This window comes from Streptomyces sp. NPDC111507 (assembly GCF_055638955.1).
The window spans coordinates 26,811-82,499 of sequence record NZ_JBVKBU010000026.1; the positions used below are offsets into that span (position 1 = coordinate 26,811).

Genomic DNA, 55,689 nt, shown 5'->3' on the forward strand with positions numbered 1-55,689 from the left:
GTGTGTTGCCGGTGCCGCCTTGTGTGCCGCCTTGGGTGTTGCCGGTGCCGCCTTGTGTGCCGCCTTGGGTGTTGCCGGTGCCGCCTTGTGTGCCGCCTTGGGTGTTGCCGGTGCCGCCTTGTGTGCCGCCCTGCGTGTTCCTGGTGCCGCCTTGTGTGCCGCCCTGGGTGTTGCCAGTGCCGCCCTGCGTAGCGCCCTGGGTGTTCCCAGCGCCGCCCTGAGTGTTCCCGGTGCCGCCCTGCGTGCCGCCCTGGGTGTTCCCGATCTGAGTGTTATTGCTGTTGCCGTTCACCTCATTAAAAACATTTCCGTAGGACCCGCCGTTGTTGAAAACAACGGTAACTCCTGTGGGAGTTTCAGGATCGTAGCGGAGTTCCGCGGAAGCCTGTCCCGCTGTTGCGCCTCCCAGTGCCACGGCAGCGACAAAAGGCAGCGTTGCGTAGATGCCAAACCTTTTCACGGCACCCCTTTCTTGCTGTAGCCAGAGATAGGAATCTTTGTGGACTAAACTGTCGCAACACATCACTCCATAACTACAGCGACACGGCAATGTCACCCATACAGAGTGTTAAGCAGACTGCACCGTGATTGTGGGATTTATTTGCGTGCGGGACCCCTCATGGACCACCGGGTCCAGGCCGATGCTCCTGCGGTGGACCCGGCCGGACTCATCGGGCTCGGCGAGGTATTCGAGCCTCTCGCGTACAGCCGCCACCACACGGCCGGGAGATCCGAGCAGCGTGTCGAGCATGTTCTGCTCGCCCGGTCGACTTTTCGCCACCCGTTCCAACGTCGTGATCGCGACGGCCGCACCGTTCTGGGGCGGGGCAGGCGGCGTTCGCGAGGTGTCTTCTGTGCTGCTCAACGCAGCGACAGCGCCTCCTGCAGTTTGTTGTCGCGATCAACGACGTGCCGACAAGCAAAAAGGGAGCGAGGACTCGAATCACTCTTCCCGTGGCCGGAGCATCGGTTGGCTCTCTGAATTACATGCAGCGCGTCAACGCGGTCATGGGGCATTCCTCCATGACCGCCCCGCGCATGCTGCATTACCGCTGCACTCCCGTCGCCAGGCCGTTGACCAGAAAATTCAGAAGTATTATTCGACTGGCGCCCACGACAGGTTCGGCGGAGAGGTTCCTCGCCCCCGGCAGCGAACGTCCACGTGTTCGACATCCTGAGCGAGGCCAGGATGCCGGGCGGCGCGTGGAGCATTGCGGTCCTCAACCCTCGGTATCGCCGTGGCCCTCTGGACAGGGCTTCGGCGTAGTCGCGTGACGTCCGTTTCATGATCATGTGAGTCCGAGGAGGGCGAGCGGTCGGCTGGCGTCGCGGGCGCTGTGCCGGAGGCCGGCGGCGATGCTGCTCTTCCCGGCGAGGCGAAGGGTGCCGATGGCGAGGTTGCGCCAGGTCGCCATGCGGTCCACGTGCCGTGCCAGGCCGGTGGTGCCAGGAGTTTTCACGCCCGCCCGGAGGTACGTCATCCGCCCGCGGCGTCCTCGGCCTCCCAGCGCAGCAGGTCGCCCGGCTGGCACTTGAGCACGTCGCAGAGCGCGGCGAGCGTCGCGAAGCGCACCGCCTTGGCGCGGCCGTTCTTGAGTACCGCCAGGTTGGCGGGTGTGATCCCTACGCGGTCCGCGAGATCGCCCACGGACATCTTCCGCCTGGCCAGCATCACGTCGATGTCGACGATGATCGGCATCAGATCACCTCGTCCAACTCGGCCTGCATCTGCGCCGCTTCGACGTCGCGCGCGACGGCCTGGGCGAGCAGCATCCGCAGCACGAGCACGATGAGCGCGACCCCCAGGATGGCCACGCCGACCCCGCCCATGATGAGCGTGACGCCCGGGTCGTCCCGCTGGCCCGGCGCGTTGACGGCCGTGACCGCGAACCACAACAGGGCAGCCGCCACGATCGCGCCGATCACACCGTCCACGTAGCGGAAGGCGGCGTGGGAGAACACGGTTCCGCGGCGCACCATTGTCACCAGCCGCCATACGCTGACCTGGGCGACCTGGGCCGACGCCATGCCCAGGATTGTGATCACGCGCAGCGCGGTCAGTGGGAGCGACCCGTCCTCCGGGTCGCTCCCACTGACCAACACCCACACCATCCCCGCCTGCACGAACACGGTGCCGGCGAGCACCACCACGAGCACGGCGCGCAGCGCACGCACGGCTAGCTTTCCCATACCCCATCCTTCCATCGAATTGCGATGGGAATCTATCGAAATTCGATAGGTGAAGCAAGGGGTGGGGCGGAGGATGGGCGGCGGTTGCGCACCGCGGCGGGACGTCGCCCCTCCCATGGCGTGGCGTTCGCGCGAACCGTCTTGATCTCGTCGAAGTCGGCCTCACTTGAGTGCAAATCGGACGCGCCCGACTGTGCCGAAGCCCTGCTCCCGCACCTGCCCCGTCTGCGGGTATGTGTCCGGCGAGAACCGCACCACGCAAGAGAAGTCCGAGTGCACCCGGTGCGGACACACCGCCAACGCCGACCACATCGGCGCACTCAACGTCGCTATCAGGGCCGGGCTGGTCCTTCCTGCCGGTGGCCTGGCCACCGGCAGGAGAAGCCCCCCCCGGATTTATCCGAAGAGAGGAGGCACCGGATCGGAGCGAGGTACTGCTCAGTCACCGGCTCTCGATGTCGTGCCGCGAGAGGCTATCGAGGCTCCAGCCCCTGATGGCTAGTGCTGTGACCGCATAGGTTCACCGGTTTGGCACGAAGATCGGACGTTATCCCGTTGCTGTTGCTTCCGTCAGTACGGCAGGGTCTGCGTCATGCTTGAACTGCGCACTTTGGAATCAGACGACTGGCCGATCTGGCGGGAACTGCGGCAGTCAGCCCTGGCGGAGGCGCCCTACGCGTTCGGGTCGACGCTTGCCCAGTGGCAGGGAGCTGGTGATCGCGAAGACCGCTGGCGTGCCCGTCTGGAGATTCCCGGCGCACACAATGTCGTTGCGGTAGTTGACGGTCGTCCTGCGGGGATGGCCAGCGGCGTTCCAGGTGAGCAGGCAGAGGACAGCGTTGAGCTGATCTCGATGTGGGTCAGTCCCGCGGCCCGGGGCAGAGGGGTCGGCGACTGCCTGATCCGGGAGGTTGCACGGTGGGCTGCAGAGCGAGGTGCCAAGTCTCTGCGTTTGTCTGTGATGCCGGACAACAAGAGGGCTGCCGCTCTCTACGAGCGCCACGGGTTCACGGACACCGGTGTGCCGGGTGACCTCCTGCCTGATGGCACGGGTAGGGAACAGGTCATGGCCAAGGACCTGATGAACAGCTAGGTAGATCACCGGGGCGCTTGGTCATGCAACCACGGCGAGCGGGCGTCCGCCCCAACGGGTGCCCTTCTCGCTGCGGATGCGAGCGCGCTCGCGGCGCTCGGCGGCCAGGACGTCGCGGTGGCGGGCGTTGGCGTTGCGCCAGCGCAGGTAGGCGTGCAGGGCCCGGGTCTGCACGGTGTGGTTGGGGTGGTGGGAGTTGGCGATGGTGAACTGCCGCAGCGGTCCGAAGTGCGCCTCGATGGGGTTCGCCCACGAGGCGTAGGTCGGGGTGAAGCACAGCTCGACCTTGTTCTTCTTCGCCCAGCAGCGGATGTCGGCGCCCTTGTGGGCGGAGAGGTTGTCCAGGATCACGTAGATCGGGGCGCCGTCCGGGCGGGCCGCACGGATCGACTTCAGCGCAGCCAACGTGTTGGCAGCACCCTTTCTGCGGCGGTTGACGCCCCACAGAGTGTCCTCGCCGACTGGGTAGCAGCCATGGAAGTAGCGCACTCCATGGGTGCGGTGATAGGTGGCGGGCAGCCGGTCGGGACGTCCCTGTTCGGCCCAGCCCGAGCCCGCGGTGGGACGGATGCCGGGCGGGCCGAACTCGTCGAAGGCGAAGACCCGGTCCGGGAAGCGGTCCAGGACCTTGTCGATCCGGTCCAGTTTGGCGTCACGCTCGGGGTCCGGGGATTCCTTCCACGTCTTGGTGCGCTGGAAGGTGATGCCGCGGCGGGCGAGCAGGCAGCGTAATGCCTCGCGGCCGATGCGGATGACCCGGCCGTGGACTTTGCGCAGGTAGGCGACCAGCTTGCGCAGTGACCAGCGGGTGAAGGGCTGGCCGAGCTTGGCCGGTCGGGTGGTGGCCGTCGCCACGACGAACTCCTCGTCGTCAGGCTTGAGTAGGCGGGGACGGCCTCCCGCCCACTGAGGGTCCAGACAGGCCAGGCCGATCTCGTTGAACCGGTGGATCACGTCCCGGACAGTGTCCTCGTCGGCCTGCACCAGCTGTGCGATCACCGGCACCCGGTTCCCGCCAGCCGAGGCCAGCAGCAGCATCGCGCGCCGGTATCGCACCGAACTCGTGCCGCCCCGGCGCACGATCTGCTGCAGCCGCTGTCCTTCCTGGTCGGTCAGTCTGCGCACACGGACAGGCTCGGCCACCGCGCCTCCAGCGGTCGGATCGGACGTCATCGCACATCCAACCGTCACGACCACCAACACGGCGAACCCATGCGGTCACAGCACTAGTAGGACTCCGTTAGGTCTGTCCGGCGGTCCTGTTTGGGGGCATGGTGGGGGTGTGGACGCACATGAAGTGAAGCGTGCTCGGGCGAAGTTGGCGTTATTCGTGGCTGACGTGTTCGCGTCGGTGCCTCGCAAGGATCAGCGGGCGAAGGGTGACTGCTATCTGCGGGGGCTGATGCTGGACGGGCGGCGCAAGTCCGTCCAGGCCATGGCGGAGCGGCTGCCGGACGGCAACGAGCAGAACCTGCAGCAGTTCGTGAACCAGTCGACCTGGGATCCGGTGCCTGTGCGGCGGCGGATCGCGGAGCGGATGGTGCCGCAGATCGGCCCGGATGCCTGGGCGGTCGATGACGTGTCGTTCCCCAAGGACGGGAACATGTCGGTGGCGGTCGCGCCCCAGTACTGCGGGGCTTTGGGCAAGCAGGCCAACTGCCAGGTCGCGGTGAGCGTGCACGCGGTCTCCGACACAGCGTCCTGTCCGCTGCAGTGGCGGTTGTTCGTGCCCGAGGAGTGGGCGCACGATGCCGGACGGCGGAAGAAGACCGGGATACCGCAGGAGGTCGGGCACCGGGAGAAGTGGCGCCTGGCCCTGGACACCTTCGACGAGCTGGCCGCGTGGGGTCTGGTGCCGCCGGTGGTGGTGGCCGACGCCGGTTACGGGCAGAACGCTGACTTCCGCGACGGCCTGAGCGAGCGGGGCATCGGCTATGTCGTGGCGGTCCGTTCGGACGTGACCTTCCACCCGCACGACGCGCAGCCCACCGCCCCGGCCTGGTCCGGAAACGGCCGCAAGCCGCAGCCCCGCTACCGGCACAAGCCGTCCTCGGTGGCCGCGCTGGCGGCCGGCCACGGACGACAGGTGTTCACCGAGGTGAGGTGGCGTGAAGGCTCCCGCGGGCCGATGCGCTCGCGCTTTCTGGCGCTGCGGGTGCGGCCGGCCGGCATCCGGGCCCGCCGCCTGGCCCGGGCCGCCGCCATCGCCGAACACGGCCACTGGGACGGTGTCCTGCCCGAGGTGACGCTGCTGGTCGAATGGCCCCAGGACGCCCCAAAGCCCACCGACTACTGGCTCACCAGCCTGCCCGCCGACACCCCGGTGGCTGAACTGGTCCGCCTGGCCGAGATCCGCTGGCGGATCGAGCACGACTACCGGGAACTCAAGCACGGCCTCGGCCTGGACCACTTCGAGGGACGTTCCTGGGCTGGCTGGCATCACCACGTCACCCTGGTCACCGCCGCCCACGCGTTCCTCACCGAACAGCGACTGGCCCCAAAAGCCGATACAGCGGACTCACCCTCTACCAGATCCTCGACGCCATCCAAGACCTGCTGAACTGCTGGACCGGCACCTGCACCACCTGCCACCGGCCCTTGCCCAGAACATCCACCACCAGCCCAAACCCAAGAGCCAGAGCAACCTAACGGAGTCCTACTAGGACGGATCTAGGACGGATCTAGGACGGTAGTCCTTAGCCTCGATCCTGATGTTCACCGACAGGCCAGCAGCTGAGGTCCCGCTTCGGGACAGCAGCTTCGACAACAGGGGGTTTGCCGTGACCGTATCCACGTCGGGTTCCATATCCACCACTCCGGTTCGTGGCCGTATGAGGCTCCGCGCCCTTGGATCTGCCACTGCGGCGCTCGCCATGGCGCTCGGGCTCGCGGTCGCGAACACCGGAACCGCAACCGCGGAGGCTCAGGCCTCCAACTGGACGTACGGACACGTCTACCGCTTCATCAGCATGAGCCCGGACTACTATCACTCCAGTACCTGCCTGGACGACTCCGGCTCCAGTCCCTCCGGCTACCTGCGCAACTTCACCTGCAATGGGCAGAACTACCAGCAGTGGAAGGTTACCGCCCTCAGCAACGGCTGGGCCCAGCTGAAAAATATGAACACAGGTCGCTGCCTGGACTACTCACACGCGTACCAACTGCGTACCTACGTATGCAACGGTCCCAGCTTCACTGGCGGCTGGCAGGGATGGGCGATGATCAACCGCAGCGCCTTCAACGGCTCCCAGGTCCTCAAGAGCGCCACAAACGAGGACCCCAGCAGCATGTGCGTGGACATCTCCTCCGGCGGCGGCACCCGCGGTTTCGCCTGCAACGGCTCCTCTCAGGACGCCGGATACCAGAGCTTCTGGGCCGAGGACGATTCCATCTGACAATTCTCTGTCCAACTCATCACGCTACCGGAGCGGGCCACCTTGAGAGTGCGGCCTGCTCCGGGGCAGCCCGCGCGGCCTGAACACCGCAAGCCAAAGCTGCAGGGCCGCCCTGCTGGGCAGCCTGACGGGCCAGTGGGCAGAGCTGGACATGTCTGCGGCCGGCCACCCCACAGTTCGGGGTGGCCGGCCGCAGCCGTGCGGTCAGGCCTGGGGAAGAACTCCGCCGACGGCGACGAGTTCATACCGCTGAGCGTTCCGGAGATCCGCCGGCTGGTGGGGCACTTCGTCGCCGCACCCCACCACCATGCCAACGAACACCACCTGCACTGGTCACGCTTCCGCCGACGAAGCCAAGCCCGCGCCCGCAAATCCCACTATGAGCGCCGAGGACACAACTCCCAGATGCGATCGACGCCTACCTGCAAGAGCCTGCGGACCAGGACTTCGCCGTCCATCACATGGCTGTAGCCGTCGAACGTCTGGCCAAAGCGTGCCTAAGGGTTGTCCCGCAAACGATCTTCTACGGGTTGAGGGTTGCAGCGGGCTGATCGGTGGGACCTTCCCTTATCCCGTCAGGACTAGGTTGTGTAGGCGTGCGACGCCGCGCATGGCGTGGTGGACTCCGTCGCCTTTGAGGCGGCAATCGCGGAGGATCTTCCAGCCCTTCATCCGGGCGAAGGCACCACCACATCACCCTCGTGACCGCCGCCCACGCTTTCCTCACAGAACAACGCCTGGCCCCAAAAGCACCCGAACCGGTCTCACTCTCTACCAAGTCCTCGACGCACTACAGGACGTCCTGAGGTGTTGGACCGGCACCTGCACCACCTGCCATCAGCCCCTGCCCAGGCGAACACACAGCACACCAAGATCGACACAGACCTAACGGAGTCCTACTAGACGGACGACACGAACGAGTCATAGGTGGCCGCGATCGGGCAACCAAACTGAGTTGCGGGCTCATCTGGCCTGACGAACCGGGTCAGTTGCTCGACGTCGCCGACGGCGATGCGGCCGTCCGGCAGGAGTAGTGAGCCGGCCGCGCACAAGAACGGGGGCGCCTCGGCGGGTCAGGGGGTGTGGGGACCGGGGCGGTGGACCGGGCCGTGGATGTCTTCCTCTTGCGGCGGTTCCCGGCCGTCCCTGGCGCTGCCGTCCGGGCGGGTGGTGATGTGCAGGAGAGGGCCGGTGCCGGTGCGGTCTTCGCCGAGGTGGTCGACCTGCAGGGTGGCATGGCTGATGCCGTATGCCTCGCGCAGATGCAGCTGAAGGGCTCGGCGCACGGCGTGGCAGTCACCGCCCGGGGTGACCAGGACGTGCGCGGAGAGAGCGGCCTGACCGGAGGTTATCTCCCAGATGTGCAGGTCGTGGATCTCGACGACTTGTTCAGTGGCGGCCATGCGACGGCCGAGGATGTCAGGGTCGAGGCCGGCCGGGGCGGCCTCCAGGAAGATGCGCCCGGACTGGCGGACCAGGCTGATCCCGGCCTTGAGCATCAGCACCACGACGAACAGCGAGGCGATCGCGTCCGCGCGGAAGAATCCGGTCAGCAGCACGACGGCGCCGGCAATGGCGGTGGCGATGAACCCGTACAGGTCGGTCAGGATGTGCTGGTAGGCACCTTCGATGTTCAGCGAGGAGCGGTTGGCCTTGGCGATCGCCCAGCCCGCTGCGATATTGACCACGATTCCGATGAGCGCTGTGATCACGACCAGGCCGCCGGTGACCTCAGGCGGGGCGATCAGCCGGCGCACCGCTTCATACGCAAGCCAGGCTGACAGCACCAGCAGGGTGACGCCGTTGGCCTGCGCCGATAGGATCTCCGCTCGCTTGAGGCCGTAGGTGTAGCCGCCGCGCGCGGGGCGGCTGGCCAGCCGCATCGCCACCAGGGCCAACACGATGGAAGCCGCATCGGTGAGCATGTGCGCGGCGTCTGAGATCAGCGCCAGCGAGTGCGCCAGGACACCCACGACCACCTCGCCGCACATGTAGGCCACGATCAGGGTCAGCGCAAGGCTCAGCCATCGTCGGTCCGCCTCCGCGGTCACGCCATGGCTGTGTCCGTCGTGGTTTTCGCCGTCTCTGGCGTGGCCGTGCCGGTGTTCGTGGTCCTTCATGCGTGGTCCCCGTGGCTGTTGTGCCGACGGCCTGGCGGCGGGCGGCCCCCAGGCCAGTGGACCACGCCCCTGCCGGAAATTCCAAAGGTCGCAACGGTGCCGGTGGCCCCGGCCCCGATGCGGCTGACCTGCAGGTTTTCTGGCGGGGGAGTGCGCCGGCCAGCCCGGATCATCTGCCGTCGGCGGCCGCGGGTATCAGTCAGCCGTAACCCGACAAGGTGTCCTTGGCCGGGTGCGGCGCGCCGGTGCCGGACAGTCCTCAGGCCATCATGGTGGGCGCGGATCGCATTCCAGCTCGGCGGGGTGCAGTCCACGGCGGTCCGGGCTCTGGCGAGTGGTGTCAACGTCTTCCAGGCAGGCGGAGGAAGCACTGGAGGGCGGCGACGGAGCCGTCGAGGGTCTGGCCGAACAGTCGGGTCGAGCACGCTCCATCGCGGCATCCGCGGTTTCGGTGCCCGCCCGGGGCGCAGTCCGTACGCGAAGCTGCTGCGGCCCAGGTCACGAAGACTGTCGTAAGGCTCGGTCGCAGCAAATCTGGCATGTACCGCGACAGCACGTACCGCGACACGTTGTCCCTGGCTGAGTCGGGGGCGCCTACGTACGTACATCCGTTATGCGCCTCGCTGGCCATGGTGTCCGCTGCTGGCGGCGACATGGTTGCCGGAGCGGTGGGCTGCCCTTGCAGGGAAGAGTTGTTGAGGACGCAGGTCGACGTGTGGACGTACGTGTACAGCGGCCTCCCGCGTTGCTTCGGCTTGGTCACTCCTTCGGCTCCGTGGAGCGTGTCAGGGACCGTCCGGGCTCAGGTCGGAAGCCACATTGGCGTCATGAACCGAGTACCCGAAGAAGGCATGGTCCTGGTCCCCGGCAACTCCCTGATCACGAGTTCTCCGGAAGAGGGACGTGCACTGGCTCTGACGCTGGCCCGTCACACCGTTCACAACATCCAGCCCGATCTGGACGTGCTGAAGGGTGGCCGGTCGAACTACTCCACCACCCCGGAAAGCCTCGTGTACGCCGCGCAGGTGGTGGCCATCGAGTTCCAGACGATCGCGGCTGCCAACAACTACTGGCGGTCCTGAGGTGCGGCACGTCAGTCCGGAAGCCGGCGACATCTGGCGTCCAGGGCGATGAACTCGACGGCTTCCGGTCGGCGGTCTGTCTTATGCCCGCCTTGTTCGCGACCGCCGCCGTCTGGGGCCGGTCGGGCACCGTGCGGCGTGTGGTTGGCCGCTCGCGCTGGGCCGCCCGCACTGTCTTAGGCCTTCCCTTGCCCTGGCCGGCGCGGACGCGTACCGGGGTGCGGGGCTGCGGGCTGTCATGGGGAACCTGGCTGTACCTGCTGCCGCTTCGGTCCCGTTCGCAGGCCGGCGTTGACCAGTATCCGCACGCCGATGACGGCCGCGGCGGTGGCGAGGGAAGCCCACGAGGGCTGGCCCGCGAGGCGGATGAGGCCGGCGGCCACGAGGAAGTCCGTCAGCACCGCCACGCCGGGCTGCACCCGGCGGAGTCGCAGGCCCACACAGACCGCGCTGACCAGACCGAACGCCGTGATCAGAACGGCGGCCTGTGTCATCAGCCCGGTCACGGGGCGGTTCCGGGAGCCGCCGGACCGGCCTGGGGGGAGAGCCGCTCGATCTCCCGGCGTTCCTGTTCGATCTCCCGGCCGAGGACGTAGTTCAGTCCGGTCCGGATCGTGGCGATCGCGGCCAGCTGGCCGATCTCCGTGAAGGAGGGGGCGATGGCTGTGCGCAGGATGTCTCCGGCGAGCTGGAACTCAAGACCGAGGGCCAGGAAGCGGCCGAGGGTCAGCCGGATCCGGTTGAAGCCGAACTCGGCGCCCTCGGGCTCTCGCCGGTTACGCAGCCTGACCGCGCCGTAGCCGATGAACTGGACGAATGCCCAGGCTGCACCTACGAAGATGATCAGGGCACCGGCGAATTCGACAAGCCGCACCGCCAGGTCGACGACGTCACGCAGCGTTGATTCCGGCAGCAGATCCGCGTACATGGAGGCATTGTCGGTTCGCATGGGCACCGCTTCGTGTCTGCCACCCCAGGGAGAGGGAACGTGTCGGTGGGGTGGGTCAGCGCCAGTAGTCGTTGGCGGCGGCGATGGTGGCGAACTCGGTGGCGACCACCTGGCCTATGGCGATGAGCGAGTCGGAGCTCTCCGCGTATTCGGGACGCAGCCGCGTGCGGACCTCACCGTCGGGCTGAGTCGCCTTGATGACGAGACGGGCCATCTTGAGGGCCAGCTCGCGGCCCTCCTGGGGCGTGGCGGTCTTCAGGGAGTTGTTGGGGATGAGTTCCATGGCGATGCTCCTGCGGGCGGGAGGGCGGTTGTGGCCGTCGAGGGGTGCCGCTGCGCGCCGTCTCGCCCTTCGGGTGAGCGGCCGCGCGGCAGGGGGTGGGCGCGGATCAGCGCCCGGGGACAGGGAGGTCGCCCTCGACGTACTGGGCGCGGCCGTCGGCGAAGGACCAGTCCTGGGGGCCGTTCTCGAAGTAGCTGATGAACAGGTCCTTGCCGTCGACGCCGGCTTCGGCGAGCTGGGCGGCGAGCGTCTTGTAGAGGTGCTGCTTGTCCTCGGTGGAGCGGCCGCGCTGGGTGAAGATGTGGACGATGACGGTGCCGCCGGGGGTGCGCTGGAAGCCGAGTCCGGCGTCCTCGGCGATGATCTCGTCCGGGTCGTGCTGGGTGACGATCTGGAACCGGTCGCGCTCGGGGATCTTCAGGACGTCGATGAGGGACCGCTGGACGGCGTCGGCGATCGCCCGGACGTTCTCGGGACTGCGGCCGCGGATCAGGTCGATACGTACGAGGGGCATGGCGCGTGTCCTTCGGGACGGGGGGCCAGGGCTCCTTGACCGTAAGGAGATCGCGGTCCCCAGCGGAAATGCCGCTCCGGCCGAGGCTATGCCTCACCTGCATGGGTGCAGGTCGCAGCCACTTTGAGGGCCGCGTCGAGGAAGCGGCGCAGCAGCGCGGACCCGGTGCCGGTGTCCTGCCGGTAGGCGAGGCGCACCGGGCTGGGCGGCGCGCCGGTCACCGGCAGGAACCGCAGCGCCGGATGGTGGATGCGGCGTTCGGCGACCTCGGGCACGATGCCGATGCCGCGCCCGGCGGCCACCGATTCGAGCCACTCGTCGAAGTTCGCGGTCTCCACGTACCGCCGCGGTCCGCCTCCGTTCGGCCAGCACCAGGGTCCGGTCGTGCCACTGACGGTGTTGACGACCAGGGTCCACTCGGGGGCGTCCTGCCAACGCAGAGCCACGGCCGCCGGGGGACAGGAGGCCGGCCGCCCGTCCGCCGGGGCTTCTTCGCGGGCGTGGACGGCGACGCGCCGCTCGTCGTACAGGTGCACCGTCCGCACGGTTGCGCCGACCGGCCTGCCGCCGCGCACCAGGGCGACGTCGACGGCCTGGCGGTCGAGAGCGTCGAGCGGGTCATCGCAACGCACCAGCTCGACCCGCGCGGCGGTGCCACGCTCGAAGCCGGCGATAGCGCGCTGCGCCCAGGGGTCGGGCAGCAGCCAGCTGAAGCCCAGCCGCACGACGGACGCATGGTGCGCGGCGGCCACGGCCGCGTCGAACGCGGCGAGGGTGCGCTCGGCGTGGACGAGGAATTCGGCGCCCGTATCGGTGAGTGCGACGCCCCGGGAGGAGCGGTCGAGCAGGCGCACCCCGAGGCACGCCTCCAGCTGGGCGACGGTACGGCTGAGGGCAGGCTGCGTGATCAGCAGTTCCTCGGCGGCCCGGGTGAAGGAGCGGTGCCGAGCCACCGCGGCGAACGCCCGCAGATGTCGTAGCTCGATACCGGACGCGCCCGCGTGACCCGAGAAAGTCACCGCTGCCTCGCACTATGCCGGGAACACATGAATGCAGCGTAACCGGCATTTCCCGCCGTCGTGTACGCGGCCTAGCGTCGATCGGGAAACCCTGCGCACGGCCGTCTGATCGTCTTCCGCCCTACTGCTGGAGGTCCCGCCATGCCCCGCGACGTGACGACTCTCTCCACCGACCTGCCCGTCTGGGCCGCACCCATGGCCGGCGGCGCCAGCACCCCGGCGCTCGTCGCCGCCACCGCCCGCGCCGGTGGACTCGGCCTTCTCGCCGGCGGCTACCGGACGCGCGCCGGTCTCGCCGAGCAGATCGCCACAGTCAGGTCCCACACCACTCTCTTCGGTGTCAACCTTTTCGTCCCCAACCCCGTCCCCTGCACGCCGGACGCGCACCGCACGTACGCCCGCGCCCTCCAGCCGGAGGCTGACGGCTACCAGCTCACCCTGCCCGCCGACACTGTGACCGAGGACGACGACGCCTGGACGGACAAGCTCGACCTGCTCCTGCAGAGCCCCGTCCCGCTCGTCTCCTTCACCTTCGGCCTGCCCCGCCCCGACAGCATCCGGGCGCTCCAGGAAGCGGGCAGCCTGGTCGCCCAGACCGTCACGACCCCGGCCGAGGCCCTCGCCGCCGCCGAGACCGGCGCGGATCTGCTGATCGTCCAGGCCCCGGCGGCCGGCGGTCACTCCGCCACCTTCACCCCTGCCCGCCCTCTCACGCCGATTCCGTTGCCTGACCTGGTCAGCGACGTACGGCACACCGTTCCGCTGCCCGTGATCGCCGCCGGAGGCATCGCCACTCCCGCCGACACCGCTGCCGCGCTGCGCGCCGGAGCCCGCGCCGTGATGGTCGGCACCGTCCTGCTCCGCACCCACGAAAGCGGCGCCTCCGCACCCCACAAGGCCGCCCTGGCCGACCCGGCGTTCACGGACACCATGCTGACCCGGGCCTTCACGCGCCGCCCCGCCCGCGCCCTGCGCAACCGCTTCACCGACACCTACGAATCCCTCGCCCCGCTCGGCTACCCGGCCCTCCACCACCTCACCACCCCGCTGCGCAGAGCTGCCACCACCGCGGGCGATACGGGCCTGATCCACCTGTGGGCCGGCACCGGCTACCGCCAGGCCCGCGTCGAACCCGCCGCCCAGACGCTCACCCGCCTCGCCGCGGAACGATGACCCCGGGCCAGCAGCAAGACCGCCACCCCCGGGCGTGCCCAGGCCTTTGGCCTCTATCTCCGCCTACTGCATCGGCTCCAGCGTCGGTAGCACGGTGGGTGCCGCTGCCTTCCACGTGGCCGGCTGGTCCGCAACGGTAGGGGTCGGCCTGCCGGCGATGCCGGGCGTCGTGACGATCACGCTGTTCTGTTCCAGGGCGGCCCGGGCCCCTGCTGCACGGCGGGAGATGGCCGCCGTCCGCTGAGGACCCGCCGGTGACCCCTTCGTGTCTGCCTGCATTACGGCAACGAGCCACGCATGGCCCGCCGGCAGGGGCTCATATACCTTGGTAAGAGTCATCGAAAACTTGCCGGCGATCGTAAAGCAGTAAAAGCGCAGACGAAAGGTCGGGATTGCCGTGGCAACGCCAAGCCCTCCTCGCATCCGAGTGGTAATTTCCGATGACCACCCCTTGTTTCGCGAGGGCATCTCACGCGCGCTGCAACTAAGTGGGTTCATTGATGTCGTGGCCGAGGCGGAGAACGGCCGAGATGCACTGGAGATCATTCGCCGAGAAATTCCACAAGTCGCCGTGCTCGATTTGCGCATGCCTGAACTTGACGGGATCGCAGTCCTTCACGCCCTGGTCCGGGACCGAGTCGACACGCGAGTTCTCATGCTCTCCGCTTTCACCGACAGCTCCTCTGTCTACCGTGCATTGGAAGAAGGAGCTGCAGGGTTCCTGACCAAAGACAGCAAACGCTCGGAAGTCGTCGAAGCGGTGCGAGCGATCGCACAGGGTAAAACTGTCGTGCCACCCGAAGTGACAGGAGGGCTGGCCGACGAAATCCGCATGAGGCGATCCCAGAATTCGCCCACCCTCAGCGAGCGGGAACAACAGGTCCTGAACGGCATGGCCCGGGGACTCAGCATTCCGCAGATCGCCAAAGAGCTGATCCTCGGTACGAGCACGGTCAAGACGCACGCTCAGCACCTCTACGAGAAACTACAGGTGTCGGATCGCGCCGCAGCGGTTGCGGAAGCCATGCGTCGAGGCCTGCTGGAATGATCGCCAATTCACCCCGTGAAGTGCGATGCAAGAAACCATCGCTCATTTCACTGGTACAACGGCTTCGGCCGTCGTACCTCCGGATTCATTTTTTCGGAGGGTGAAAACACCCCCCAATCCCTCGATCCGCGCACGATGCGAAGCGATCCCGATATGGCCTGACGAGAGACTCCTGGCCAAGCATTCGCGAGATATCCCTACACCGTCATCAGAAATCGAGAGTTTAACACTCGCTGAATCATTCTGCTGCAGGGTTACAACGACATTATTTGCTTGCGCATGCTTCACCGCATTCTCGAGGATTTCGCGAGCCAGCCAGTAGAGCGGCTGATCCGCAGAACCTGCAGACGTTATGCTGGACCGAACCTCTCCGTGAAATCTCCCGCGCTCGGAAGCCTGTTGAGTCAGATGCTGCAGAGCGGGCACCAGGCCTCCTGAAACGAGGACTTCAGGATGCAGGGTCCGTACCGACGAGCGGAGCTGCTTGCTTGCTGCGGAAAGAGCCTGATCGGCACGGTGCAGCGCATCGGTCGCCCCGGGGCTGCATGCCGCTTCGTCGATGGAGTGCCGGGCCGCCAGAACGTTCTGCAATGCACCATCGTGCAGCACTTCCGCAATTTTGCGCTGTTCCCTCTCCTCCGTCGCCATGATCCGGTCCAGCAGCCATAGGCGATGTTCCGCCAACTCTCTTATCGCCCTCACCCTGTGCTGTTGGACGTCCGACAGAAGTACACAGCCTGCGCACACCACAAGAATGAACAGGGTGTGCATGAGTATGAAGTTCCAGTACGGCTGCTGTAGATGGCCGACGGCAGTACCGACGGCGTAGCTCGCCGCTGCGAGCACTCCAGATGCCGCAGTAAGAACCGGCCGCATCTGGAATGAGGCGAGGACGGGTATGAAGAGGAAGATGTCAGCAGATACCGGCGAGCTCCAGTTCGGGTCAGAAAAATCGCCGGAAATCGCTATCAATGCGGTGAGCAAAGCCAGGTCGACCAGTGGATACACCCAACTTGGATATGGCTTGCGCGACCTCCAGGACGCCCAGAGCATTCCAAAGGTCCATAGAGCATAGATGACAGCCAGTGTCACCGAAATCTGCATCTGCTCAGACGGCGGAAACACTGCCAAGTCTGCCGTGAGTGCAATAACGATGGCGATTCGAAGTATTGCCTGCCATCTGAAAGCCCTTTGCAGGTGCAGGGCAGGCACTTCGGCCATGTCCCCTCGATCCGGTAGGCCACCTTCTCGAGCGGTCGGGAATGAGTCCGGAAGTGTCATGTCATCCTCTTACCGGGTGTCGCCACGCCTGCCTCTGTATGCAGAGAGCTGTGCCGTCCTTACTGGCTATGTCCTGGAGCCGGCTGCGCACAACGGCATCGCAACCGGATCGACTCCGGCACGCCCGCACGGAAAGTACGCCCGCGCAGATACACCACGGCCGGCTGGCTCCCACCTTTCTCTAAGAAGCCGATGTCTCCGTCAACTTCGCCATGTGGTGACTATTTTATGACACAGACGGTGCATGGAGCGGTTTGCGTCTGACTCCGGAGAGGAATGCGCCTTGGCCAGTCGATACCCTCCCGCCCACTGATCGGCCGATGACAGCTAAGGGATCGCAGGAAATCGACAGGTTGCTTCACACGCTGCGCACGCGCGTTCCTGAAGACCTCCGTGATCAACTCACTGTGAAGTCCGGGGTGTTGTTTCCACAGCTGGACGAGCGGCAGTGCCGACTGCTTGTTGGGGGGAGCGAGACGACACGAGACGACGAGACGATGTCCGCAAAGGCATGGACGAACTGGATTCGAGGTGCCCGTGCTGTGCGCGACCCGGAACACGCGCTCAAGCACAGCACGGACCGTCCGCGGCCGGCGGGATGCCCCTGGCCGTGACCGCCGATCAGGGGCCGACTCGGAAAGCGCATGGTCTTCCCAGCGGCACTCGCGGCCGACGCGGCCGCCGTTTGACGGGCTGAGTGCCTGAGGATGAAGACCCGCCCGCCGGCTGGCACCCATCCTCGGCGCTCTCGCCGGCGTCGGAACCGGTCATCTGGGTACTGCCCGGGGGCTGGAGTCGCCGAAGGCGCCCTGCAGGGCGCGGGCGCCGAGCATCATGGCCTCGCCCTGTGCGGCGCCGCCGAGGGCGGAGGCGCCCGCGAAGCCGATCAGACCGCCGAAGGCGAGGGGGTAGGCGCTGATGACCCACTGACGGTTGCCGTCCGATATCCCCAGATCCTGCTGGGCGGAGGGCAGCGCGATGTTCACGATGGTCGCGTCGAGGACGACCATCAGCTGGGCGAGCGCGATGAAGACGAGCGCCTTCCAGCGACCTGCGGCGGGGTCACTGAGGCCGCCGAGCCTTTACAGCCGTTTCGGACATGGGCGTACCCGCTTCGGACTTCGCAGCGGAAAGGACGGCGGAGGAAAGCGGAACCAATCAGTCCGGACCCGGGATCCTTCAAGGTCGCGGACATGCCCGGCAGGACGGATCAGGCCCGGCCCGCAGGCCGTAGGAGCAGCTGCAGGTGACGGGGGACAGCCGAGGCCGGCTGGGCTGGGCCACAGCAGCCATCAGGCCAGCCGGCACTTCCCTGCGCTAAATTCCAGGACCGGAAGACAATTCCCTGTTTCGATTGGCGCGTTCAAGTACGGCCACCTCATGCTCTGCCGAGGCCCGAAGAAGGTGTTCTCCGATGAACCTTCCGCCGCGGGCGTAGACCTCGAACCGGTCGGCTATCTGCTGAATCGTATAACCGGCTCGGATCTGATCGGGAGCATACTGACACGCCATGGTTCGTGATCCTTCTCTGCCTTGTGGGCTTCAGGAGCCGTCGATGGAACTGCTCACCATGTGAAGGCATCCCAGTGCCCAGTTGGATCCGTCAACCGGGGGACCGCATGGTGGGGGCTGTCGTAGCCTCGTCGGGGTGCTTGCCGCCGGGTACACGCTGCTCAGGCGCCACACCGGAGCGGGCCGGGAACCGGTTGACCGGACCGTCCGCATGTCCTGGCGGATGCCCCCGCTGGACACGCTCTCCCGGCCCGTATCGGGTCGGGCCCGACGATGGCGGTGTTGAAGGCGTGGTGGCCGCCGTGAGCAGCCATGTGGTGGGACGCGGCAGGGGAGGGGATGCGGATCCAGGCCCGCAGCGGGTCCAGGACGAGCGCCGCGCGGATGCCCTGCGTTGACACCGATCGGACGCTGAGGAGCCTGTGGCGCGCCGTACGCCTTCCCGCATGCCTGCTCTCGGTCTGCGATGCGGGGCAACCGGACAGTGCCGATGCAGGCGGCGCAACCCCGCAGGGGCGCACCCGTCGCGGTGGCAGGCCAGGCCGGTGTCACCTGCGGCCCTGGCATCTGCCACGGTGCACGGTGACCATTCCCCTGTGCCGGCGACCACACGTTTCGTGTCGGCGCCGAGGACGGCCCGCATTTTCACCGAGAGCCGGTAGTTGTGTGAGGAGGCACCGGCCTTGTGGCTGTGGAAGGGGCTGACGGGCTTCAGTGATGTTGCTTGCCGTCCATCTCGTCCCACCACTCGTCGGACTTCGGGTCGCCGGACGGGGCGTCCCACCAGCGGTCGTCGGGGCCGCGCCGGTTCGCGATGATGGCGGCCACCGGCGGGATCACCATGGCGACCACGCACATGCCGACCGCCGCGGGAACCGACCAGATACGCACGACGCCCCAGGCCAGGACGAAGAGCGCGATACATGTCCCCATCATGGCGAAGTAGGTGTGACGACGTCGTGCGTACATGACTCCAGGGTGAGTCGTGCGTACACGACTCCGGGTGGGCCGAACGGCGGATCCACCACCCCTCATCGTGACCCCCCGATCCGGCCGGCAGTTTCCGGGGGGCGCCCGCTCGATTCGGGCTTCCACTACTGGCGCAGGACCGCGGGCGAGCGGGGGATCCGCCAGGCGGCCGACGCGAAGCCCGCTGCCCGGCGGATACGCGAGGTTCACTGCCGAACTGTGGCCGTGCAGGAATCCGGAGGAGTTCCGCAAGGACGCCGTCGCGCTGTGCCGCGCGTCCGGCGGCACGCGCACGTACGCGGCGGTGGCCGCGGACCCCGGGATCACCGGGGAGACGCTGCGCACGTGGGTCCGCACGGACACACCGTTCGGCCGGCGCCCGAGCCGTCACACGGCAGCGTGCAGAGTCCGGCCGAGGAGCCGGCCCGGCCGCGGGCCGGGAGCCAGCGGCTGCTGAAGGCAGACAGGGAGCGGCAGCCGGAGCGAGAGATCCTGCACCGGGCAGCCGCCCATGCCGTCCGGGAGGCGAAGTGAGCCCCCGCCGCCGGGACTTCCTCTCCGACCACCGTGGCGACTTCGACGTGAAGCGGATATGCCAGGTGCTGGGCGTCTCCCGCTCCGGCTGCTGCCGGCACCAGGTCACCACGCAGGCCCGTGCCGCGCGTCAGTCCGAGCAGGCCGCCGCGGTGGCCGGGATCCGCGAGATCCAGGCCGGACACCATGGTGCCTACGGCGGCCCGCGCATCCATGCCGAACTCCGCTCGCGAGGCCGGAAGATCAACCGCAAGCGTGTCACGCGCCTGATGCGCATCCACCAGAGCGCCGGCCGTCACCTGCGCCGCACCAAGCGCGCCGAGCGCCGCACCACGATCGCGGACAAGACGGCCCCCTCCGCACCGGACCTGGTCATACGCGACTACACCGCGAAGACGTTGAACACCAGCTGATGCAGCGGCATCACGTATATCGCCGTCGGCTCGAGGTGGCCGTATCCGGCCACCGGCATCGACTTACGGCAGTGCCCTGGCCGAGTCGTTCTTCCAGGGCCTGACACGGGAACTGCTCCACAAACGACGCCTCACCTCGAAGACGCAGACACGGCTGGAGCTGTTCCGCCGGCCGGCCTGCTACAACCGCCGTCGCCACTCCGCCCTCGGCCACCTCACTCCAGCCGAGTTCGGGCAGCAGCTGATCTCATCACCCACTCTGTTGCGCGTCGCATGAAACCCGGTGTCCACTACCGAGGTTGAGCCTCAAGAAGAGGCTCCCCCAACGGGCAGGCCACCCCAAAGTCCGCCTGCGGCCTGCCGCTCGATCCGGCCGGTGAAGGCCGGACTCGCAGGATCAGACGCTGGAAGACCGCACTCACCACCTTTCAGGGCACCTTCGGCGGCCGCTTCTCCGCAGTCCGCCGGCGGCCACGGCAGCCCCGCCCCACCGGTCGTAGACCCCGGCAAGAGGCGCGCACATGAGCAGCGTCCACCGGCTGGTCCTCCGCTCGGGGGACACCGTCCGGCCCAGGTCGTGCGGCAGTTTTGACAGGACAAGCGAGACGCCTGGGGGCGTGCTCGCACGGGTGGCGGGCTGGTGCGGGGCCGACAGTCGCCCATGAGCACCGCTTCCTCCCGCACCACGCAACGGATGCGGACAGGGGCACACCCTGTTCGCCGAACAGCACGTCGGCTGTGGCACTCGACACCTCTCAACGCCGCGCCGTGGGAAAGGTGCCATATGACCGAGCTCGGCCTGCCCGAAGGCAACGTGGCCTGCCTTTTCGGCCCCGCCAGGGTGGTCACCAAGACGGCTGTGATGCACGCGGCCGCATGGAAGAAGTCCTCTTCCCTCTGCACCTTCCCCCGCACCCGCCAGACCGCCCGCGCACCCCCCATTTCGTCCTGCAACACCGGCTGCACGAACCACACACCGAGGGGTGCGTCACCTGACGGCAGCGAGATGGCACCGTCATCCCGCATGCCGCGACCAGTGGAGCGGATTCCATTGCGGACGCACGTACAACATGCCAGAACAGGCAAAACCCCCTATTGAGATCACAGCGGGAACGGGTCTGCCGACCCTGCTCGTACGAGCCGCTGACACCACACTGCCGAAGTAAGGGATCCCCCATGTCCACAGCCATCCGGCGCGCGACCTTCGCCGTCCTCTCCATAGCGACCGCATTGGCTGCTACCGCCTGCTCGTCCTCGTCCGCGTCCTCGCCGCCGGCGTCCGCCTCGGCCTCGCCGCTGGCTGCTGACTCCGCCTCGCCGCCCGCGTCCAAGAACGCCTTCTCCTCCGCGAAGCTCGCAGTCAAGGCCCAGCCGGTCGGCACAGTCAAACTCGGCCTGCCGGACGGAAAGGTCTCCGCCGCGTTCGACATCACCGGTCTCGCACCCGGCATCAAACATGCTGTCGACATAGTGCCGGGCAGCTGCGCCCAACCGAAGTCCGACTCCGCGCTGGTGTCCTTCCCGACCGTCACCGGCGACGGCTTCGGCAACCTCAAGACCACCGTCCAAAGCACACAGTCAGGACTTCGGGAGCTGCCCGACAACGCGGTCCTGGTAGTACGGCTGAGCGACGGCGACTCCCAGCAGCAGAGGGAACCGATCGCGTGCGTGCCGCTGCCCAGCGGTAGGCCTGACAACTCAGCCGTGAAGGTGCAGCCTGTCGGCTCCACCAAGCGGGAGGGCGACGCCACCGTCGCCTACGACGCCGCCACCAAGACCTACACCCTGAAGGTGAAGGCCACCGGACTGGCAGCGAACTCCCGGCACGCGGCGCACCTGCACCAGGGCACGTGCGCCAAGCAAGGCCCGGTCCTGGTGATGCTCGGAGACCTTACCGCCGATGACCAAGGCGTCATCGACAAGACCGTAAAGGTCCCTGGTCAGTCCGCCCAGCTGACCGGCGCAACCTACCTCAACATCCACCTCGGCGACGGCTCTCAGATCCTGTCCAAGGACAAGAAGCCCACCCCGATGTTCCAGCCCCTCCTGTGCGGCCCCGTCACCGGATGACCGGAGGATGCCCCGGCCTTCAGGCCGGGGAGGAATCCGGCTTCCCGCGTAGCGGGGCAGGGGTAGTCGAATCGCTGCCGGGCGATTCGGCGTCTACTGCGGGAGTGCCGAGGACGCCCTCCAACAGGTAGATGAGATCGGCGTTGAGTGACCGCCGCTCGCGCTTGGCGTGGGCAGCCCAGCGGGCATGAAGTGCCGTGGGGATCCTGGCAGTTGTGCGTACCCCGTCGTCCATGGTCGCTACGTTGGGACCATGACGACACCACTGGAGGTCGGGAGGCCGGGCACGCCCGGTACACCTACCGGCTTCGGGTGTCATCCACCGCGCTCACGGCGCTGCTGGGCGAGTGGGACCGGTGCCGGTGGATCTGGAACGAATGCTGCGCCCGGTCCAAGAAGGCCCACCGGGACGAGGAGAAGTGCGGTCCGGCGCGGCTGGACAAGATGCTGACCGAGGCCCGCACCCACAATGCGTGGCTGCGTGAGACCGATGGTCGTTTGACACCGTTATGTCCAACTCCCACGCTGGTGGGTGCGTGGCTCATCCGCCCAAAGGGAGATCATCATGGCGACAAGTACCCGGAAGCGCATCCGGCACATCGTGGGAGCGTCCTGCACTGCAGTGCTGCTCGCCGGCACGGTGGGCATGGCGAACGCCGAGGCGGCGCCTCAGACAACGACATCCATGGCGGAATCGTCGAACGCGGCACCGCACGATTCCTGCACGGGTTACCACTACGACGGCAACCACAACCGCATCTGGGATCCGCCGGGCTGCACCCCGCCGTGACGTGTGGTTCCCGCAGGCACCACTGTGCCGACGGGCAACCGCTGGATGTGCCGGCCTTGCTTACCGGTCGCGCGATCTTCTCCACTCTGCACGGCTGCACGGCTGCACGGCTGTACGGCTGTACGGCTGTACGGCGGGAATTTCCCGGTCTGTCGGCGATTTCTCGGCGCCCTGTTCTCGGTGTCCTGCTGGTGGGCCGCCCGCGCGAAGTTTCCCTCTTTCCGGGCGGAGGGCCACGCCGCCGGTCCGAAGAATCGACCGGGGCACAGTCCTGACTTTCGGCCGTCCTCTAGAACGTGATCACCGAAACCGAACTCGAGCTCCCGTTGGCCACGTAGACCTGGCGTCCGTCCGGCGACACGGCCACCCCCGCCGGGCGGGCGCCGACGGGGATGGAGTTGTCCACCGTGCGGTTCGTCGCGGTGTCGATCACCGAAACCGAACTCGAGCTTCCGTTGGTCACGTAGACCTGGCGCCCGTTCGGCGACACGGCCACCCCCGCGGGGCGGGCGCCGACGGGGATGGGGCTGCCCACCGTGTGGTTCGTCGCGGTGTCGATCACCGACACCGAGTCCGATCCCAGGCTGGTCACGTAGACCCGGCGCCCGTCCGGGGACACACCCACCCCCTGCGGGAAGCGGCCGACGGGGATGGGACTGCCCACCGTGCGGTTCGTCGCGGTGTCGATCACCGAAACCGAACTCGAGCTTCCGTTGGTCACGTAGACCCGGCGTCCGTCCGGCGACACACCCACCCCCTCCGGGGTGTCGCCGACGGGGATGGGGCTGCCCACCGTCCGGTTCCTCGTGGCGTCGATCACCGAAACCGAGCCCGAGGAACTGTTGGTCACGTAGACCCGGCGTCCGTCCGGCGACACACCCACCCCCTCCGGAGTGGCGCCGACAGGGATGGGGCTGCCCACCGTCCGGTTCGTCGCGATGTCGATCACCGAAACCGAGCCCGAGGTGAAGTTGGCGACGTAGACCCGGCGCCCGTCCGGCGACACACCCACCCCCTGCGGGGAGTCGCCGACCTTGACCGAGAGCACGGATGCCGGTGCGGGGGGTTCAGGACTCGGCGAGCGGCACTGCGTCAGGTAGATGCTGCCCCCCGCGGCCAGCGCCACCAGCACCACCCCCGCAATGAGCCCGGCCCGCCGGTGTCTGGACCGCGTCGGGCGGGGCTGCATCCGGGCCTCGTCACCTTTGCGCGGCAGCGGTCCCAGGGGCGGGCCGGCCGGCTTCTCCGGCTCGGCCGGTGACACATACTCGGTCGCCGGGAGCGATTCCGCGGAGCGCGGCGGCTTCGAAGCGGGGGACCACTCGGGTGGCAGCATCTCCGGTGGGAGAGCCGGTTGCCGCGAAGGGGAAGGATGAGGCTGGGCAGCGACGGAGGTGAGCTGCCGGGCGGCCTCGCTGCCGTCCATCCTCTGCGCGGGGTCCTTGGCCAGCAGCTCGAGGAGGACAGGGGCCAGCTCCGCTGCCCGGCGCGGCGGGGTGGGAGGTTCGAACAGCAGGGCACTGAGCGTGGTGAGCGCGGAGTCGCGGTCGAAGGGGCCGGTCCCCTCGACCGCGAAATACAGGGTGGCGCCGAGTGAGAACAGGTCGGCGGCCGGGGTGGGCGCCGCGCTGCGGGTCCGTTCCGGGGCCATGAAGCGCGGGGTCCCGAGGACCTCCAAGGTGGCGGTCAGGCGGGCCTCTCCGGAGCTCGGCTCCAGCGCGATGCCGTAGTCCGTCAGCAGCACCTGGCCGCCGCCCTCCGTAGGGTAGGAAGGCCCCGGGCCGGGGTGGGTCAACAGGATGTTGGCCGGTTTGACATCCCGGTGAAGGACGCCGAGCCGGTGGCCCTCCAGCAGGGCGTCGAGCACCGCCAGCCCGATCCGGGCGACGTCGGCGGGCGCCAGCGGCCCCTGCTCGCGCACCACCGCCTCCAGGTCCATGGCGCCCGGGACGAAGTCCATGACGATCCACGGCAGGCCATCGTCCTCCACGATGTCGTGCACGGTGACGACATGTGGGTGATTGCGTAGCCGGGCGGCGTGCCGCGCTTCGCCGCGGGCCCTCGCGATACGGGTGCCCACCTCGCGTTCTGGGACGTCCGGCGGCAGGATGATCTCCTTGAGCGCGACCTCGCACGCCAGCTCCTGGTCGTAGGCCAGCCACACCCGTCCCATGCCGCCGGCGCCGAGCCGGCGCAGGAGCCGGTAGCGCCCGGTGATCACGCGCCCGGCGGCCTCGTTCGCTCCTGTCACGGCGCTTCCTCTTCCAGGACGGGCCAGCAGGGGGTCCCCGGCGAGCGCTGCAAGGCCTCTCTCCACGTATCGCATACCGCCCGAAGAGCGGCAAGTCGCCCTGATGCGACTGCCAGGCCATCCAAGGGGCGACACGGCGCCGGCTGGGCGCCGGTGCTCGTGCGGTGCGATAGCGCGGCGGTATGCGGGCGCCGGCGCCGCCCGCTCCAGCTCGCCGAGCCAGTCACGAATGAGTTCGAGACTCCACGGCGCCCAGAAGCAGAGAACGCGCGGGTCAACCCAGACCAGAGGGTGAGCTACTGAACGCTCCTGAAATCTGCTCTCGAGGCGTTCCATCGGCCGGATATGGACAACGAGCCGAATTATCGATGGCTGTCAAGTCACGAGAGGCAGTGTCGTGACGCGCATCGTCGGTGCCGGGCTTACTTGTTCCACGGGCTCACGCAGAGCATATGGCCCGCTGCCCACCCGGAACACCTCCGGCGGCATAGGCCAACAGACATATTGAATGAAGGAGAATTCCCATGACTCGCATTTCTCGGACTCAGCGCATCGCCATGTTTGTCACCTCGAGCGCCCTTGCCGCAGGAGGCGTACTGCTGCCCACCAGTGCATTCGCAGCGACGCCGCACACCGGCACCGTGACCATGGCGACAGCCAGTCACGGCAACAGCCACCACGGCGACAAGCACGACAACTGGTCGGGCAACGGTCACGACAACTGGTCGGGCAAGGGTCAGGACAACTGGTCGGGCAAGGGTAAGGACAAGGGCAAGGGCAAGGGAGGTGGCTGCGGCAAGCACTCCACTCCGACTCCCACCCCCACTCCGACTCCCACCCCCACCCCCACTCCGACTCCGACTCCCACCCCCACCCCCACTCCGACTCCGACTCCCACCCCCACCCCCACTCCGACTCCGACTCCGACTCCCACCCCCACCCCCACCCCCGGCCCCACGGGTCCAATCGTCAAGTGACCAGCGGCCGTCCGCTATGACGGTGCGGGTAGCGAAGGGGCGGGCATCCAGATGGATGCCCGCCCTCAACGGTTGAGTGGCGCCGACGGTGTACCTGTCGTCAAGAAGATCACCAACGACCAGGAGGAGCTGCTGGCCTTCTACAACTTCCTGGTCGAGCATGGGATCCACCGGCAGACCACGAACCCCATCGAGTCCACCTTCGCCACCGTCCGGCTGCGGACCAAGGTCACCCGAGGGGCTGGCTCCCGCACCACTGCCCTGGCCATGGCCTTCAAGCTCGTCGAGTCCGCCCAGCCGCGGTGGCGGGCGGTGAGCGCACCCCACCTCGTGGCTCTCGTCCGCGCCGGAGCCCGCGTCGAACGCGGCCTGCGGTCGAACGCCCCCAACCCGTGCTGCGTGAACAGCCGCCCTCACCGGCCTGCAGCGATATCCGATGCTGGCCCCTGCCTTCGCTGGTGAAGATCGCGGCATGCATGTCTTCCTGGAAACCGAACGGCTCGTGCTGCGCCCCGTTTACCGACGTCGACGCCGAACCTTCTCTTTGCACTGGACAACGGCCCCGAGGCCATGCGCTTCATCAACGGTGGCAAGCTGGCCAGTCGCGAGACGATCCAGACGCAGTCCCTGCCGCGGCTCCTCCACGGCTATCCGTGCGGGTGCGTGTGAGGCGGACTGGTTCCGCGAGGTTGTGCCAGGTCCGCTGACGGAGTTGGACGGGGCTGAGGCCGTGCAGCGTTGATAGGGAGCGTTCGATGTCAACTACGTTTCCTGGGCGGCGCGTTGGCCCGCAGGAGCGGTCATCGAAGGGGTGGTTGGTCTTCGGGAGGGCCCGGCCGAGAGGGATACGGCGCAGGAGGCTGGTGCGGCGGGCCTTGGCGGCCAACCGACGGAATGCGGCTCCCGAGGTGACGGAATGCCCGGAACGGGGTCAGCGGGCCCAGCGGCCGCCGCGTGTCCGTCGGTGCTCGCCCCGTGCCGCGTTCCCAGACTGGGAACGCGAGACCTGCTCGGGGATCTTGGGGCGCTCCTGGAAAGTGAACTCGGTGGCCAGCTGAGCCTGAGCACGGTAGTTGTCGTGTTTTCAGGACACCTGTCATGCGGGCTCTGACCTGCGCAAACGGGTGCGGCTTTTCGAGATGGGTGACACCTGATCTTGGCGGTTGACACCACCCTGAGAAACGCCGAAGACGTCCCGGGATTCTGCTGTGCCCGTTCCCGCGGCCCGCACAGCGCTAGCGTTGGGTCCCATGATCGTATGGCTCAACGGCACCCACGGTGCGGGCAAGACGACGACCAGTGCACTCGTGCAGCAGTTGATCCCGGATTCACGGGTGTTCGACGCCGAGAAAGTCGGCGAGACACTCATGGACATCACGCCAGGACTGCCCGCGACGGACAACTTCCAGCACTGGCCGCCGTGGCGGCCGCTCGTAGTCGAGACCGCCCGCCGCGTACTCGACTACACCGGCGGCACCCTGGTGATGCCCATGACCGTCCTGGTCGAGCAGTACTGGCGCGAGATCAGCACGGGCCTCGCCCAGCATGCCATTCCGGTCCGGCACTTCGTCCTCCATGCCGACCAGGACACCCTCCGCGGGCGCATCGCCGACGACACTGTTCTTGGCCCCAACTCCCCGTTCCGTCTCCAATACCTTGAGCCCTACGCCGAGGCCGCCCGCACCTGGCTGCACGCCGAGGCCGAGGTCGTCGACACCACGCACCTCACGCCCACCCAGGCCGCCCTGCAGATCGCAGAGGCCGTCAAGAGTTGAGGTCCGCCCGCCACGCGAAAACAGGCGCAAGTGGCAACAGAGAACGACCTTCCGGTGTCGAGTAGTGCGAACAGGCTCAATCAGGGGCCCCGATCAGCCCAGCGCCCCGGTGTCATCTACCCCGGAAAGTCGCAACGGGCTGTTCCTGGCGTTGCGCGCCACCGCCTGGAGGGGGTGGAATCTCAAGACGAGCGGGTCGCGACCGGATCGCTGCAGGACACCATCCTGCCTCCCACGAACGGCAGCAGCCGGTCGGCTTCCTGTTCCAGGGCCGCCCGATCGGTTGCGCAGAGCGGTCGGAACGGGGTGAGCCGCAGCGTCCCGGCGTCGAGGGACCAGGTTCCGTGCACCCGGCCGTCCGTCAGGAAGGTGGGCCGTACCCGGGCCTGGCCGGGCATCACCCGCTTTCGGTCCTCGTCGCTGATGACGCGGGTTCGGTCGGCGTGGCCGAGCAGGGCGTTGTCGAAGGCGGGCAGCAGCCGCACCGGGGCGGGGGTCTCGGGGTCGGGCAGCTCAGCGTCGGCCAGATCGATCAGTTCCCTGCCGTCGGGGCCGCAGTAGCGGCGCAGTTCGGCGCGCATCTCCGCGACGACCTCGCCCAGGCGGGTCAGCCCGCACCAGGCCTGAACATCCTTCACTCCCGCCGGGCCGAAAGCCGCCAGATAGCGGCGGATCAGCTCCTTGGCCGAAGCCTTGGCGGCAGGCGCCGTCGCTGCCGTCGCCATCGGCTGTCCCAGCCAGACCTCGGCGGGCGTGACCGAGACCGCCGACCGGTTGCCCCACGAGCCCCATGCGCCGGTGGCCGCGCCATGTACGAGGGGAGTGCGCAGCTCAACCTCCCCGGCCAGAATGCGTCCGTCGCGTCCCGGATGGCGTTCGGCCAGCCGCCAGGCCAGCTCGTTGCGCGACAGCGTCCCTCCCGCGAGCAGGTCGAGTCCCTCGGCCACCAAGGACGCCGTGTCCAGGCCCGTGTTGTTCCGGGTGAAGTGGGGCGAGCCGGCCGTGCGGTCGAGCACGGGCTGCAGCAACGGCCGCAACCGACGGAAGTCGTCGGCCGCGGCGAGGTGCTGGGTACTGCGGAGCAGACCGGAGCGGACCACCTGCCGGTCCTGCAGCAGTGCGGTGAGCTCGGACTGCGCGAAGGTGTGGATCCTGCTCCACAGCCCGACATAGGCCCAGTTGGGCTCCTGTGCCTGCAGCGCAACCAGTCGCCCGATCACCTCCAGCGGGGTGCGATCGGTGCGGGTCAGCAGGAACTGGCGTTCCATCAACGCCCGGTTCAGGGCCCGGAGGGAGAGTGTGGTCACGACAGCCGCACCGAGACATTGCCCCGGTAGCAACCCCGCAGCAGGGAGAGGAACGCCTGCGGCACATCCTCGATCCCGCCCTCGACCACTGTCTGCGGGTAGACGAAGCGGCCCTCGCCCAGCCAGCTGCTGAAGTGCTCGCGCCAGGCGGCGATCTGATCGGGCGTGTGGTAGCAGGAGAACGGCAGCAGCTCGACGCCCTTGGCCTCGGCCGCCGCGCGGTCGGGCCGCGGAAAGCGCTGCGCCGCGTCGCCGAGCTGGCTGGACAGTGAGCCGCAGAGAGCGAAGCGTGCTCCGGGCCGGGCCGCCTGGAGCGCGCCTTGGTACTGCTCGCCGCCCACGACGTCGAAGAAGACCGAGATGCCCTCGGGCGCGAGTTCCCCCAGCCGGTCGGCCAGGGAGCCGTCGTGGTAGTCGAAGGCGGCGTCGTAGCCGAGCTCGTTCACCAAGTAGTCGGCCTTCGCCGGGCTGCCGGCGCTGCCGATCACCCGCGCCGCGCCAAGGCACTTGGCGATCTGCCCGGCCAGCGAGCCGACCCCGCCCGCCGCGCCGGAGACGAAGACCACGTCGCCTTCGCCTACGGCCGCTACCTCGGCCATCCCGTAGTAGGCGGTCGGGCCCTGGCCGAGGTAGTAACCGGGGTCGGCGAAGAGCTCGCGGTCGAGCTTGAGGTACGAGCCGGCCGGGCCGGCCGAGTACTCGCTCCAGCCGGTCATCGACTGGACCAGGTCGCCGACCTCGAGTTCGGGGCTGTCGGATCGGACCACGGTGCCGATGGCGGCCACCCCTACCCGCTGCCCCGGCTGCCAGGCGGGGACCGGGATAGTGCAGTCGGCCCGCATCAGCTCCAGGTAGGTCGCGGCGAGCCCGATCTGGTCGGTGCGTACCAGGACCTCGCCGTCCACCTCGGTCTTGGCGACGGTGAAATGGTCGAGCATGGGGGTGCCGGTGATCTGGGCAGTCAGCTGGATCTCACGGGTGATCATTTCTCTGTCCCTGCCTCGGGTGTGTCCGGTGTTCCCGTCGAGATCGACTCTAGGGAGGCTTCCGGCCACTTTCTGACCGGAAGCCGAGGCAGGATGTCGCCATGGCGAACACCAGCTCACGGACCCTCAGACTGCTCTCGCTGCTGCAGACCCACCGGCACTGGTCCGGCCTGGAACTGGCCGACCGGCTCGGGGTCTCCGAGCGGACGCTGCGCCGCGATGTCGAGCGGCTACGCGAGCTCGGCTACCCGGTCGGCGCGGCACGGGGCACCGACGGCGGCTACCAGCTCGCGCCCGGCGCCGTCCTGCCGCCGCTGCTGCTGGACGACGAGGAGGCGGTGGCCCTCGCGGTGGGCGTCGGCGACGCGGCGCAGAGCGGGATCGCGGGGATGGAGGAGGCATCGCTTCGCGCACTCACCAAGGTGGTGCGGGTCCTGCCGCCCCGGCTGCGGGCCAGGGTGGACGCCTTGCGGGCGATGACCCTCTCCGCTGTCGTGTCCGGGCCGGTCGTCGCGGCGGGGGTGCTCACCGCGGTCGCCCAGGCTTGCCGGGACGAGGAGCGGCTGCGGTTCGGCTACACGGCCAGGGGCTCCGCACCCACTGAGCGCGAGGTCGAGCCGCACCGCGTCGTCGCACTCGGAGGACGCTGGTACCTGGTGGCCTACGACCTGGGTCGGCACGACTGGCGCAGTTTCCGCCTCGACCGGCTGACCGAGCCGACGGCGACCGGCACGCGCTTTCGGCCGCGCCTGCTCCCGACCGAGGACGCCGTGGCCTTCGTCCAGGCAGCGAGCGGGGCCCCGGCTCCGCACACGGTCGAGGTCCTTGTGCATGCGCCCTCCGCGCGGGTGCGACAGGTGGTAGGCCGCTGGGGCACGATCGAACCGCTCGACCAGGACAGCTGCCGGCTCACCATGACCTCGACCTCCCTCGATTGGCCGACCCAGGCACTGGGCAACGTGGGCGCCGAGTTCGAGGTCCTGGGGCCGCCGGAGTTCGCCGCGCACGTCCAGGAGTGGGGCACCCGCTTCATCCGGGCCACCCGCGCACCTGCATGACCTTCCTTGCCGTGGCACCGCCCCGGCGACCCGCCGCGGAGGGCAAGGCCACTCGTTCAGGCGGCGACAGAATGGGCAGCAGTTCACATTCCACCCTCTTACGGGCCCTCGGGCAGGTCGACCGAGGGCTGTTCTTCGTGGAGGGCGGCGAGTGCGGCGGCGAGTTTGCCGCGGCTGGTGATGCCCAGGCGTGGATAGATCCGGTACAGGTGGGCTCCGACGGTGCGGTGGGAGATGAACAGGCGCTGGCCGATCTCCCGGTTGCTCAGCCCCTGTGATGCCAGTGCGGCTATCTGCATTTCCTGGGCCGACAGCTGCTCGCCGGTGTTCGCGTGCCGTCGGCCGCTCGACTCGCCGGTGGCGCGCAGTTGCTCGCTGGCCATCTCGGCCCAGGGCTGCGCGCCGATCCGGTCGAACTCGTCGCGGGCCAGTCGCAGCGGGGTGCGGGCGTCCACGTTGCGGCGCTGCCGGCGCAGCCAGCGGCCGTGGTGCAGGTGCAGCCGGGCACGCGCCAGCGTCCAGCCGGCCGGCAGCGTGGTGAGGGCCGCGGCATAGCGCTCCTCCGCTGCGCCGTCCGAAGCGAGCACCGCGCCGGTATAGGAGTGCGCGACCACCATCATCTCCGTGGGCAGCTGTGCGGCCAGCTCCGGAAGGTCGGCCAGCAGTTCCCGGGCCTGGTCCGCGGTTCCGGCGGCCACCGCGGCGTCCGCCAGGTCCGGCGCGAGCAGCCAACGACGCATCGAGTGGTGGTGCGGGTCGCCCTTGTCGAACGCACGTGCGAGGATGTCGTAGGCTTCCGTCGGATGGCCGTCGAAAAGCGCGAGGAGGCCGTCGGTCTGCTGCACTGTCACGCCGGCGAACGGTAGACCGGCGAACTGGCTGTGGGCGCGCAGTTCGCGGACCGTCCGCGCCGCTTCCTCGGTCTCTCCGCGCAGCGCCGCTGTCAGGCCGGCCGTTGCTTGCAGAGATAGCCAGGCCATCCTTTCCCCGGTCTCCTCCGCCAGGGCGATACCCTCGCAGGACTCCTTGCGAGCAAGGTTGAGCTGACCGAGGTACGGCCGCGGCCAGCCGCCGGCCAGAGTGCGGGCGAGCATCCCGAGCCTGCCCTGCGACCGCCACGCCTCAGCTGCCAGTACCAAGTACCGGATGGCGCGGTGGAGATCGCCGACGGCTATCGCAACGCCACCGAGGAAATAGAAGGTCCGGCCCTCCTGGCGATCCGGGCTGAAGGTGTCGAATCGTGCGATCACGTCGGCGCCGTTCCGGTACGGCTGGGCGAACGCCCGCACCGCAAGTACGTGGGGAGCGTCCGGATCGGGGTTCCACCGGTCCAGTTCGGCTACGGTCTGAGCGCGCACCTTTGCGTCGGCGTCCTGGACGAAGCATCGTGCGGCGGCACGCCACAGCAGGTTCTCGGCGACTTCCCTGGCTCCTGCGTCGAAGGCTTCGGCCGCCGCGGTGACCATGTCCTGGATCCGTCGGTGCGGCTTGTGTGGTTCCAGTGCGGCTTTGTCGGACACGATCAGGAGGCGGGCCCGTTCCACCGGACCGAGCGCGCTCATGTCGGCGCTTTCCAGCAGCGTCTGGGCGTTGATGCGGTCGTTGATCTCACCGGCCAGCTCGGCGGCCCGGACCAGGATGCTGGCCCGGCGCCGGGTGTCGAGGACGAGCTTGGCCGCCTGGCGCAGGGCCGGGACGGCCGCCGCGAGCTTGCCCTGGGCCTGCGCCGCGTCGGCGAATCGTTCCAGCTGGGCGGCGAGTTCCTCGTCCGGGCCGATCGCGGCGGCGGCCTGGTGGGCGAGCCGACGCTCGGGGATGTGCTCCATCACGGCTGCCAGGGCATGGTGGGTAGCCAGCCGATCGGTGAGTGCGGCGCGGGTGTAGATCGCCGAGCGCATCAGCGGATGCCGGAACTCCGGGGTATAGCCGACCAGGTTGACCAGGCCCGCGTCGACCGCCTCCTGCAGTGCGTCCACGGACACCGCCGAGCCGCACAGGCGGCCCGAAACCTCCAGCAGTTGGTTCAGCGGTGCGGTCGGCTCGGCGGCCAGGGCCAGCAGGAATGTGCGGCACTCCCGGCTCGCCGAGTCGGTACGCGCGGCGAACGTGTCCTCGAGCCGCTGGGTCAGCGGCAGGCCGTCCACATGCGCGGACACGCCCTGTACCGCCTTGGGCAGCTCGACCAGGGCCAGCGCGTTACCCTCGGCCCGCTCCAGGATGAGCGCCCGCACTGGTGCCGGCAGCTCGGGCGTGCCCGCAGCGAGCAGCTCGGCGGCGGCCGTTTCGCCGAGCGGTTCCAGGCGGAGGTTGGGGTACATGTACGAGTCGGCGGACTGGCTCCGGGCGGCGGCGATGTGCGCTATGGCGAGGTCGCCGGTGCGCCGGGCCACGAACCTGAGCACGTCCCGGCTGGACGAATCGATCCACTGCAGGTCGTCGACGAGCAGCAGGAGCGGCTGCCGGGCGGCCGCGTCGGCCAGCAGTTCGAGTACGGCCATTCCGGCCCGGTATATGTGAGGCTCGGTCTCCACGGTGCCGAACGCGCCGTTCAGCGCCACCTGGTGAGGGCCCGTTAGATTCTCGATGCCACGGGTGACCGGTTGCAGCAGCAATTGCAATGCGGCGAACGGCAGCCACTGCTCGGTCTCCACCCCGGAGGTGCGCAGCACTCTGAAGCCGCTGTCGGCCGCCTCGGCGGCGACCGTGTGCAGCAGAGCCGACTTGCCGACGCCCGCGGAGCCATGGAGCAGCAGCGCGCCGCCGCGCCGGGCTGCAGCCTCCGTCAGCAGTCCGCGCAGGGTGCGCAGTTCCTCGTCCCGGCCTATCAACGCGTGCGTGCGGGTGGCGGCCTCCGCGGGGCTTCCCAACCATGTTGTCGCTGGTCCGCCCGGCATCGCGACCGCAGGCGTGTGGTCCCTGGCATGTGGCGAGGAGACGGTCCCCGCTGCCGTCCGGCGGTGCCCGTCGACGCCGCTCCCGCCACCATTGGCCGGCGTGGTGGCGGAGCCCTCGGGCATGGGTGGACGCCCGGTCGCCGGCGCGGCAGGTATCGAGGAGGGCATACGGTTTTCCCTACGGTGGCGATTGTTTCAGGCCGCACCATAACTGTTTTTTGGCATGCGGCCTTCCTCCGGACGCCTGACATCAGGGCGTTCGCTCACGCGAACGCGTGCGGACCTGTTCTGGGACCAGGCGGCCTCCAACGGCACATGTCACATTTTCGGTGCGAGCCTGGTCGTAAGAGTGAAAGCAGGCAAAATCCTGTCGGCCCAAGGGGGTAGTGATGACGAAGCCCGTTCTCGAGTCTGCGGCTCAGGAGCTCGCGGCGGCGACGGCCAACCCGCCGTTCCTGTACGAACTCGGTCCGCAGGGCGCCCGGAAGGCTCTGGACGATCTGCAGGCGGGGCCGGTGGCGAAGCCGGACGTGGCGGAGAAGTGGATCACGGTGCCCGCCGGGGTGGGTGATGTGCGGGTCCGTATCGTCAAGCCTGTCGGTGGCCGGAGCGTGTTGCCGGTCGTTCTCTACATGCACGGGGGCGGTTGGGTCCTGGGCAATGCCGGCACCCATGACCGTCTGGTGCGTGAGCTGGCTGTCGGGGCGGATGCCGCCGTGGTGTTCGTGGAGTACGGCCGTTCGCCGGAGGCCAGGTACCCGGTCGCGATCGAGCAGGCGTACGCGACGGCCCGGTGGATCACCGCGAAGGGCGCCGAGGAGGGTCTGGACGCTTCACGTCTGGCAGTGGCCGGCGATTCCGTCGGCGGCAACATGACTGCCGCGCTGGCCATCATGGCCAAGCAGCGTGGCGATGTGACCTTCGTGCACCAGTCGCTGTACTACCCCGTCACGGACGCAGCTCAGGACACCGAGAGCTACCGGAAGTTCGCGGACGGTCCCTTCCTCACGGCGAAGGGCATGGCCTGGTTCTGGGACTGCTACACCACCGACCCCGCCCAGCGGGCGGAGATCACCGCCTCGCCGCTGCGGGCGAGCCTGGAGGAGCTTCAGGGCCTGCCGCCCGCGCTCGTCATCGTCGACGAGAACGACGTGCTGCGGGACGAGGGCGAGGCCTACGCTCGCAAGCTCACCCAGGCCGGTGTTCCCACGACGAGCATCCGCTACAACGGCATCCTGCACGACTTCATGATGCTCAACCCCCTGCGGCCCACACAGGCCACGACCGCCGCGATCGAGCAGGCCGTCCGCACCCTGCGCACCGCCCTCCACGGCAACTGACGAACCGGCCACCTCTCCATGACACGCGGCAGCATCCTGCCGCAACCGCGGCCATGTCCATCTGTCCGGACACGGCTGGAACCTCTGCCTCGAAAACCTCTGCCTCGAAAGGGCCTCTCATGCAGGATCGCAAGCCGACCGTCGTACTCGTCCACGGCGCGTTCGCCGACTCCTCCAGCTGGAACGGCGTCATCAAGAAGCTGAAGGAGGACGGCTACCCGGTGGTGGCCGTGGCGAACCAGCTGCGTTCGCTGAGCAGCGACGCCGCCTACGTCAAAGACGTCCTGGCCGGCATCGACGGGCCGGTCGTTCTCGTCGGACACTCCTACGGCGGAGCGGTGATCAGCAACGCCGCCCACGGCTCCGACAACGTCAAGGCACTGGTGTACGCCGCCGCCTTCCTCCCCGACAAGGGCGAGAACGCCAACGAGCTGGCGAGCAAGTTCGAGGGCAGCACGCTCGGCCAGGCCCTGCGCGCGGTCCCGCTCACCAAGCCCGACGGTTCGCAGGACGTCGACCTTTACATCGACGAGCCCAAGTTCCACCATCAGTTCGCCGCCGATGTCCCTGCGAGCACCGCCGGCCTCATGGCGGTCACCCAGCGGCCCGCGACCGGCACCGCTCTCAACGAAGGTGCTTCCGACCCCGCCTGGAAGACCATCCCGTCCTGGTCCCTGGTGGCCACCGATGACCTGAACATCCCCCGGGAGCTTCAGATCTACATGGCCAAGCGCGCCAACGCCCATGTCGAGGAGGTCAAGGCCTCCCACGCCGTGAGCGTGTCCCAGCCGGACGCCGTCACCCGCATCATCGAGGAAGCGGCGCGGACGGCCTGCTGACCCGTTACAGGCCGAGCGGCGTGCGTCGTATCATCGATCGGACTTCGATGTGAGACCTGAAACTTCTGTGCCGCCTCATATCGTCTAACCCGTGATTCCCAGGGGATGGCTCGACGGCAACCGATGTGTCCCACGGCTGCACCGACGCGGCCAGCGACAAGCAGCATCTGCTTCCGCGACTTTGCCGCTCATGGGCATCAGCTCGATCAACCACGATCGATGATCAGCCCCCGCCACCCGTGCTTATCGGCGCCGAACAGACACGATGAGCAGCACGGGGCGAACCGGTCAGAGTGCTCGCCCGGCACCCTGCCAATCCGGGTCTTCGAAGTGGAGCGGGGTGCACTTCCATGACGGCAGTTCGGCCGTGCGACTTCTCTGTCGCCTCAGACCATAGTCACCAGGGCGATCAGTAACCCGCTCTGACCCGTGGTCGGGAAGCCTGATCGATTCACCGATCCGCGTCGTCTTTCGGCCGCGGCCCCTCCTGTCAAACCCGGGACATCTCTCCAGCTTGCCTCCCACAGTCTGCCTCGCCATGCCTTGCGAGAGCGCGCTACTGCAGCGACTGCCGCTCCAACCATCCGGAAACGGCTGAGATCCAATTTCTGTTCCGAAAGGTCCTTCCATGAACCGTCGTTCTCTGTACCGACGTACCCGCACTCCGCTCGTCGCCCTGGCCACGGCGAGTGTCGGAGCCGCCCTCCTCGTCACCACGGTCGGTCCGGCGAGTGCGTCAACCTCGCCCGCCTCAGACACCCCGTCCACCCAGTCCGCCACTGCGAGCAAGCCGACTGTGGTACTCGTGCACGGCGCCTGGGCCGATGCATCGAGCTGGGACGGTGTCATCACCCGCCTGGAGAACCGGGGCTACCACGTCGTCGCCCCGCCGAACCCGCTGCGCGGTGTGAGCAACGATGCCGCGTACCTGGCCGACTACCTCAAGACGATCAAGGGCCCGATCGTACTGGCCGGCCACTCGTACGGCGGCATGGTCATCACGAACGCCGCCCTCGGCAACTCCAATGTCAAGGCACTCGTGTACATCGACGCCTTCATCCCCCAGAAGGGGCAGTCCGCAGGGCAGATCGCCACTTCCAAGCCCGGTTCAGTGACAGAGCAGGATCCGGCGACGGTGTTCAATTTCGTCCCCTTCCCCGGCGCGCCGGCCGGGGACGCGGACCTCTACCTGAAGCCGGAGGTCGTAAGTTCCTCTTTCGCGCAGGACCTGTCCACCGAACAGCAGAACCAGGTCATGGCGACCCAGCGTCCGCTGGAAGCTTCCGCGGTCACCGAGGAATCGGGCGACCCGGCGTGGCAGACGATCCCTTCATGGGCTCTGATCGGACGTCAGGACAAGGTCATTCCGGCGGCCGCGCAGGAGGCGGGCGCGAAGGCCGCGCACTCGAATGTGGAGGAGATCAACTCCTCGCACGTCTCCCTGGTCTCGCATCCCGGCGCCGTGGCCGACATCATCAACTCCGCGGCCTGCGCCACCCGCTGATCTGCACGACTGCCCGGTCCTGGCGGCTATAGCGACCAGGACCGGGCAGCGTCACAAGACCCCAAAGTGGCGCGGCCGGCTCAGCGCCCGGCCGCGCCACTTTGGCCGGACCGCGATGGTCTCCACCCTCGCCCGGCACCTGCCGGGCGGGGCGACCGATACCGCCAGGTCACCCCCGGCACCCTGCTCGCCTGACACCGGTGACTGCCGCGCCTGGAAATAGACACAGAAACGCGCAGACACAGGACGACCACACAGCGCCCTGGCTGGGCCGGCTACACGAGACTGGTGGGTTGCGCCGACTGCGTAGCGTCCGGGCCGCGGCCCCTTGCCGAAGGCTCGACGTTTCCCGGTTGGCGGGTGGTCGCCGCGGTCCCGGGGCGGGAACTGGTTCTCCAGGGGCGTCATCGTTTCTCGTCCTACGCACTGATCTTCCACTCAGAGTTCCGCCACTGCCTCCCGCAGGTACGTCTCCAGCCGCCTGATCGATGCGGTCACGCCTCTCGTATCGAGCCGGCAGGTGTAGAGACGACGGACGACTGTGCTCTGCTCGTACCTCGGCATCCCCGAGGTCGGCATCGGCCTGGGCATCGCCCTGGCCCTGGTCTTCCGGCTCACCGCCGTACACTACGGCTGGAACCTGCCCAGCGGCCTGGACTGGCAGTCCCACTCCAAACTGGCCTCGCTGATGCGGCGCCGCTCCCGTCCCACCACCCGCCGCGGGGGGAAGTCCCACTCGGGCAAGGAGGAACCATGAGCGAGCGCGCCCACGCTGTGCTGGCCGGCCTCGACGGCATCCGCTCCGACCTCGAGGACCTCTACAGGGACCTGCACAGACACCCTGAACTCGGCCTGCAGGAACACCGCACGGCCAAGAAGGCGTCCGATGCCTTGCGGAACTTCGGCTACGAGGTCACCGACGGCATCGGCGGAACCGGGGTGATCGCCATTCTGGCCAACGGACAGGGCCCGACCGTCATGGCCCGCGCCGACATGGACGCCCTCCCGGTACGCGAGCAGACCGGTCTGCCCTACGCCTCCACCATCACCGTGACCGGCGACGACGGCACCGAGCAGCCTGTGATGCACGCCTGCGGGCACGATGTGCACGTGACCTGTCTGATCGGCTGCGCACGGCTGATGGCCCAGGCCAAGGACGCCTGGCGAGGCACCTTCGTGGCGCTCTTCCAGCCCTCGGAGGAGAATGGCGACGGCGCCCACGCCATGATCAACGACGGTCTGACGTCGAAGGCGCCCCGACCCAACGTGGTACTCGCCCAGCACGTCCTGCCCTATCCGGCCGGCTACGTCGGCACCCGTCCCGGGTCATTCCTGTCGGCCGCGGACAGCCTGCGCATCACCGTCCACGGACGAGGGGCGCACGGCTCCATGCCCCAAGCCGCAGTGGACCCTGTGGTGATGGCCGCGATGATCGTCGTCCGCCTGCAGACCATCGTCTCCCGGGAGCTCGCTGCCACCACCCCCGCGGTGGTCACCGTGGGCAGCATCCACGCCGGGACCGGTCCCAACGTCATCCCCGACAGCGCCGTCATCCAGCTCAACGTGCGCACCTACGACGACGCCTCGCGCCGCCAGGTTCTGGACGCTATCGAACGGATCGTCAAAGCCGAGTGCGAGGCGTCCCGCTCGCCCAAGGCGCCCGAGATCGAGCGGACCGCCTCCTTCCCGCCCACCGTGAACGACAAGGCGCCGACCCGGCGCGTCGCCGAGGCGTTCGCTGCCCACTTCGGCGATGACGCACACACCATCGACCTGCAGACCGCCAGCGAGGACATGAGCGAGATCCCCAAAGCGTTCGGCGCGCCGTTCACCTACTGGGGCATCGGAGGCATCGACCCCGATTTGTACGCCGAGGCCGCCAAGAACGGCACCATCGCCCGGGACATCCCGGTCAACCACAGCCCCACCTTCGCCCCCGTCACCCAGCCGACCCTGGACACCGGCGTCAGCACCCTGACCGTCGCAGCCCTTGCCTGGCTCGGCGCGTGACGCAGGCTCCGCACCTTCCTGGCAGTGCTCCGGAAGGAGGCACCGACCTTCAGGGCCCCGTCGGCGAACCGACGGAATGCGGCTCGCGGGGTGACGGAATGCCGGAGTGGGGTCAGCGGGCCGGCCGGCCGCCGCGGTTTCGCCGGCGCTCACGCTGCGATGGGTTCCCGGTCTGGGAACGCTGGATCTGCTCAGGGATCTCGGGTCGTTCCTGGAAGGTGAACTCGCTGGCGAGCGCGAGAGCTCGGCGGGCCTCCTCGGCGGTGGTGGAGGGCTGATTGCATTTCCGGGCGTGGCCATGGACGGCGCGGACGAAGACCTCGACCCGGCCGGCGAACCGGGCGCGCCTGGCCGGGTCGTCGCGGTCGTCGATGGTCTCGGCGATCTCGCCGGGCCAGTACGTCGTTCAGGTGTCCAGGACGATGCCGTCGCGGTGTTCCAAGAGCAGCTGGCCGATCTGGCGGGCGACGGGGAAGCGTGCTCCGCCTGCGGCACCCTGCAGGGCAGGATGCCGTTGAACGTGCGCACCTGGACGTACCGCTGCGGCATGACCCACGACCGGGACGTGAACGCGGCGAACAACCTTCTGGCCGCCGGGCCGGCGGTGACAGTCTGTGGAGTTGGTGTAAGACCTCAACGGAGTACTCCGGACAGGCAGTCGGCAACGAAGCAGAAACCCTCACGGCGCGAGCCGTAGGAATCCCCCTCCTTCAGGAGGGGGAGAAGTCAAAGGCGCACGATGATGAGGGCGGTGTCGTCGGTGACGCCGTCGGGCGGGATCAGGTCGGCCAGCAGGGCGTCGGCGAGGGTTTCGGGGTCGGCTCTCTGGTGGCGCGCTAGGGACCCGGCGAGCCGGGCGAGGCCGGCGTCGATGTCTTCGTGTCGGCGTTCGATCAGGCCGTCGGTGTACAGCACGAGGAATGCGCCCTCGGTGAAGGGCATGGTGGCCTGCAGCCAGGGAGCGTGTTCAGGGCGGGCGCCGAGTGGAGGGTCGGTGGCCTGGTCCAGGAACTCGACCGTGCCGTCGCTCTGCAGAAGGGCCGGCGGTAGGTGGCCGGCACTGCTGTAGGTGATGTCGTGGGTGTTCCAGTCGACGAACGCGTTGGCCACGGTGGTGTTCTCGGCACCTGCGACGGACCGGGCGTACAACTCGAGGACTTCCAGAGCCCGGGCGGGACCCTCGGCGACGCGGGAGACAGCGCTGAGCGCGCTGCGCAGTTGCCCCATGACGCCGGCCGCGGACAGCCCGTGACCGACCACGTCGCCCACGGCGACCCCGAGGCGGTCGCCGGGCAGATCGACCAGGTCGTACCAGTCACCGCCCACGTCCAGCGCGCCGATGGCGGGCCGGTAGCGTACGGCCACGGGATGGCGCCCGACCGGGCGAGGAGTGGGCAGCATCGCCTCTTGCAGGCTCAACGCGACTACACGGGCGCGGATGAGTTCGGTGACCTCTTCCACCCGGTGCAGCAACAGTGCCACCCGTCCGTCCGCACCGAGGACGGGAATGGTGGTCATACTCCAGTAGCTCGCGTCTCCTGCCCCGGGCCGGCCGGGGTCCCCCGGCTCGAACCGCTGCAGCTCCATGGTCTCGGGCTCACCGGTTTCCGCGACCCGGCATAGTGACGCCTGGACGTTGCGCGCCACAGGTGCGTCGGGGTGGTTCGGTCTGTCAGCGAAATCGTCGGGCATGTAGCGGCCGACTACTTGCTCACGGTTGCGGCCGAGCACGCGCAGCCATTCCTTGTTGACGTCCGCATAGACCAGCTGCGGGGTCAGGAGCGCCACCGCTCCGGGAAGGGCCTGGAACACTGCCGTGTAGTCGATCTCAGGTTCCGTCATCTGATTTCTCCGTGGATACTCCGCCCTTCAGGGCGGAGAGGAATCGGACTCCTGCGGAGCAGGACAACGGGCTGCGATGCGCCGCCAGGGCGGATCGCGTGGCTCTGACCCGCAGACTTGAGTTCAAACAGTTGTCTCGTTAGCTTCTGAGCGTGACGGCTTCCCCTGTGAAGCGGGCGTTCAAGTACCGCTTCTATCCGAGTGATGGGCAGGCAGCCGAGCTGTCGCGCACGTTCGGGTGTGTGCGGAAGGTCTACAACATGGCGCTCGCCGCCCGTACCGAGGCCTGGGCGCGGCAGCAGCGGGTCAACTACAACGCGACGTCGGCGATGCTGACGGCCTGGAAGAAGACCGAGGAGCTGGCCTACCTGGGCGAGGTGTCGTCGGTTCCGCTTCAGCAGACGCTGCGGCACTTGCAGGTGGCGTTCACCAACTTCTTCGGTAAGCGGGCCAAGTACCCGCGCTTCAAGTCGCGGAAGAAGTCCCGGAAGTCCGCCGAGTACACCACCTCGGGATTCCGCTACCGGGACGGGAAGCTGACGCTGGCGAAGATGTCCGAGCCACTGGACATCGTGTGGTCCAGGCCGCTGCCCGAAGGGTCCTCGCCGTCCTCGGTGACCGTGTCCCAGGACGCGGCGGGCCGCTGGTTCGTGTCCCTGCTGTGCGAGGACCCCGCCGTCGGGCCGCTGCCCACCACGGATACGGCGGTCGGCATCGACGTGGGGCTCACCCACCTGCTGACGCTCTCGACCGGGGAGAAGATCTCCAATCCCCGGCACGAGCGCCGTGACCGTGCCGCCCTGGCCAGGGAGCAGCGTCGTCTTGCGAAGAAGGAGAAGGGCTCGGCGAACCGGGCCAAGGCCCGGCTGAAGGCCGCGAAGATCTATGCGCGGATCACTGACCGGCGCCGCGACACGCTGCACAAACTCACCTCGCGGCTCGTGCGTGAGAACCAAACGCTCGTGATCGAGGACCTGACCGTGCGCAACATGGTCAAAAACCGGAGCCTCGCCCGCGCCATCAGTGATGCCGCGTGGTCGGAGTTCCGGAGCATGCTGGAGTACAAAGCCCAGTGGTACGGGCGCGAAGTGATCGCCGTCGATCGCTTCTTCCCCTCCTCCAGGCTGTGCTCGCACTGCGGCACCCTCGCCAAGGGGATGCCGCTGAACATCCGTACCTGGACATGCGGGAGCTGCGGCGCGACCCATGACCGGGACGTGAACGCGGCGAAGAATCTTCTGGCGGCCGGGCTGGCCGTGTCTGTCTGTGGAGCTGGTGTAAGACCTCAACGGAGAACTCCGGGCGGGCAGTCGGCGACGAAGCAGAAAACCCCACGGCGCGAGCCGTAGGAATCCACCCCTTTCAAGGGGTGGAGGATGTCAAGTCTGTCCCGCCTCGACGCGCGCTGATGTCTCTTTGCACGGTAGGCGCCGCGAGCCAGGGCGGCGGTACTCCTCTTGCCGTCGAGCTGGCCAGGTCACACGGGTGGCCCCCGGCGCCTGCAAGCGAGGCGGGGGGGGAGCCGGTTCGTTGGCCTCGGCAGGGCGTTGTCAACCTGTCGGGTGGGCTGCTGGGTGAGGGTGTGTCGGAGCGTGGTGAAGCCAGGTTCCCACCCTCTGCTCAGGGTGCGGTGGGCCGGTTGGTGACGCCGGTGATCTGCTCCCGGACGTGAAGCGGACGGTTGTCTCGGCTCGGTAGTCGGGTGTGGTCATGAGGTGGCGGCGGGGCCGGAAGCGGGGGTGAGATGCCGCTGGACGCGGACAGGAAACGTGGTGCCGCGCCGGCGGAGCGGACGCCCTTCATCGCGTGTTCGTGATGGCGGATGGTCTGGTGGCTGTTGTCGGCCTGGTCGTTCCGTCCCTTGTGGGAGCGGTGCTCGACGGAGGGCATGACCTCGCAGTGGGCGGCGCCGTAGGAGCGGAACTGGTCCGTGACGACCACCCTGGGCACCGCGCGCGTCTTCTTCATCAGGCGGCGGAAGAAGCGCCGGGCCGCGGTCTTGTCCCGGCGGGGCTGGACCAGGATGTCCAGGACGGTGCCGTCCTGGTCGACGGCCCGCCACAGGTACTTGTACTCCCCGTTGATCCTGACGAAGGCCTCGTCCAGGTGCCACTTGTCCCCGGGGCGGGGCCGGCGGCGGCGCAGTCCGTCGCCATCGGCCTGCCCGAACTTCGGACACCATCCGCGCACGGTCTCGCAGGAGAGACGGTCACACCACGCCGGAGCATCAGTTCCTCCACCCCACCGAATGACACCGGGAAGCGGAAGTACAGCCGCGCACAGGGGGAGATCACCTCGACCGGGTACCGGTGCCCCTCGTACGACGGCGACATACTCCCCACGGACACCCCCTTCACCATCAACCCGAAGATCATCCCACCCGGTCAGCCAACGCACCTTCCCCGTCGGCGCCCCGCGCATCGGGCAGGGAAAGGGAACATCCCGCGCAATCACAGTTATTGGTGGGCCGGTTGTAGGTGGCGGGGAGCGGCTGGCCCCCGATCCCAAGATCGCCATCCGCTGCGAAGCCGAGTGCTGAGCGCATCCGGCATCGTCCTGCTGTGTGCACAGCGCGACGCAACTCGTTGAAGAGTGCATGACGTCGTATCCCCTCGAGCCGCCGCTTGGAGGGGTGCGGCTTTTCTCGGTTCCATGGACCGCCGTAGAGTCCAACGGCCTCGAAATGTCGCTGCTCAGATGGGGTTTCGGGTGCAAGCGCCGGCCGCTCGGGCCGCACAGCGGATCCTCAGATCTCCGTCTGCTTCCCGGCCGGCGGCAACCCGTCGTTCACTGGCCCGTCGCCGTGGAACGGCTTGCTTGGAGCGAAGTTATCTAGACAACTTTGCTCGCCCGGGTGTCGCCGCGGTGGTACCTGGGGCGGAGAGGACCCAACACCATGCCACCTCTCTCACAGGACGTCGCGTCCGGGAGCAGTATCACGATCAGTTCCACGGCACCCCCGCAACGCGGCGACAAGCTGACCTTCACATGGGCGACGGACGCTCCCGACGCGAAGAACTGGGTCGGCGTGTACGACGGAGACCGGCTGCCCGGCAGCGGCTCCCTTGTGTGGGCGTACGTCTCCGGCGCCTCCGGGCAGACGACCCTCGACACCTCCGGCCTGAGCGGCGGGCCGTACACCGCGTACCTGCTGGCCAAGGACGGCTACGGCATCCTCGCCCGGACCGAGCCGTTCAGCTTCGCCGGCGCGCCCGCGCCCACCGGCGACTCGATCGAGCTGACGACACCCACCCCGCACGAGGGCGACAAGGTCTCCTTCCACTGGGCGACGGACGCTCCCGACGCCAAGAACTGGGTCGGCGTGTACGACGGAGACCGGCCGCCCGGCAGCGGCTCCTCCCTTGCCTGGGAGTACACCCCCGGGGTCTCCGGCGACATCACCATCGACACCTCCGGCCTGAGCGGCGGGCCGTACAAGGCCTACCTGCTGGCCAAGGACGGCTACGGCATCCTGGCCCGCACCGCCCCGTTCAGCTTCGTCGTCCGCCCCGTGATCCCGCGCCCGTACGCGGTGGTGGACGCCGTCACCACCGCCGCGCAGACCGCCGGCACGGCCTTCTCGGTGCGGCTCGGCGGCTTGTGGATCAGGCCCGAGGGCAATGCCGTCGGCGGCGCGACCTTCGAACGCGTCGCAGGCGACCCGTGGTTGTCGGTGGCCGCCGACGGCACGGTCAGCGGGAAGGTCCCCGCTTTCGCGCCGCGGACGCCCGGCCGGGTAGTGGCCGCCGTCACCGACAGCGTCGTGGGCAGCGACACCGTCACCGTTCAAGTCCCGTTGCGTACATCCCGGGAGCGGCTCCCGCTGAAGGTCGCCACGCTGAACCTCTGGGATGCCGGCACCCACGTCGACGGGTTCCTGGAGAAACAGCTGCGGCTGGTGCTCACCCAGGGCCTGGACGTCGTCGCGCTCCAGGAATGCGGTGACAAGGGGGCCGAGAACCTCGCCGGGGCGCTCGGCTGGCATGTGCACCAGGCCGGTGGCCTCGGCATCGTGAGCCGCTACCCGCTCACCGACGTCGTCGCCCCGATCGCGGCGCTCCCGGCCGCCGCGGCGACGCTGCAACTGCCCGGCGACCGCACGGTGCGTGTGTGGACGGCCCAGCTGGACGATGCCGACTACGGCCCCTACGCGCTGCTGGCGGGACGGACGGCCGCGCAGGTCGAGGCGGCGGAGAAGGGGACGACGCGCTACCGGCAGGTACAGGCACTGGTGGCCGCGATGCGGCCGGAGCTCGCCTTCCGCAACCCCGTCGTGCTGGCGGCCGGCCTCGCCTCGCCGTCCCACCGTGACTGGACGAGCCGGACGGCATCCGCGCACGGGGGAGTCGGCCGGGTCCGCTGGCCGGTCACCGAGGCCCTGGAACAGGCAGGCCTCGTCGACGCCTTCCGCGACGCCCACCCCAGCCCGGTGAAGGAGCCCGGCACCACCTGGTCCCCCGTCAGGCCGCAGCACGAGGGCGGCGGCGCGGAACCCCAGGACCGGGTCGACCAGGTTCAGTACGCGGGGCGGCTGAAGGTGCTGGAGGCACACAGCCTCTTCACCGGCTGGCCGCGGCCGGTGCCGGACACCGCTGCCAACGGCTGGCCCTCCGACCATGCGGCCGCCGTCGTCACCTTCTCCCTGCCTGCCCGCGGCTGACCCCTGACGACCCGAAGGACGTTCCTTTCATGACTGAGATCAGCCGCCGCACCTTCATCGGCACCACCGCAGCCGGCGCCGCCGTAGCGGCCGGACTCCCCGGCACGGCGGAGGCCGCAGGGCGCGACGCCCCGCACGGCAGCATCGCCGACGTCAAGCACGTTGTGATCCTGATGCAGGAGAACCGCAGCTTCGACCACTACTTCGGCACCCTGAACGGCGTACGGGGCTTCGGTGACCGCCAGGCGACCGTCCTCCCGGGCGGCGCCCCGGTGTTCCACCAGCCCGCCAGCAGTCCCAAGGAGGGCTACCTCCTGCCCTTCCGTATGGACACCACGAAATACAACGCGCAGAACGCGGGTGGCCTCCCGCACGACTGGGACTCCGGCCACTCGGCCGTCAACGGCGGCGCCATGAACAAGTGGGTCTCCGCCAAGGGCCAGCGGACCATGGGCTACTTCACCCGGCAGGACATCCCCTACCAGTACGCCCTGGCCGACGCCTTCACCCTCTGCGACGGTTACTTCTGCTCGCTGAATGGCCCCACCGACCCCAACCGCCTCTACCTGTGGACCGGCACCGCGGGCCCTGGCGTCGACGGCACCACCGGCCCGTGGACCGACAACACGCCGGTCACCGGCAACCCGGTGGCCGACTGGACGACGTACGCCGAGCGCCTGGAGGAGGCCGGGATCAGCTGGCGCGTCTACCACAACCCGGACGGCTCGGACGACCGATACGGCGACTACGACGACAACGCCCTGTCGTACTTCAAGCAGTTCCACACGTTCCCCAAGGACGACCCGCGCTACATCAACGCCATGACGAAGTTCGACCTCACGGCGTTCGACCAGCACTGCAAGGACGGCACCCTGCCCACCGTCTCCTGGCTGGTGGCGCCCTACCTGTTCTGCGAGCACCCGGCGGCCAGCCCCGACTACGGCGCCCACTGGGTCAACACCGCACTGCAGTCACTGTTCTCCCATCCCGAGGTGTGGAAGCACACCGTCTTCCTGCTCATGTACGACGAGAACGACGGGTACTTCGACCACGTCATCCCGCCGTTCCCCGAGCCGGGCACCAAGGACGAGTTCGCGAACGGCAAGGCCATCGGCCTGGGCAGCCGGGTGCCGCTGTGGGTCGTGTCGCCGTGGTCGCGCGGCGGCTGGGTCAACTCCCAGGTGTTCGACCACACTTCGGTGGTGCGCTTCCTGGAACGCGTCACCGGTGTGCGGGAGCCCAACATCTCCGACTGGCGGCGCACCGTCTGCGGCGACCTCACCACCTGCTTCGACTTCGCCAGGCCCGACTACAACATCCCCGGGCTGCCGGACACGGTCGCCCTGATGGCGAAGGCCGACGCCAGCAACTCCCTGCCGCCGGTCAAGCTGCCGGACAAGCAGTCCATGCCCGCGCAGGAGGAGGGACGACGGCCGCACCGCCCGCTGCCGTACCGGCCGTGGGCCGACGTGACGGTCGACCGGGCCACCGGCAAGGTCACCTGCACGCTCACCAACGACGGCAGCGTCGGCTACCACTTCACCGTGCTGCCGAACATAGCCCTGCCCTTCACCGGTACGCCGTTCACGGTCTTGCCGCGTTCGTCCCGCACCTACGTGTGGGACGCCACGGCGACCGACGGCCGCTACGACTTCTCCGTGTACGGCGCCGACGGGTTCGTCCGCCGCTTTTCCGGCACCGTCGTCCGTGAGGGCCAGGACGACGTGGCGGTGCCGTCGGTCACGGCGGCGCTGCGGTACTCCGGGCGCCCGGAGAACTCGTCGCTGGAACTGGAACTGCGCAATGCCGGCGGCACCGAGGTGGCTTTCACGGTCATGCCGAACGACTTCGCCGGCAAGGAACAGACCGTGTGGGTCAAAGCCGGGGACCGCACCCGGCTGACGTGGCATACCGACGACGGACGCTACGACGTCACCGTCACCGCGGGTACGGGCACCCGGTTCACCCAGCGTTATGCGGGAACCGTGCAGGCCGGGTGAGGCACGCCGGGTGGGACCGTTCGCAGGCTGCGGCCCGCGACCGGTCCCACGCCGGCGGGCAGGATCTGCTGCAGGCCGGGGACCCGGCCTGCACGACCCATGAGCGGCTCAGGAGACACGCCGCGGTAGGAGCACGGCAGCCCGGAGAGTGAACTGCGCTGCCGCAGGGTCGCGGCGGAACTCCGCGAGGGACCATCGCGGGCCAGTACGCCACCGGCGCCAAGCTGCCTCCCCAGGGGGCGCTCGCCGAGCGTTACGGCGTCTGCCGGGGCACGATTCGGCACGCGCTGGCCGTAAACCTGCACCTGAGTGTCCCCGCCGCACGTATCACCGGGGAGTTGGTGAGAGAGCCGGCTCCTCGGCGGACGGGACAGGCAGGGCCGTCCCGTGGCCCGGCAGCCCTCCGGAGGCGAGTGCTCTGGGCCGACGGCGCGATCGTGTCGAACTTGGGCGGCCGCCCACCGTTAGCACCGAGTCTCTTGCGGTTCCGGATCTGGTCGACCATTTCCGGGATGGTGCAGTGGATCCCGCGTCGGCGCAGGTAAGCACGGTTGGCGCGGGAGCCGTACGCCCTGTCGGCGCGGATCCTGTTCGGCTTGGTGCGGGGGCGCCCGGAGCCGATGCGCGGGACTCGGATGCGCTCCAGCACGGGCCGGAACTGGGGCGAGTCGCCGCGCTGGCCAGCGGTGACGGTCAGCGCCAGCGGCTTCTGGCCCTGCTCGACCGCGAGGTGCAACTTTGTGGTCAGGCCGCCACGGGAGCGTCCGAGTCCGTGGTCGGCAGGCTCGTCCTCGATGCCGCCGGGTTTGTCCCGCTGCAGGTCCCCCTTTTGCGGGCCCCGGCTGCGTGCTGGTGGGCGCGGGCGACTGTGGAGTCCACGCTCACGTCCCAGGTGATCAGGCCCTGCGCGTCTGCCCCGGTCTGAAGTTGGGTGAGGATGCACTTCCAGGTGCCGTTGCGTTGCCAGCGCCGGAACAGGCCGTAGGCCGTCTCCCACTCGCCGTAGCGGGCGGGCACATCGCGCCAAGGGGCACCCGTCCGGGTCCGCCACCGTATGCCGTTGATCAGCTGCCGTTTGGACCAAACCGGCGGCCGTCCCGGCTTCTTACCCACCGGCAATAACGGCTCCACTCTGGCCCACTGCTCGTCCGTCAAATCTCCGCGCCCCACGAGTGGATCATGGCAGATCTTGATCCACTTCTAACTCGGGGCTCAGCAGAGCTCGCCCGCCAGCAGCCCCATCGTGAACATGTCGTACCACTTGCCGTCACGGCGGAAGACCTGACGAAGACGGCCCTCCTCAACGAAGCCGACCTTCTCGTAGACCCTGCGCGCGGCATGGTTCTCGGTAACCACGGTCAGCGTTACCTTGTGGAGGCGCATGTCCTCAAAGCCGTAGCGGCAGATCGTCCGCACCGCATCGGTGGCGAATCCGCGGCCCCAATACGCCTTCTCGCCCAGGTAGATATCGAGTTTCGCGATGCCCTTCTCCGGGTCCGCGTCGTGCAGCATGATCAGGCCGATGAGCTGGCCGTCGGCCAGCGCCTAATGCCAAGGAGCAAGTCGCCATAGGCGTTGCGGGGGCGCTCCTCCAGCCACTTGCGGACGCGCTCCACAGGCTGGGCATACGCGTCGTCCATCCACCGCATGACCTGAGGGTCGTGGTTCCAGCGCCACAGTGCGTCGGCGTCCGCGGGACCCATCGCCCGCAGTTTCACCAGTTCTCCAAGCGCCATGCTCACCGACCCCTTGTGCGTCTCGTGATCATCTTACGAATCACGAAGTGGTACCACGGTCGGGATCGCACGCTCAATCGGTTTCGGCGGTGCCGAAACGGGGTCCAGAGCATGTTTCGGGAGGAAGCGCCGGCTGTCAGGGGACCATCCCACGGTGTGGGCAGCTACCAGTTGCAGTTGGGGGAAGCCGAGGAGGTGGGACTTCTAAAACACGCTAGTGCTGTGACCGTGAAGGTTCACCGGGTCCGGGCGGTCGGGGTGAGCTCCGAGTTGGGATGGCCTGGTCGGTGGTGTAGCAGACTGTCGTGCCCCCGGCTCTGCGACGATTGCTGAGTGAGCAAGCAAGAGTGGGACACATTGACCAAGTCCGAAGAAGCCTTCATGGTCAATTCCTACGAGATCGACATCCTGCCTGGTGTCTGGGGCGACCTCGACGAAGCCGACCAGTCCCGACCGGTCAACGAGCTGGCGGGAATCTTGCTCGCGCTCATCGATCGTGGGTGGATCGAGGTCCGCCGACTCGCGCCGTGGACCTCCCCCTCCGGGGAGAACGGCTTCCAGCCCGGCGAGCTGGTGCCTCGTGATCAGCTTCCGGCGATTCTCGAAGCTGCGGCCAACTGGGAGTATCCCGAGGATGGGAACTGGAATGGCGCGTTGACCCTGGTCGAGACCGAAGCGGGAAAGAAGATTACTCGTCTTTCTCCCGAGGAGATGGCCGAGTAGGCCGTCATCGCGGGAAGCCTCAGGCCGCGGCTAACGGTCGGCCGCCCCAGCGCAGGCCCTTCTCGCTGCGGATGCGGGCTCGTTCGCGGCGTTGGGCGGCCAGGAGGTCGGGGTGGCGGGCGTTGGTATTGCGCCAGCGTGGATGGCGGTGCAGCTCGCGGGTCTGAACGGTGTGGTTGGGGTGGTTCGAGTTGGCCAGGGTGAACTGCCGCAGCGGCCCGAAGCGCGCCTCGATCGGATTGGCCCAGGAGGCGTTCGTCGGGGTGAAGCACAGCTCGACTTTGTTCTTCCACGCCCACCGGCGGATCTTGGCGCCCTTGTGGGCGGAGAGGTTGTCCATGATCACGTAGATCGGGGCGCCGTGGGGGCGGGCGGCACGGATGGACCTGAGCGCGGCCAGGCTGTTGGTGGTGCCCTTGCGGCGACGGTTGACACCCCAGGGGGTGTCGTCGCCGATGGAGTAGCAACCGTGGAAGTAGGTCACGCCTTGGGTGCGGTCGCCGGGACCCGGTCGGGCCAGCCCTGCTCGGCCCAACAGGATCCGCCGGTCGGGCGTATGCCGAGCGGCCCCGAACTCGTCGAACGCGAAAACGCGGTCAGGGAAATGGTCTATGACGTGCTCGATCCGGTCCAGCTTGGCATCGCGGTCAGGATCGGTGGACTCTTTCCAGGTGTTGGTCCGCTGGAAGGTGACGCCGCGTCGGGCGAGCAGGCAGCGCAGGGCCTCGCGACCGATGCGGATCACCCGCCCGTGGACTCTGCGGAGGTATGCGGCGAGCTTGCGGATCGACCAGCGGGTGAAGGGCTGGGCGAGCTTGGCCGGGCGGGTGGTGGCCGTCTGAACGACGAAGTCCTCGTCCTCAGGACTGAGTTGGCGGGGACGGCCTCCCGCCCACTTGGGGTCCAGACAGGCCAGGCCGATCTCGTTGAAGCGGTGAATGACGTCGCGCGCAGTGTCCTCGTCGGCCGCCACCAGCTGGGCGATCACCGGCACGCGGTTCCCGCGATGCCCGGAGGCTACGTACAGAAGAACGAGACCCTGCGTGTGCTACGGAGGCATCATGACGACGCCAATGGAAGCCGACGGAGGCGGAAGGCTCCGACGGCGGTGGTCAACGCTTCTCGCGTCGGCTGCGGATGCTCAGGGCGATAACGGAGACGAGGAACCAGAAGGCGCCGAACGCCGAGTATCCGGCCACGGTGGACAGGTTGCTCGTCGCCGAGGCGGACGTGGCGGCGATGGTGGCACCGGCGAGGACGGACTGTCCGCCGCTGATGGCCATGGGCCACTGGGCGCCGACGGTGCGTCGGCGCCGGACCGCCACGACGAGCTGGATGGCTCCGGAGAGGAGGGCCCAGACGCCGAACACGAGAAGGGCCCTTCCGACGGTGGAGGAGACGGCGACGATCATCCCGGCGGTGGCGGCGAGGCCGAGCCCCATGTTGATGGTCTTGACGCTGTCCGTGGAGCCGGTGCCGGTCAGGCTGCGCTCGATGAGCGTGGCGATGGCGTCCCACAGGGGGTAGACGACGAGCAGCACGGCCGCGATCACTGTGGGCTCGTCCGTCGACACGAGCGAGGCGGAGGTCGTGAAGACAAGTGCCACCCAGATCAGGGAGAAGGCGACTCGGATCAGGTGGAGCGATCGGAGCCCGGAGGACGTCGTCGTGGCCGTGGCCGAAGTGGTCGAAGTTACGGTGGTCTGAGTCATCGGGTGTCCCGTTGTGATCGTGACGGTGTGAGACGGTCGCCTCGATGAGGAGTCTCAGCGGCCTCGGGAGGGGCCGCGTACTTCGAACGAAGTACTTCTGCCATCCACCTTCGACGGAATGGGTTCTGCCGTCTCCGTCGACCGAAGCGGCTCGGTCGTCCACATCGTTCGTCGTCTACATCGTTCGAAGTACACGGCCGCCGCACACGTGAACGAGAATCGGCTCATGGCCAAGGCGCAGAACAGTCAGGACGGGCCGGCCGCACCGCTGTGGGTCCGCCACCCCGAGGTACTGCACCGGGTCGCCTATTCGGTGGCAGGGCTGGTGTTCACCGGGCAGATCGTGGCGGCGACAGTGAGGGGATCGGACTGGCCGACGGCCCTGTCCGTGCTCCTCGCCGGCGGCGGCGTCGCCCTCTCGTGGTGGAAGCCGTGGGCAGGACTGGTCGTGACGAGTGCGGCGTCCTTCGCCGTCACAGCGGTGGGTGACGACCCCCTGTCGGTGTGGATGATGGCGGTGCTCGTGCTGTTCTCGGTCACCCTCAGGGGAAAGCAGCCGCTGGGCGGGACCGGCATCGTGGCGGCGTTCTTCCTGGGGGCGTTCATGACGGTCGGAGGATTCCGTGGCGGTGCGGTCGTGGGAGCCGCCGCCCTCTTCTCGGCCATGGCGGGAGGTGCGACGGGGGCAGCGCTCCGTATCCATCGGGAGCACTGGTGGACCCTGGAGGAACGGGCCGAGATCGCCATCGCCACCCGTGAGATCGAAGCCACCCGACGAGTGACCGAGGAACGTCTCCGTATCGCCCGGGACCTCCACGACGTCATCGGCCACCAGGTCGCGATGCTGAGCGTGCACCTCGGTGCGGCGGAGATCGGGCTGCCCGAGGACGCCGAGTCCTCCCGGCAGGCCCTCGTCTCGGCCAGGTCCAGCGCCCGTACCGTCGTCGTCGAGACGCAACGCATCCTCGCGCTCCTCCGCCTCGGGGACGACGTCTCCGGCGACGAGGCGCTCCGGCCGACCCCGGCGCTGAGCGGCCTGGAAGGACTCATCGCCTCTTTCGAAAGCATCGGCCTCGACGTCCTGCCCTCCATCGACATCCCGGCCGGCTTCGTGGAGCCGAGCGTCGGCGTGACGGTCTACCGGGTCGTTCAGGAAGCGCTCACGAATGCCTACCGGCACGGAGAGGGGACGGCAACGGTGGATGTGCGCGAGCACGACGGCAGGATCCGCGTCACCGTGGAGAACCGCGTCGGTCACTCACCCCACGGCTCCGACCCGGGCAGCGGACTCGGACTCGTGGGGATGCGCGAACGCGTCGAGTCCTCCAGCGGGCGGCTGACGATCGACAGTCACGACGGGCGATTCCGGGTCCACGCGGAGTTCAGCCCGCTGGGAGAGGTCGTCCGATGACACGGATTCTGATCGTCGACGACCAGGACGAGATCAGGGCCGGGATCCGGGCGATGCTTCGGCTCGACCCGAGTCTCGTCGTCGCGGGGGATCTCTCCGACGGACTCCAGGTCGTCCCCTTCCTCCGGGACCACCCCGTCGACCTGGTGCTGATGGACATCCGGATGCCCGGCATCGATGGTGTCGAAGCCACCCGCCGGATCCGCGCAGAGCATCCACCCGAGAAGACGCGGGTGATCGTGCTGACCACTTTCGACCAGGACGACATCGTCCTCGCCGCCCTGCGCGCGGGCGCCAACGGCTTCCTGAGCAAGACCGTGAGCCCTGCTGAACTCGTCGCCGGAATCACCGAGGTCGTGGGCGGTGGCGGTGCGCTGTCGGCCGCCGCGACGGCCGCGCTCATCGGTCACATGACCGACAGCCCGCCCCCGCTGATCGACAAGGAACTGCTGCGACGCTTCAGCGCTCTGACCCCCAGGGAGCGCGACGTGGTCGTTCTGGTCGCAAGCGGTCTCGGCAACGACGAGATCGCGGCCCAGATGTCCGTGTCACCGTTCACCGTGAAGACGCATGCGGTCCGCGCCATGACAAAAGTCGGCGCCCGCGACCGAGCCCAACTGGTCTCCTTCACCTTCCGGGCCGGCCTCTACCCCTGAACCTGCAGAGCAGAACCCCGAAACAGGTGGCCGCCGTGGCGATGCCGAACAGTCCGGTGGGCGAGACGGCATGGGCACATACCTGGAAGACCTCGCCGTCGCGCTGCGCGAGCGGCGTACCTGAGCCTGTACCTGCGGAGAGGGCTTGCGCCACGGCAAGGCAGACGAGCTCGGAGTCGGTCAGCAGCGGCGGCCGCCCCATCCACCGGGTCCCTCCGATCTCGTCGTCGATCTTCACGTACAGCGCAGTCAAGAGGGTATTCAGCATGATCTAGCGCGGAACGCCGGGCGTTCAGGCCCGGGAGGAAGCGCTTCTCAAGATGGGGGTGACCGGCACGGGTGCACGGGTTGGCACTGTTGGCCTCAGCCGGGACGCTTCTGGTTCTCGATGTACTCCTTGATGATCGCCAGTGGTGCGCCGCCGCAGGACGCGGCGAAGTAGGACGGGGACCAGAAGTGGTCACCCCACAGATACTTGCGGATGTGGCCGGGGAACTCCTGGCGGAGCCTGCGGGCTGAGACGCCCTTGAGGGAGCCGACCAGCCGGGAGATGGCGACCTTGGGCGGGTAGTGCACGAGCAGGTGGACGTGATCGCGCTCGCCGTTCCGGTGAACGCGATCTTCTACCAGAACCGGACGGGCTATCAGCGGCGTTATCTGCCCCGTGATCTGCCGGCCTGGTCGCGGTGTTCTACCGGGATTGCCGGAGGATGCCCCGGCCTTCAGGCCGGGGCATCCGGTTTCCCGCGGAGCGGGGCAGGAGAAGCCGGATCGCCGCCGGGTGATCCGGCGTACGCCCGGGGAGCGGCGAGGGCGACCTCTAGGCGGTGGAGGATCTCGGAGTTGAGGGACCGCCGTCCGCGGCGGCGCGGGCGGTCACCTGTTCGTGTAGGTCTGCTGGCTGCGCATGGTGCGGAGCGAGAACCAAGCACGCACGGTGAACGCCTTCAACCAACACCCAGCAGGCTTTCCGGGTCTGGTCACCTGCTTGACGGAGTTGAAGCCAGTGATCAGCCAGACGTCCGCATCGCCATAGGGAAGCCGGACGCGTGCGGGGAGAATCGCGCTGCATCAGGTCCGCGAGCGCAGGATCGCAGGGCTTCGCTGAGGTCGAACGGGCAGATGTTTGTCTCGTTGTCCGCGGTCATCAGGCGGCTCCTCCGGGCATGGGTACGACGTTGGTGGTGTCCACGGCCCAGCGAACGGCCTTGGCGAGGCTGATGGCATCGCCGACAGCCCAGTAGTGGACGAAGAACAGGCGTGGTTCGTCGGTGAGGTTGTGGTGGTGCACCTCGACGAGTTCGACGCCACCGCGCCGCAGGGCCACGAGGACGGGCTGGACCTCCTTGGCGATCATGACCAGGTCACCGCTGAGGGCGGCCCTTCCGCCGCCGAGCGGCTGGAAGCTGGCGGAGGTGGTGGCGCCCAGCCCCGGAGGCAGGATCACAGGACCGTCGGCGACGGTCTCGCGGCGGACATAGGTGCACCTGTAGATCTCGCCGTCGGTGGCGCCCTTGACACCCATGGCAGCGTCGATCGCGGCGGTGTCCAGGTCGACGGGCGGCGAGGAGGT

Annotated in this window: 48 protein-coding genes and 11 pseudogenes (1 of these 59 cut by a window edge); 29 read left to right on the plus strand and 30 right to left on the minus strand. The window is 68.3% G+C overall.

The window, feature by feature from the left end:
• From ACZ7M2_RS48730 to ACZ7M2_RS48745, 4 genes are all read right to left on the minus strand, one after another.
• Positions 1–460: hypothetical protein (locus ACZ7M2_RS48730; protein ID WP_471600768.1), on the minus strand; the 460-nt coding region annotated here is incomplete at its 3' end.
• 829 nt (positions 461–1,289) lie between these two features.
• Positions 1,290–1,481 carry a hypothetical protein gene (locus tag ACZ7M2_RS48735; RefSeq protein ID WP_471600769.1) on the minus strand — a complete coding sequence of 64 codons (192 nt, stop codon included), beginning with the start codon at positions 1,479–1,481 and terminating at the stop codon, positions 1,290–1,292.
• Positions 1,478–1,699 (minus strand): helix-turn-helix domain-containing protein, encoded by a 222-nt coding sequence (locus ACZ7M2_RS48740; protein WP_352053917.1) that lies wholly within the window; start codon positions 1,697–1,699, stop codon positions 1,478–1,480. The genes ACZ7M2_RS48735 and ACZ7M2_RS48740 overlap by 4 nt, the downstream gene beginning before the upstream one ends.
• Positions 1,699–2,190, minus strand: coding sequence for a DUF2975 domain-containing protein (locus ACZ7M2_RS48745; protein WP_471600770.1), 492 nt, complete (start codon positions 2,188–2,190; stop codon positions 1,699–1,701). The genes ACZ7M2_RS48740 and ACZ7M2_RS48745 overlap by 1 nt, the downstream gene beginning before the upstream one ends.
• A gap of 193 nt (positions 2,191–2,383) precedes the next feature.
• Here ACZ7M2_RS48745 and ACZ7M2_RS48750 point away from each other — a divergent pair, with 193 nt between their 5' ends.
• Both ACZ7M2_RS48750 and ACZ7M2_RS48755 read left to right on the plus strand, forming a co-directional pair.
• The gene (locus ACZ7M2_RS48750) at positions 2,384–2,692 is read left to right on the plus strand and encodes a zinc ribbon domain-containing protein (protein ID WP_471600771.1); all 309 of its coding nucleotides are present in this window, start codon (positions 2,384–2,386) and stop codon (positions 2,690–2,692) included.
• 90 nt (positions 2,693–2,782) lie between these two features.
• Positions 2,783–3,283, plus strand: a complete 501-nt coding sequence (locus ACZ7M2_RS48755) for a GNAT family N-acetyltransferase (RefSeq protein WP_471600772.1) — start codon at positions 2,783–2,785, stop codon at positions 3,281–3,283.
• Between the two features lie 21 nt (positions 3,284–3,304).
• Here the strand turns inward: ACZ7M2_RS48755 and ACZ7M2_RS48760 are convergent, their stop codons facing one another.
• Complete coding sequence (locus ACZ7M2_RS48760; RefSeq protein WP_471600773.1) at positions 3,305–4,426, minus strand: IS630 family transposase; 1,122 nt, start codon at positions 4,424–4,426, stop codon at positions 3,305–3,307.
• A gap of 139 nt (positions 4,427–4,565) precedes the next feature.
• On the opposite strand from ACZ7M2_RS48760, the gene ACZ7M2_RS48765 reads away from it, so the two are divergent.
• Positions 4,566–5,843: an IS701 family transposase gene (locus ACZ7M2_RS48765; protein ID WP_471600774.1), complete on the plus strand. Its 1,278-nt coding sequence runs from the start codon at positions 4,566–4,568 to the stop codon at positions 5,841–5,843.
• Between the two features lie 271 nt (positions 5,844–6,114).
• On the plus strand, positions 6,115–6,678 hold the full coding sequence (locus tag ACZ7M2_RS48770) for an RICIN domain-containing protein (RefSeq protein ID WP_471600775.1): 564 nt from the start codon (positions 6,115–6,117) through the stop codon (positions 6,676–6,678).
• 567 nt (positions 6,679–7,245) lie between these two features.
• Here the strand turns inward: ACZ7M2_RS48770 and ACZ7M2_RS48775 are convergent.
• Both ACZ7M2_RS48775 and ACZ7M2_RS48780 read right to left on the minus strand, forming a co-directional pair.
• Positions 7,246–7,359: pseudogene (locus tag ACZ7M2_RS48775) on the minus strand (IS5/IS1182 family transposase); the annotation flags it as partial.
• Positions 7,360–7,751: 392 nt separating this feature from the next.
• Positions 7,752–8,798, minus strand: a complete 1,047-nt coding sequence (locus ACZ7M2_RS48780) for a cation diffusion facilitator family transporter (RefSeq protein ID WP_471600776.1) — start codon at positions 8,796–8,798, stop codon at positions 7,752–7,754.
• Positions 8,799–9,625: 827 nt separating this feature from the next.
• On the opposite strand from ACZ7M2_RS48780, the gene ACZ7M2_RS48785 reads away from it, so the two are divergent.
• Positions 9,626–9,880, plus strand: a complete 255-nt coding sequence (locus tag ACZ7M2_RS48785; RefSeq protein WP_471600777.1) for a hexameric tyrosine-coordinated heme protein — start codon at positions 9,626–9,628, stop codon at positions 9,878–9,880.
• A 236-nt stretch (positions 9,881–10,116) separates the two neighbouring features.
• Here ACZ7M2_RS48785 and ACZ7M2_RS48790 read toward each other — a convergent pair whose 3' ends face one another.
• The 5 genes from ACZ7M2_RS48790 to ACZ7M2_RS48810 all read right to left on the minus strand — a co-directional run bounded on the left by ACZ7M2_RS48790 (position 10,117) and on the right by ACZ7M2_RS48810 (position 12,645).
• On the minus strand, positions 10,117–10,386 hold the full coding sequence (locus ACZ7M2_RS48790) for a hypothetical protein (RefSeq protein WP_471600778.1): 270 nt from the start codon (positions 10,384–10,386) through the stop codon (positions 10,117–10,119).
• Complete coding sequence (locus tag ACZ7M2_RS48795; RefSeq protein ID WP_471600779.1) at positions 10,383–10,829, minus strand: DUF1622 domain-containing protein; 447 nt, start codon at positions 10,827–10,829, stop codon at positions 10,383–10,385. Before ACZ7M2_RS48795 ends, ACZ7M2_RS48790 begins: the two co-directional genes overlap by 4 nt.
• 55 nt (positions 10,830–10,884) lie before the next feature.
• Positions 10,885–11,112, minus strand: coding sequence for a hexameric tyrosine-coordinated heme protein (locus ACZ7M2_RS48800; RefSeq protein ID WP_471600780.1), 228 nt, complete (start codon positions 11,110–11,112; stop codon positions 10,885–10,887).
• Positions 11,113–11,218: 106 nt separating this feature from the next.
• Positions 11,219–11,626, minus strand: a complete 408-nt coding sequence (locus ACZ7M2_RS48805) for a tautomerase family protein (protein ID WP_471600781.1) — start codon at positions 11,624–11,626, stop codon at positions 11,219–11,221.
• Positions 11,627–11,712: 86 nt separating this feature from the next.
• Positions 11,713–12,645: a LysR family transcriptional regulator gene (locus tag ACZ7M2_RS48810; RefSeq protein WP_471600782.1), complete on the minus strand. Its 933-nt coding sequence runs from the start codon at positions 12,643–12,645 to the stop codon at positions 11,713–11,715.
• Positions 12,646–12,786: 141 nt separating this feature from the next.
• Here ACZ7M2_RS48810 and ACZ7M2_RS48815 point away from each other — a divergent pair, with 141 nt between their 5' ends.
• From ACZ7M2_RS48815 to ACZ7M2_RS48825, 3 genes and pseudogenes are all read left to right on the plus strand, one after another.
• Complete coding sequence (locus ACZ7M2_RS48815; protein WP_471600783.1) at positions 12,787–13,818, plus strand: NAD(P)H-dependent flavin oxidoreductase; 1,032 nt, start codon at positions 12,787–12,789, stop codon at positions 13,816–13,818.
• Between the two features lie 6 nt (positions 13,819–13,824).
• Positions 13,825–14,062, plus strand: a pseudogene (locus tag ACZ7M2_RS48820) (MFS transporter); the annotation flags it as partial.
• 153 nt (positions 14,063–14,215) lie between these two features.
• Positions 14,216–14,866, plus strand: coding sequence for a response regulator (locus tag ACZ7M2_RS48825; protein WP_471600784.1), 651 nt, complete (start codon positions 14,216–14,218; stop codon positions 14,864–14,866).
• Positions 14,867–14,908: 42 nt separating this feature from the next.
• On the opposite strand, the gene ACZ7M2_RS48830 is transcribed toward ACZ7M2_RS48825, so the two are convergent.
• The 3 genes and pseudogenes from ACZ7M2_RS48830 to ACZ7M2_RS48840 all read right to left on the minus strand — a co-directional run bounded on the left by ACZ7M2_RS48830 (position 14,909) and on the right by ACZ7M2_RS48840 (position 18,628).
• Positions 14,909–16,087: a sensor histidine kinase gene (locus tag ACZ7M2_RS48830; protein ID WP_471600785.1), complete on the minus strand. Its 1,179-nt coding sequence runs from the start codon at positions 16,085–16,087 to the stop codon at positions 14,909–14,911.
• Positions 16,088–16,944: 857 nt separating this feature from the next.
• A pseudogene (locus ACZ7M2_RS48835) lies at positions 16,945–17,217 on the minus strand (MFS transporter); the annotation flags it as partial.
• Positions 17,218–18,370: 1,153 nt separating this feature from the next.
• Positions 18,371–18,628 carry a DUF3099 domain-containing protein gene (locus ACZ7M2_RS48840; RefSeq protein WP_471600786.1) on the minus strand — a complete coding sequence of 86 codons (258 nt, stop codon included), beginning with the start codon at positions 18,626–18,628 and terminating at the stop codon, positions 18,371–18,373.
• A gap of 217 nt (positions 18,629–18,845) precedes the next feature.
• Here ACZ7M2_RS48840 and ACZ7M2_RS48845 point away from each other — a divergent pair.
• From ACZ7M2_RS48845 to ACZ7M2_RS48860, 4 genes and pseudogenes are all read left to right on the plus strand, one after another.
• Positions 18,846–19,852 (plus strand): annotated as a pseudogene (locus ACZ7M2_RS48845) (IS3 family transposase).
• An 899-nt stretch (positions 19,853–20,751) separates the two neighbouring features.
• Complete coding sequence (locus tag ACZ7M2_RS48850; RefSeq protein WP_471600787.1) at positions 20,752–21,645, plus strand: CHRD domain-containing protein; 894 nt, start codon at positions 20,752–20,754, stop codon at positions 21,643–21,645.
• A gap of 312 nt (positions 21,646–21,957) precedes the next feature.
• Positions 21,958–22,131, plus strand: a pseudogene (locus ACZ7M2_RS48855) (RNA-guided endonuclease TnpB family protein); the annotation flags it as partial.
• A gap of 79 nt (positions 22,132–22,210) precedes the next feature.
• Positions 22,211–22,435 carry a hypothetical protein gene (locus ACZ7M2_RS48860; RefSeq protein WP_471600814.1) on the plus strand — a complete coding sequence of 75 codons (225 nt, stop codon included), beginning with the start codon at positions 22,211–22,213 and terminating at the stop codon, positions 22,433–22,435.
• 289 nt (positions 22,436–22,724) lie between these two features.
• Here ACZ7M2_RS48860 and ACZ7M2_RS48865 read toward each other — a convergent pair whose 3' ends face one another.
• Complete coding sequence (locus ACZ7M2_RS48865) at positions 22,725–24,686, minus strand: protein kinase domain-containing protein (protein ID WP_471600788.1); 1,962 nt, start codon at positions 24,684–24,686, stop codon at positions 22,725–22,727.
• 524 nt (positions 24,687–25,210) lie between these two features.
• On the opposite strand from ACZ7M2_RS48865, the gene ACZ7M2_RS48870 reads away from it, so the two are divergent.
• From ACZ7M2_RS48870 to ACZ7M2_RS48880, 3 genes and pseudogenes are all read left to right on the plus strand, one after another.
• Positions 25,211–25,663 carry a hypothetical protein gene (locus ACZ7M2_RS48870; protein WP_471600789.1) on the plus strand — a complete coding sequence of 151 codons (453 nt, stop codon included), beginning with the start codon at positions 25,211–25,213 and terminating at the stop codon, positions 25,661–25,663.
• Positions 25,664–25,741: 78 nt separating this feature from the next.
• A pseudogene (locus ACZ7M2_RS48875) lies at positions 25,742–26,125 on the plus strand (IS256 family transposase); the annotation flags it as partial.
• 788 nt (positions 26,126–26,913) lie between these two features.
• Positions 26,914–27,438, plus strand: a complete 525-nt coding sequence (locus tag ACZ7M2_RS48880) for a P-loop nucleotide/nucleoside kinase family protein (protein ID WP_471600790.1) — start codon at positions 26,914–26,916, stop codon at positions 27,436–27,438.
• A gap of 182 nt (positions 27,439–27,620) precedes the next feature.
• Here ACZ7M2_RS48880 and ACZ7M2_RS48885 read toward each other — a convergent pair whose 3' ends face one another.
• Both ACZ7M2_RS48885 and ACZ7M2_RS48890 read right to left on the minus strand, forming a co-directional pair.
• Complete coding sequence (locus ACZ7M2_RS48885; protein WP_471600791.1) at positions 27,621–28,745, minus strand: winged helix DNA-binding domain-containing protein; 1,125 nt, start codon at positions 28,743–28,745, stop codon at positions 27,621–27,623.
• Positions 28,742–29,731: an MDR family NADP-dependent oxidoreductase gene (locus ACZ7M2_RS48890; RefSeq protein WP_471600792.1), complete on the minus strand. Its 990-nt coding sequence runs from the start codon at positions 29,729–29,731 to the stop codon at positions 28,742–28,744. Before ACZ7M2_RS48890 ends, ACZ7M2_RS48885 begins: the two co-directional genes overlap by 4 nt.
• Positions 29,732–29,832: 101 nt before the next feature.
• On the opposite strand from ACZ7M2_RS48890, the gene ACZ7M2_RS48895 reads away from it, so the two are divergent.
• Positions 29,833–30,789 (plus strand): helix-turn-helix transcriptional regulator, encoded by a 957-nt coding sequence (locus ACZ7M2_RS48895; RefSeq protein WP_471600793.1) that lies wholly within the window; start codon positions 29,833–29,835, stop codon positions 30,787–30,789.
• A 98-nt stretch (positions 30,790–30,887) separates the two neighbouring features.
• Here ACZ7M2_RS48895 and ACZ7M2_RS48900 read toward each other — a convergent pair whose 3' ends face one another.
• Positions 30,888–33,656 (minus strand): helix-turn-helix transcriptional regulator, encoded by a 2,769-nt coding sequence (locus tag ACZ7M2_RS48900; RefSeq protein ID WP_471600794.1) that lies wholly within the window; start codon positions 33,654–33,656, stop codon positions 30,888–30,890.
• A 416-nt stretch (positions 33,657–34,072) separates the two neighbouring features.
• On the opposite strand from ACZ7M2_RS48900, the gene ACZ7M2_RS48905 reads away from it, so the two are divergent.
• The 6 genes and pseudogenes from ACZ7M2_RS48905 to ACZ7M2_RS48930 form a co-directional block, all read left to right on the plus strand.
• On the plus strand, positions 34,073–35,023 hold the full coding sequence (locus tag ACZ7M2_RS48905) for an alpha/beta hydrolase (protein ID WP_471600795.1): 951 nt from the start codon (positions 34,073–34,075) through the stop codon (positions 35,021–35,023).
• A 119-nt stretch (positions 35,024–35,142) separates the two neighbouring features.
• On the plus strand, positions 35,143–35,862 hold the full coding sequence (locus tag ACZ7M2_RS48910) for an alpha/beta fold hydrolase (RefSeq protein WP_471600796.1): 720 nt from the start codon (positions 35,143–35,145) through the stop codon (positions 35,860–35,862).
• A gap of 628 nt (positions 35,863–36,490) precedes the next feature.
• A complete protein-coding gene (locus ACZ7M2_RS48915; protein WP_471600797.1) occupies positions 36,491–37,366 on the plus strand; it encodes an alpha/beta fold hydrolase in 876 nt (291 codons plus the stop codon).
• A gap of 541 nt (positions 37,367–37,907) precedes the next feature.
• Positions 37,908–38,123: a hypothetical protein gene (locus ACZ7M2_RS48920; RefSeq protein WP_471600798.1), complete on the plus strand. Its 216-nt coding sequence runs from the start codon at positions 37,908–37,910 to the stop codon at positions 38,121–38,123.
• On the plus strand, positions 38,120–39,376 hold the full coding sequence (locus ACZ7M2_RS48925) for a M20 family metallopeptidase (protein WP_471600799.1): 1,257 nt from the start codon (positions 38,120–38,122) through the stop codon (positions 39,374–39,376). Before ACZ7M2_RS48920 ends, ACZ7M2_RS48925 begins: the two co-directional genes overlap by 4 nt.
• 478 nt (positions 39,377–39,854) lie before the next feature.
• Positions 39,855–40,073: pseudogene (locus ACZ7M2_RS48930) on the plus strand (zinc ribbon domain-containing protein); the annotation flags it as partial.
• Between the two features lie 29 nt (positions 40,074–40,102).
• On the opposite strand, the gene ACZ7M2_RS48935 reads toward ACZ7M2_RS48930, so the two are convergent.
• Positions 40,103–41,218 (minus strand): PP2C family protein-serine/threonine phosphatase, encoded by a 1,116-nt coding sequence (locus ACZ7M2_RS48935; RefSeq protein WP_471600800.1) that lies wholly within the window; start codon positions 41,216–41,218, stop codon positions 40,103–40,105.
• Positions 41,219–41,370: 152 nt separating this feature from the next.
• On the opposite strand from ACZ7M2_RS48935, the gene ACZ7M2_RS48940 reads away from it, so the two are divergent.
• The gene (locus ACZ7M2_RS48940; RefSeq protein WP_471600801.1) at positions 41,371–42,567 is read left to right on the plus strand and encodes an RNA-guided endonuclease InsQ/TnpB family protein; all 1,197 of its coding nucleotides are present in this window, start codon (positions 41,371–41,373) and stop codon (positions 42,565–42,567) included.
• 271 nt (positions 42,568–42,838) lie between these two features.
• Here the strand turns inward: ACZ7M2_RS48940 and ACZ7M2_RS48945 are convergent.
• Positions 42,839–43,560 (minus strand): annotated as a pseudogene (locus ACZ7M2_RS48945) (IS6 family transposase).
• Positions 43,561–44,114: 554 nt separating this feature from the next.
• On the opposite strand from ACZ7M2_RS48945, the gene ACZ7M2_RS48950 reads away from it, so the two are divergent.
• From ACZ7M2_RS48950 to ACZ7M2_RS48960, 3 genes are all read left to right on the plus strand, one after another.
• Complete coding sequence (locus tag ACZ7M2_RS48950; RefSeq protein ID WP_471600802.1) at positions 44,115–45,878, plus strand: exonuclease/endonuclease/phosphatase family protein; 1,764 nt, start codon at positions 44,115–44,117, stop codon at positions 45,876–45,878.
• 29 nt (positions 45,879–45,907) lie between these two features.
• Positions 45,908–47,878, plus strand: a complete 1,971-nt coding sequence (locus tag ACZ7M2_RS48955; protein WP_471600803.1) for a phosphocholine-specific phospholipase C — start codon at positions 45,908–45,910, stop codon at positions 47,876–47,878.
• Between the two features lie 224 nt (positions 47,879–48,102).
• Complete coding sequence (locus ACZ7M2_RS48960) at positions 48,103–48,423, plus strand: hypothetical protein (RefSeq protein ID WP_471600813.1); 321 nt, start codon at positions 48,103–48,105, stop codon at positions 48,421–48,423.
• A 17-nt stretch (positions 48,424–48,440) separates the two neighbouring features.
• Here the strand turns inward: ACZ7M2_RS48960 and ACZ7M2_RS48965 are convergent.
• The 4 genes and pseudogenes from ACZ7M2_RS48965 to ACZ7M2_RS48980 all read right to left on the minus strand — a co-directional run.
• Positions 48,441–48,614: pseudogene (locus ACZ7M2_RS48965) on the minus strand (transposase); the annotation flags it as partial.
• Between the two features lie 8 nt (positions 48,615–48,622).
• On the minus strand, positions 48,623–48,991 hold the full coding sequence (locus tag ACZ7M2_RS48970; protein ID WP_471600804.1) for a transposase: 369 nt from the start codon (positions 48,989–48,991) through the stop codon (positions 48,623–48,625).
• A gap of 99 nt (positions 48,992–49,090) precedes the next feature.
• A complete protein-coding gene (locus tag ACZ7M2_RS48975) occupies positions 49,091–49,390 on the minus strand; it encodes a GNAT family N-acetyltransferase (RefSeq protein WP_471600805.1) in 300 nt (99 codons plus the stop codon).
• 2 nt (positions 49,391–49,392) lie between these two features.
• Entirely contained in the window at positions 49,393–49,614 is a 222-nt protein-coding gene (locus ACZ7M2_RS48980) for a GNAT family N-acetyltransferase (RefSeq protein ID WP_471600806.1), read from the minus strand.
• 333 nt (positions 49,615–49,947) lie between these two features.
• On the opposite strand from ACZ7M2_RS48980, the gene ACZ7M2_RS48985 reads away from it, so the two are divergent.
• Positions 49,948–50,337 (plus strand): hypothetical protein, encoded by a 390-nt coding sequence (locus ACZ7M2_RS48985; protein WP_471600807.1) that lies wholly within the window; start codon positions 49,948–49,950, stop codon positions 50,335–50,337.
• Positions 50,338–50,356: 19 nt separating this feature from the next.
• Here ACZ7M2_RS48985 and ACZ7M2_RS48990 read toward each other — a convergent pair whose 3' ends face one another.
• Together ACZ7M2_RS48990 and ACZ7M2_RS48995 are read right to left on the minus strand one after the other, a co-directional pair.
• Positions 50,357–51,331, minus strand: a complete 975-nt coding sequence (locus tag ACZ7M2_RS48990) for an IS630 family transposase (protein ID WP_471600808.1) — start codon at positions 51,329–51,331, stop codon at positions 50,357–50,359.
• Between the two features lie 118 nt (positions 51,332–51,449).
• Complete coding sequence (locus tag ACZ7M2_RS48995) at positions 51,450–52,049, minus strand: DUF308 domain-containing protein (protein WP_471600809.1); 600 nt, start codon at positions 52,047–52,049, stop codon at positions 51,450–51,452.
• Between the two features lie 226 nt (positions 52,050–52,275).
• On the opposite strand from ACZ7M2_RS48995, the gene ACZ7M2_RS49000 reads away from it, so the two are divergent.
• Together ACZ7M2_RS49000 and ACZ7M2_RS49005 are read left to right on the plus strand one after the other, a co-directional pair.
• On the plus strand, positions 52,276–53,460 hold the full coding sequence (locus ACZ7M2_RS49000; protein ID WP_471600810.1) for a sensor histidine kinase: 1,185 nt from the start codon (positions 52,276–52,278) through the stop codon (positions 53,458–53,460).
• Positions 53,457–54,116: a response regulator transcription factor gene (locus ACZ7M2_RS49005; protein WP_471600811.1), complete on the plus strand. Its 660-nt coding sequence runs from the start codon at positions 53,457–53,459 to the stop codon at positions 54,114–54,116. The genes ACZ7M2_RS49000 and ACZ7M2_RS49005 overlap by 4 nt, the downstream gene beginning before the upstream one ends.
• A 139-nt stretch (positions 54,117–54,255) precedes the next feature.
• Here the strand turns inward: ACZ7M2_RS49005 and ACZ7M2_RS49010 are convergent.
• From ACZ7M2_RS49010 to ACZ7M2_RS49020, 3 genes and pseudogenes are all read right to left on the minus strand, one after another.
• A pseudogene (locus ACZ7M2_RS49010) lies at positions 54,256–54,384 on the minus strand (IS982 family transposase); the annotation flags it as partial.
• Between the two features lie 95 nt (positions 54,385–54,479).
• Positions 54,480–54,722 (minus strand): annotated as a pseudogene (tnpA, locus tag ACZ7M2_RS49015) (IS200/IS605 family transposase); the annotation flags it as partial.
• Between the two features lie 541 nt (positions 54,723–55,263).
• A protein-coding gene (locus tag ACZ7M2_RS49020; RefSeq protein ID WP_471600812.1) for a DUF1259 domain-containing protein crosses the window boundary here: on the minus strand, positions 55,264–55,689 show its final stretch. The gene runs 576 nt beyond the window's last position; the window shows 426 of its 1,002 coding nt (coding positions 577–1,002); the start codon falls outside the window, past its right edge; it ends in the stop codon at positions 55,264–55,266.

What these genes read in the sequence shown, in the direction of transcription:
- ACZ7M2_RS48830 (WP_471600785.1), bottom strand. Translation starts at nt 16,087, where the DNA reads ATGGCCGAAGTGCCTGCCCTGCACCTGCAAAGGGCTTTCAGATGGCAG.
- ACZ7M2_RS48805 (WP_471600781.1), bottom strand. Translation starts at nt 11,626, where the DNA reads ATGCCCCTCGTACGTATCGACCTGATCCGCGGCCGCAGTCCCGAGAAC.
- ACZ7M2_RS48950 (WP_471600802.1), top strand. Translation starts at nt 44,115, where the DNA reads ATGCCACCTCTCTCACAGGACGTCGCGTCCGGGAGCAGTATCACGATC.
- ACZ7M2_RS48895 (WP_471600793.1), top strand. Translation starts at nt 29,833, where the DNA reads ATGGCGAACACCAGCTCACGGACCCTCAGACTGCTCTCGCTGCTGCAG.
- ACZ7M2_RS48935 (WP_471600800.1), bottom strand. Translation starts at nt 41,218, where the DNA reads ATGACGGAACCTGAGATCGACTACACGGCAGTGTTCCAGGCCCTTCCC.
- ACZ7M2_RS48740 (WP_352053917.1), bottom strand. Translation starts at nt 1,699, where the DNA reads ATGCCGATCATCGTCGACATCGACGTGATGCTGGCCAGGCGGAAGATG.
- ACZ7M2_RS48785 (WP_471600777.1), top strand. Translation starts at nt 9,626, where the DNA reads ATGAACCGAGTACCCGAAGAAGGCATGGTCCTGGTCCCCGGCAACTCC.
- ACZ7M2_RS48800 (WP_471600780.1), bottom strand. Translation starts at nt 11,112, where the DNA reads ATGGAACTCATCCCCAACAACTCCCTGAAGACCGCCACGCCCCAGGAG.
- ACZ7M2_RS48860 (WP_471600814.1), top strand. Translation starts at nt 22,211, where the DNA reads ATGGCGACAAGTACCCGGAAGCGCATCCGGCACATCGTGGGAGCGTCC.
- ACZ7M2_RS48780 (WP_471600776.1), bottom strand. Translation starts at nt 8,798, where the DNA reads ATGAAGGACCACGAACACCGGCACGGCCACGCCAGAGACGGCGAAAAC.
- ACZ7M2_RS48995 (WP_471600809.1), bottom strand. Translation starts at nt 52,049, where the DNA reads ATGACTCAGACCACCGTAACTTCGACCACTTCGGCCACGGCCACGACG.
- ACZ7M2_RS48955 (WP_471600803.1), top strand. Translation starts at nt 45,908, where the DNA reads ATGACTGAGATCAGCCGCCGCACCTTCATCGGCACCACCGCAGCCGGC.
- ACZ7M2_RS48880 (WP_471600790.1), top strand. Translation starts at nt 26,914, where the DNA reads ATGATCGTATGGCTCAACGGCACCCACGGTGCGGGCAAGACGACGACC.
- ACZ7M2_RS48795 (WP_471600779.1), bottom strand. Translation starts at nt 10,829, where the DNA reads ATGCGAACCGACAATGCCTCCATGTACGCGGATCTGCTGCCGGAATCA.
- ACZ7M2_RS48975 (WP_471600805.1), bottom strand. Translation starts at nt 49,390, where the DNA reads ATGCTGCACGACGCGGACCCGGAGAAGGGCATCGCGAAACTCGATATC.
- ACZ7M2_RS48840 (WP_471600786.1), bottom strand. Translation starts at nt 18,628, where the DNA reads ATGTACGCACGACGTCGTCACACCTACTTCGCCATGATGGGGACATGT.
- ACZ7M2_RS49005 (WP_471600811.1), top strand. Translation starts at nt 53,457, where the DNA reads ATGACACGGATTCTGATCGTCGACGACCAGGACGAGATCAGGGCCGGG.
- ACZ7M2_RS48850 (WP_471600787.1), top strand. Translation starts at nt 20,752, where the DNA reads ATGTCCACAGCCATCCGGCGCGCGACCTTCGCCGTCCTCTCCATAGCG.
- ACZ7M2_RS48905 (WP_471600795.1), top strand. Translation starts at nt 34,073, where the DNA reads ATGACGAAGCCCGTTCTCGAGTCTGCGGCTCAGGAGCTCGCGGCGGCG.
- ACZ7M2_RS48815 (WP_471600783.1), top strand. Translation starts at nt 12,787, where the DNA reads ATGCCCCGCGACGTGACGACTCTCTCCACCGACCTGCCCGTCTGGGCC.
- ACZ7M2_RS48915 (WP_471600797.1), top strand. Translation starts at nt 36,491, where the DNA reads ATGAACCGTCGTTCTCTGTACCGACGTACCCGCACTCCGCTCGTCGCC.
- ACZ7M2_RS48755 (WP_471600772.1), top strand. Translation starts at nt 2,783, where the DNA reads ATGCTTGAACTGCGCACTTTGGAATCAGACGACTGGCCGATCTGGCGG.
- ACZ7M2_RS48745 (WP_471600770.1), bottom strand. Translation starts at nt 2,190, where the DNA reads ATGGGAAAGCTAGCCGTGCGTGCGCTGCGCGCCGTGCTCGTGGTGGTG.
- ACZ7M2_RS48870 (WP_471600789.1), top strand. Translation starts at nt 25,211, where the DNA reads ATGACTCGCATTTCTCGGACTCAGCGCATCGCCATGTTTGTCACCTCG.
- ACZ7M2_RS48890 (WP_471600792.1), bottom strand. Translation starts at nt 29,731, where the DNA reads ATGATCACCCGTGAGATCCAGCTGACTGCCCAGATCACCGGCACCCCC.
- ACZ7M2_RS48925 (WP_471600799.1), top strand. Translation starts at nt 38,120, where the DNA reads ATGAGCGAGCGCGCCCACGCTGTGCTGGCCGGCCTCGACGGCATCCGC.
- ACZ7M2_RS48910 (WP_471600796.1), top strand. Translation starts at nt 35,143, where the DNA reads ATGCAGGATCGCAAGCCGACCGTCGTACTCGTCCACGGCGCGTTCGCC.
- ACZ7M2_RS48770 (WP_471600775.1), top strand. Translation starts at nt 6,115, where the DNA reads ATGAGGCTCCGCGCCCTTGGATCTGCCACTGCGGCGCTCGCCATGGCG.
- ACZ7M2_RS49000 (WP_471600810.1), top strand. Translation starts at nt 52,276, where the DNA reads ATGGCCAAGGCGCAGAACAGTCAGGACGGGCCGGCCGCACCGCTGTGG.
- ACZ7M2_RS48735 (WP_471600769.1), bottom strand. Translation starts at nt 1,481, where the DNA reads ATGACGTACCTCCGGGCGGGCGTGAAAACTCCTGGCACCACCGGCCTG.
- ACZ7M2_RS48980 (WP_471600806.1), bottom strand. Translation starts at nt 49,614, where the DNA reads ATGGCGCTTGGAGAACTGGTGAAACTGCGGGCGATGGGTCCCGCGGAC.